At 67.8% G+C, this 57,671-nt stretch carries 45 protein-coding genes and 1 pseudogene (1 of these 46 cut by a window edge); 19 read left to right on the top strand and 27 right to left on the bottom strand.

Going from position 1 to position 57,671, the window contains the following annotated elements; genetic code table 11:
• Positions 1-51 precede the first annotated feature (51 nt).
• The 6 genes from CFB39_RS34795 to CFB39_RS34820 all read right to left on the bottom strand — a co-directional run bounded on the left by CFB39_RS34795 (position 52) and on the right by CFB39_RS34820 (position 10,473).
• Complete coding sequence (locus CFB39_RS34795; RefSeq protein WP_089476370.1) at positions 52-2,736, bottom strand: glycoside hydrolase domain-containing protein; 2,685 nt, start codon at positions 2,734-2,736, stop codon at positions 52-54.
• Between the two features lie 449 nt (positions 2,737-3,185).
• Entirely contained in the window at positions 3,186-4,373 is a 1,188-nt protein-coding gene (locus CFB39_RS34800) for a beta-propeller fold lactonase family protein (RefSeq protein ID WP_089476542.1), read from the bottom strand.
• Between the two features lie 128 nt (positions 4,374-4,501).
• Positions 4,502-6,007: a M81 family metallopeptidase gene (locus tag CFB39_RS34805; RefSeq protein WP_089476371.1), complete on the bottom strand. Its 1,506-nt coding sequence runs from the start codon at positions 6,005-6,007 to the stop codon at positions 4,502-4,504.
• A 163-nt stretch (positions 6,008-6,170) separates the two neighbouring features.
• Positions 6,171-7,595, bottom strand: a complete 1,425-nt coding sequence (locus CFB39_RS34810) for an aldehyde dehydrogenase family protein (RefSeq protein ID WP_089476372.1) — start codon at positions 7,593-7,595, stop codon at positions 6,171-6,173.
• 30 nt (positions 7,596-7,625) lie between these two features.
• Positions 7,626-9,023: an aspartate aminotransferase family protein gene (locus CFB39_RS34815; protein ID WP_089476373.1), complete on the bottom strand. Its 1,398-nt coding sequence runs from the start codon at positions 9,021-9,023 to the stop codon at positions 7,626-7,628.
• A 58-nt stretch (positions 9,024-9,081) separates the two neighbouring features.
• A complete protein-coding gene (locus tag CFB39_RS34820; RefSeq protein ID WP_089476374.1) occupies positions 9,082-10,473 on the bottom strand; it encodes an APC family permease in 1,392 nt (463 codons plus the stop codon).
• A gap of 251 nt (positions 10,474-10,724) precedes the next feature.
• Between CFB39_RS34820 and CFB39_RS34825 the strand changes: the two genes are divergently transcribed.
• The 5 genes from CFB39_RS34825 to CFB39_RS34855 all read left to right on the top strand — a co-directional run bounded on the left by CFB39_RS34825 (position 10,725) and on the right by CFB39_RS34855 (position 15,904).
• Positions 10,725-11,819, top strand: a complete 1,095-nt coding sequence (locus CFB39_RS34825; RefSeq protein ID WP_089476375.1) for an AraC family transcriptional regulator — start codon at positions 10,725-10,727, stop codon at positions 11,817-11,819.
• Positions 11,820-12,443: 624 nt separating this feature from the next.
• The gene (locus CFB39_RS34840) at positions 12,444-13,160 is read left to right on the top strand and encodes an ABC transporter permease (protein WP_089476376.1); all 717 of its coding nucleotides are present in this window, start codon (positions 12,444-12,446) and stop codon (positions 13,158-13,160) included.
• A complete protein-coding gene (locus tag CFB39_RS34845) occupies positions 13,157-14,068 on the top strand; it encodes a glycine betaine ABC transporter substrate-binding protein (RefSeq protein ID WP_089476377.1) in 912 nt (303 codons plus the stop codon). The genes CFB39_RS34840 and CFB39_RS34845 overlap by 4 nt, the downstream gene beginning before the upstream one ends.
• A gap of 10 nt (positions 14,069-14,078) precedes the next feature.
• The gene (locus CFB39_RS34850; protein ID WP_089476378.1) at positions 14,079-14,732 is read left to right on the top strand and encodes an ABC transporter permease; all 654 of its coding nucleotides are present in this window, start codon (positions 14,079-14,081) and stop codon (positions 14,730-14,732) included.
• Complete coding sequence (locus tag CFB39_RS34855; RefSeq protein ID WP_089429931.1) at positions 14,729-15,904, top strand: ABC transporter ATP-binding protein; 1,176 nt, start codon at positions 14,729-14,731, stop codon at positions 15,902-15,904. Before CFB39_RS34850 ends, CFB39_RS34855 begins: the two co-directional genes overlap by 4 nt.
• Before the next feature lie 162 nt (positions 15,905-16,066).
• Here CFB39_RS34855 and CFB39_RS34860 read toward each other — a convergent pair whose 3' ends face one another.
• Positions 16,067-16,465, bottom strand: a complete 399-nt coding sequence (locus tag CFB39_RS34860; RefSeq protein WP_089476379.1) for a surface-adhesin E family protein — start codon at positions 16,463-16,465, stop codon at positions 16,067-16,069.
• 358 nt (positions 16,466-16,823) lie between these two features.
• On the opposite strand from CFB39_RS34860, the gene CFB39_RS34865 reads away from it, so the two are divergent.
• Positions 16,824-19,259, top strand: a complete 2,436-nt coding sequence (locus CFB39_RS34865; protein ID WP_089476380.1) for a PEP-utilizing enzyme — start codon at positions 16,824-16,826, stop codon at positions 19,257-19,259.
• A gap of 44 nt (positions 19,260-19,303) precedes the next feature.
• On the opposite strand, the gene CFB39_RS34870 is transcribed toward CFB39_RS34865, so the two are convergent.
• Entirely contained in the window at positions 19,304-19,678 is a 375-nt protein-coding gene (locus CFB39_RS34870) for a sugar ABC transporter ATPase (protein ID WP_089476381.1), read from the bottom strand.
• Positions 19,679-19,944: 266 nt separating this feature from the next.
• On the opposite strand from CFB39_RS34870, the gene CFB39_RS34875 reads away from it, so the two are divergent.
• A complete protein-coding gene (locus CFB39_RS34875; protein ID WP_089476382.1) occupies positions 19,945-20,925 on the top strand; it encodes a helix-turn-helix domain-containing GNAT family N-acetyltransferase in 981 nt (326 codons plus the stop codon).
• Between the two features lie 307 nt (positions 20,926-21,232).
• On the opposite strand, the gene CFB39_RS34880 is transcribed toward CFB39_RS34875, so the two are convergent.
• The 8 genes from CFB39_RS34880 to CFB39_RS34920 form a co-directional block, all read right to left on the bottom strand.
• Entirely contained in the window at positions 21,233-22,303 is a 1,071-nt protein-coding gene (locus tag CFB39_RS34880; protein WP_089476383.1) for a substrate-binding domain-containing protein, read from the bottom strand.
• Between the two features lie 166 nt (positions 22,304-22,469).
• A complete protein-coding gene (locus tag CFB39_RS34885; RefSeq protein WP_089476384.1) occupies positions 22,470-23,528 on the bottom strand; it encodes an ABC transporter permease in 1,059 nt (352 codons plus the stop codon).
• Entirely contained in the window at positions 23,525-25,084 is a 1,560-nt protein-coding gene (locus CFB39_RS34890) for a sugar ABC transporter ATP-binding protein (RefSeq protein ID WP_089476385.1), read from the bottom strand. Before CFB39_RS34890 ends, CFB39_RS34885 begins: the two co-directional genes overlap by 4 nt.
• 101 nt (positions 25,085-25,185) lie before the next feature.
• Complete coding sequence (locus tag CFB39_RS34895) at positions 25,186-26,568, bottom strand: LLM class flavin-dependent oxidoreductase (protein WP_089476543.1); 1,383 nt, start codon at positions 26,566-26,568, stop codon at positions 25,186-25,188.
• A gap of 26 nt (positions 26,569-26,594) precedes the next feature.
• Positions 26,595-27,362, bottom strand: coding sequence for an ABC transporter permease (locus tag CFB39_RS34900; protein ID WP_089476386.1), 768 nt, complete (start codon positions 27,360-27,362; stop codon positions 26,595-26,597).
• On the bottom strand, positions 27,359-28,093 hold the full coding sequence (locus CFB39_RS34905; RefSeq protein ID WP_089476387.1) for an ABC transporter permease: 735 nt from the start codon (positions 28,091-28,093) through the stop codon (positions 27,359-27,361). The genes CFB39_RS34900 and CFB39_RS34905 overlap by 4 nt, the downstream gene beginning before the upstream one ends.
• 4 nt (positions 28,094-28,097) lie before the next feature.
• The gene (locus CFB39_RS34910; protein ID WP_089476388.1) at positions 28,098-28,901 is read right to left on the bottom strand and encodes a transporter substrate-binding domain-containing protein; all 804 of its coding nucleotides are present in this window, start codon (positions 28,899-28,901) and stop codon (positions 28,098-28,100) included.
• A gap of 188 nt (positions 28,902-29,089) precedes the next feature.
• Positions 29,090-30,397 carry an NtaA/DmoA family FMN-dependent monooxygenase gene (locus tag CFB39_RS34920; RefSeq protein ID WP_089476389.1) on the bottom strand — a complete coding sequence of 436 codons (1,308 nt, stop codon included), beginning with the start codon at positions 30,395-30,397 and terminating at the stop codon, positions 29,090-29,092.
• A gap of 347 nt (positions 30,398-30,744) precedes the next feature.
• Between CFB39_RS34920 and CFB39_RS34930 the strand changes: the two genes are divergently transcribed.
• The 6 genes from CFB39_RS34930 to CFB39_RS34955 all read left to right on the top strand — a co-directional run bounded on the left by CFB39_RS34930 (position 30,745) and on the right by CFB39_RS34955 (position 37,807).
• Positions 30,745-31,908, top strand: a complete 1,164-nt coding sequence (locus tag CFB39_RS34930) for an MsnO8 family LLM class oxidoreductase (RefSeq protein WP_089476390.1) — start codon at positions 30,745-30,747, stop codon at positions 31,906-31,908.
• Positions 31,905-32,480 (top strand): GNAT family N-acetyltransferase, encoded by a 576-nt coding sequence (locus CFB39_RS34935; protein WP_089476391.1) that lies wholly within the window; start codon positions 31,905-31,907, stop codon positions 32,478-32,480. The genes CFB39_RS34930 and CFB39_RS34935 overlap by 4 nt, the downstream gene beginning before the upstream one ends.
• A gap of 66 nt (positions 32,481-32,546) precedes the next feature.
• Complete coding sequence (locus CFB39_RS34940) at positions 32,547-34,187, top strand: ABC transporter substrate-binding protein (RefSeq protein ID WP_089476392.1); 1,641 nt, start codon at positions 32,547-32,549, stop codon at positions 34,185-34,187.
• Between the two features lie 62 nt (positions 34,188-34,249).
• Entirely contained in the window at positions 34,250-35,260 is a 1,011-nt protein-coding gene (locus tag CFB39_RS34945) for an ABC transporter permease (RefSeq protein WP_089476393.1), read from the top strand.
• Positions 35,261-35,273: 13 nt separating this feature from the next.
• Positions 35,274-36,143, top strand: coding sequence for an ABC transporter permease (locus CFB39_RS34950; RefSeq protein ID WP_089476394.1), 870 nt, complete (start codon positions 35,274-35,276; stop codon positions 36,141-36,143).
• On the top strand, positions 36,140-37,807 hold the full coding sequence (locus CFB39_RS34955) for an ABC transporter ATP-binding protein (protein ID WP_089476395.1): 1,668 nt from the start codon (positions 36,140-36,142) through the stop codon (positions 37,805-37,807). The genes CFB39_RS34950 and CFB39_RS34955 overlap by 4 nt, the downstream gene beginning before the upstream one ends.
• A gap of 478 nt (positions 37,808-38,285) precedes the next feature.
• Here the strand turns inward: CFB39_RS34955 and CFB39_RS34965 are convergent, their stop codons facing one another.
• Positions 38,286-39,026 carry a GntR family transcriptional regulator gene (locus CFB39_RS34965; protein ID WP_089476397.1) on the bottom strand — a complete coding sequence of 247 codons (741 nt, stop codon included), beginning with the start codon at positions 39,024-39,026 and terminating at the stop codon, positions 38,286-38,288.
• A 157-nt stretch (positions 39,027-39,183) separates the two neighbouring features.
• Between CFB39_RS34965 and CFB39_RS41040 the strand changes: the two are divergent.
• The 5 genes and pseudogenes from CFB39_RS41040 to CFB39_RS34985 all read left to right on the top strand — a co-directional run.
• Positions 39,184-39,981: pseudogene (locus CFB39_RS41040) on the top strand (SLC13 family permease); the annotation flags it as partial.
• 115 nt (positions 39,982-40,096) lie between these two features.
• Entirely contained in the window at positions 40,097-40,729 is a 633-nt protein-coding gene (locus CFB39_RS41045; RefSeq protein ID WP_256991537.1) for an SLC13 family permease, read from the top strand.
• A gap of 38 nt (positions 40,730-40,767) precedes the next feature.
• Positions 40,768-43,179: a hypothetical protein gene (locus tag CFB39_RS34975; protein ID WP_089476398.1), complete on the top strand. Its 2,412-nt coding sequence runs from the start codon at positions 40,768-40,770 to the stop codon at positions 43,177-43,179.
• 428 nt (positions 43,180-43,607) lie between these two features.
• Positions 43,608-43,808: a hypothetical protein gene (locus CFB39_RS41050; RefSeq protein WP_373452579.1), complete on the top strand. Its 201-nt coding sequence runs from the start codon at positions 43,608-43,610 to the stop codon at positions 43,806-43,808.
• A 241-nt stretch (positions 43,809-44,049) separates the two neighbouring features.
• Positions 44,050-45,159 carry a polyamine ABC transporter substrate-binding protein gene (locus CFB39_RS34985; RefSeq protein ID WP_089476400.1) on the top strand — a complete coding sequence of 370 codons (1,110 nt, stop codon included), beginning with the start codon at positions 44,050-44,052 and terminating at the stop codon, positions 45,157-45,159.
• A gap of 99 nt (positions 45,160-45,258) precedes the next feature.
• On the opposite strand, the gene CFB39_RS40420 is transcribed toward CFB39_RS34985, so the two are convergent.
• From CFB39_RS40420 to CFB39_RS35030, 10 genes are all read right to left on the bottom strand, one after another.
• Positions 45,259-45,396 (bottom strand): hypothetical protein, encoded by a 138-nt coding sequence (locus tag CFB39_RS40420; protein WP_179257780.1) that lies wholly within the window; start codon positions 45,394-45,396, stop codon positions 45,259-45,261.
• 6 nt (positions 45,397-45,402) lie between these two features.
• Positions 45,403-46,794 carry a hypothetical protein gene (locus tag CFB39_RS34990; protein ID WP_089476401.1) on the bottom strand — a complete coding sequence of 464 codons (1,392 nt, stop codon included), beginning with the start codon at positions 46,792-46,794 and terminating at the stop codon, positions 45,403-45,405.
• Positions 46,795-47,041: 247 nt separating this feature from the next.
• The gene (locus tag CFB39_RS34995) at positions 47,042-48,259 is read right to left on the bottom strand and encodes a porin (RefSeq protein WP_089476402.1); all 1,218 of its coding nucleotides are present in this window, start codon (positions 48,257-48,259) and stop codon (positions 47,042-47,044) included.
• 73 nt (positions 48,260-48,332) lie between these two features.
• Entirely contained in the window at positions 48,333-50,144 is a 1,812-nt protein-coding gene (locus CFB39_RS35000) for a tannase/feruloyl esterase family alpha/beta hydrolase (RefSeq protein ID WP_089476403.1), read from the bottom strand.
• 227 nt (positions 50,145-50,371) lie between these two features.
• Entirely contained in the window at positions 50,372-51,079 is a 708-nt protein-coding gene (locus tag CFB39_RS35005) for a substrate-binding domain-containing protein (RefSeq protein ID WP_089476544.1), read from the bottom strand.
• Between the two features lie 14 nt (positions 51,080-51,093).
• Positions 51,094-51,777 carry a 4-carboxy-4-hydroxy-2-oxoadipate aldolase/oxaloacetate decarboxylase gene (gene ligK, locus CFB39_RS35010; protein ID WP_089476404.1) on the bottom strand — a complete coding sequence of 228 codons (684 nt, stop codon included), beginning with the start codon at positions 51,775-51,777 and terminating at the stop codon, positions 51,094-51,096.
• Between the two features lie 2 nt (positions 51,778-51,779).
• On the bottom strand, positions 51,780-52,805 hold the full coding sequence (locus CFB39_RS35015) for an amidohydrolase family protein (protein WP_089476405.1): 1,026 nt from the start codon (positions 52,803-52,805) through the stop codon (positions 51,780-51,782).
• A 79-nt stretch (positions 52,806-52,884) separates the two neighbouring features.
• On the bottom strand, positions 52,885-54,234 hold the full coding sequence (locus tag CFB39_RS35020) for an aromatic acid/H+ symport family MFS transporter (protein ID WP_089476406.1): 1,350 nt from the start codon (positions 54,232-54,234) through the stop codon (positions 52,885-52,887).
• A gap of 123 nt (positions 54,235-54,357) precedes the next feature.
• Positions 54,358-55,662, bottom strand: coding sequence for a gallate dioxygenase (locus tag CFB39_RS35025; protein WP_089476407.1), 1,305 nt, complete (start codon positions 55,660-55,662; stop codon positions 54,358-54,360).
• A gap of 79 nt (positions 55,663-55,741) precedes the next feature.
• On the bottom strand, positions 55,742-56,296 hold the full coding sequence (locus CFB39_RS35030; RefSeq protein ID WP_089476408.1) for a hypothetical protein: 555 nt from the start codon (positions 56,294-56,296) through the stop codon (positions 55,742-55,744).
• A gap of 455 nt (positions 56,297-56,751) precedes the next feature.
• Between CFB39_RS35030 and CFB39_RS35035 the strand changes: the two genes are divergently transcribed.
• Positions 56,752-57,671, top strand: the 5' portion of a protein-coding gene (locus CFB39_RS35035; RefSeq protein ID WP_089476409.1) for a LysR family transcriptional regulator. The gene runs 334 nt beyond the window's last position; only the first 920 of its 1,254 coding nucleotides appear in the window; the start codon lies at positions 56,752-56,754; its stop codon lies off the right edge, out of view.

Below are 57,671 nucleotides of genomic sequence, written 5' to 3' on the forward strand. Positions count from 1 at the left end.
TCGTCTCGACGGGCGCGCAGGGTGGCCCCTGCGCGTCGTGCCCGCTTGGGTTTATCGCGCGCCGGCCTCGCGCATGCGCATCGCCGCTGCCGACCCGCCGGCCGTCATCTGCGTGTAGTCCGCGTTCGGCCCGGACGGCGGCGTCAGGTTGTCGGCAGCCGCCCATTGCGTCGGCGTCGCGGACAGCGCGTAGCTCATCGTGCCGCCATTGGCGATCTTGCCCAGCGGCAGCCATGACCCCGCGTAGTCCGCGCCATTGACCTTCAGCGACTGGACATACGCAAACGACGGGCGCCCCGCGCTGTCCATCGTGACCTGCTTGTCGCTTTCGAGCCGCAGCGTCTTGCCGTTGCCGAACCACACCGTGATCCCGCTGAACTGCGGCGTGGACAGCGCGAGCCCCGCCTCCGACGGAATGACCGGGAACATGCCGAGCGCCGCCCACACGTACCAGCTCGACGTCGCGCCCATGTCGTCGTTGCCCGGCAGCCCGTCGCGGGCGGTCGTGAACGCCTTCGACATGATGATCGGGAGAACGTACTGTGCGCCGCTCGGCTGCCCGGCCCAGTTGTACCCCCACGGCGACTGGAACGACGGTTCGTTGCCGATGTACAGGGTGTTCGACGATTCGCCGCCGTTCAGGCTGCCGGAGGACGGCACGGTCGAGAACGGCGTCGTGATCGCGAACAGGTTGTTCAGCCGCGTGACGGCCGCCTGCTTGCCGCCGATCGCGTCGATCAGCGCGCTCCAGTCCTGCGCGAAGGTCCAGAAGTAGTTCGGCTCCGTCGATTCGTGGAACGCGCCCTGCACCAGCGTGCCCAGCGTGCCGGGCGCCGAGCCGGCCGGCGGCGCGTTGCGCGCGGCGATCACCTTGTTCGTGTAGTCGAAGATGTTGCGCCACCACCCGGCCCGCGTGTACAGCGTGCCGATGGTGTCCGGCGTCACGCCGACCGACGGCGCGTTCAGCACGCTGGCGGGCAGCGCCTGCAGGAACGCGGCCGCGGAGCGGTCGCTCAGCACGCGCTCGATGGTCGCCGACGACGAGTGACCGTCATCGCTCTGCGACAGGTAGTGGGCCGTCAGGAAATTGGCCAGGCCCGCTGCGCTCGTGCGATCGTTGCACGCGCTGGACGGATCGAACACCGACTGCTTCGTCAGGCGGGCGGCCGACACCAGGTCGAAATCGGTCGCGCCGAACTTGTACGCGCCGGCAATCACGTTCAGCGCGTTGTCGCCCGCCATCGGCGTCGAGTCGTCGCTGCCGTCGACCCAGTGCGGGAACGCGCCGCACTGCAATGCGTCGACGACGAGCGACTGCATCATGTCGCTCGACTCCTTCGGGGCGAGCAGCGCCAGCAGCTGCGCCTGCGACCGGTACGTGTCCCACAGCGAGAACCCCGTGTAGTGGTTGCCTGCGCCGCCCTGCGATCCATCGGCGCGCCGGAATGCGTAGTCACTGACCTTCGCCGTCGCACGCGCCGGGATGGTGCCGGTCTGGTCGACCGACTTCGGATAGCTGCCATCCGCGTTCCTGGGCTGGCGCATGCTGCGGAATTCGCCGTTCGTGTCGCTGTAGAGCGTCGGCGTGCCGAACACGCGATAGAGCGCGGTGTAGAACTTCGTCAGGTTCGCCTTCTGCGTCGCATTCAACGCTGCGGGCGTCGCGGCCTGGTCGATCTGGATCGTGTTGAGGCGGTCGTTCCACAGGCCGGACGCGTTCTTGCGTGCGTCGTCGAACGCGAGCGTCTCGCCCTCGGCCTTCAGGTTCGCCTGCGCATTCCGGACGCTGACGGACGAAACCCCGACTTTCACGGTGACGGTCCGATCCGCATCGGTCAGGTCGAACTGCAGCGTCGCCGCGCCATTGCTGGCGGTATTCACCGCCGAGGTGCCCGCCTGCTTGCGCAGCGGCTTGTCGAAGGTCGCGTAGAAATACACGGGCGCATTCCATACGGTGCCGTACGGCGTGCAGAACGCCGGCGCCACGGCCTGCCCGCTCATCGACTTGCCGTCGCTCGCGAGCGCCAGCGCGACGTTGTTCGCGGTGACCTTCGTGCTGCCCGAATCGCTGTTGCCGTTCAGCCTCGCGTCGATCGAGAAGAAGCCCTTGTCCTTGTTCGTGTACGTGAAGCGCGCGATGCCGGCGCGCGCGGTCGCGCTCAGCTCCGTCACGATGCCGTTCGCGAGACGCACCTTGTAGTACCCGGGTTCGGCCGTTTCATCCGCGTAGCGGTACCCGATGCCGATCGGCCGGCCGCCCGAGGCCACGGCCGTCGCCGCGTCGGTCGGCAGCATCGCGACCGTGCCCTGCCCCGGGCACCCGACACCGCTCAGGTGCGTCACGCTGAAGAAGTCGATGGTGCCGCCCGACCCGCCTGTCGACAGGTAGCCGCCCGAGCCGTTGAAGTCGTAGCGCGGCGTGTTCGGCCCGAAATTCACCATCCCGAACGGCACCATCGCGCCCGGGCTCACGTTGCCCGCGTAGCCGGAATCCGCATTGACCTGCGTGCCGATCAACGGATTGACGAACTGCGTCAACGCCATGTCGGTGCGCTTCGGCGGGGCCGGCTGATCCGGCCGGGAAGGTTGCGACGGCCCCGCCGTCGGCGGGACGGTCGACGGCGTGTCGCCTGCGCCGTTGCTGGCCGTCTGGACACTGTTCACGTCGTCGCCGCCACACGCGGCCAATGCCGCGCAAGCCAGTGCGGCGACGAGCAAGAGTCGTGGATTTTTCATTGTTTCGTTTAGTACCGTTAATTAAAACGATTGATCCGGCGCCGATGATCATCCGGCACGCCGCCCGGCTTGCGCCCCTGCGCGGCACATCGATGCCGCGCGGCGTGGCGTCGGCTGCCCCCCCAAACGACGTCACGCTGACTTTCAGATGCGAACACCCGGCGACGATCGTTGCCGCCGCAACCGTCTCCACCACCACCCTGCCTCCTGGAGCGTCACAGGCTTCCCAGGGGCTTACAGTGCCGCAACGACTGTTTATTCACTACAAGACGTTTCCCGAATTTTCAGTTTGTTTAACTAAACAATCCGGCGTTAAGTGGCTTTGGGTACAAAGTTCCGCCATTTGTTGCGTTGCAACGGCGGCGCACAGGAGGTGTGCTTTGACGGGCGCCCGGCGAATCCGGGCGCCGCATGAACTGGCGGAACGGAACGAACGAATGCCGTGCGCGTCAGCGCGGCAACGTCCTCAACGAAGAAGGCCCGCCCGTCAGTGCGATCCGCTTGCCCGTATCGTGCAGCTTGCCGCCTTCGACCGAATAGAGCGCCAGTTGCCGTTCGACGTTGAACTGCACGATCACGTGCCGGCTGTCGGCGGTGAACACGATGCCTTGCGCGGCTTCGCCGCCGGGCAACTCGCTCACCTTCACGGCCTGCCCGTTGCGGATCTCGAACAGCAGCACCTTGCCGATCTTGTGGCGGCCCGGGTTGTCGGCCGTCAGGTTCGAGCCGTCCATCGCCTGCACGGCGATCCACTTGCCGTTCGGCGAGATCGCGACGCCTTCCGGCAACGACGGCACCGTCAGGTACTGGACCGTGCGGAACGGCACGCGCGACACGTCGATCAGCGCGACGGTATCGGCGTCGCCCGCCAGCGTGCCCGTATAGCCCGGCAGCCCCGCGAGCCCGACGTTGCTGACGACGGCCCAGCGGTTGTCGCTCGACACGTCGATCGTGTAAGGCGCGACGCCGGTGCTCAGGCGCGACCCGCTGTCGGTCACCTTGCCGTCGTCGACGTTCAGCACCGCGATGCCCTGCTCGTCGCGCAGCGACACGAGCGCATGCTTGCCGTCATGGGTGAAGCTGATCCCCGCCAGCCGCTTCTTGCCGATCTTCAGGTTGCCGTCGAGCGTCACGTTCGTGCCGTCGATACGCAGGATCGACACGCTGCCGTCGACGTTCGCGACCAGCGCGAGCTTGCCCGAGCGGTCGATCGCGATCCCTTGCGGATGCGTGCCGAGTTCGATGCGCGTGATCGACGGCGGCGCGGCGTCGAGATTCACGACCTGCAGGAACGTGTCGAACACGAGCTGCTTCGCGGCCGTGTCGTAGCGCGTCGGCGCGCCGACGAGCGCGAGCTTCGCGTCCGGCGTGATCGCGACGGCCTGCGGCGGCCCCTGGATGCCGTTCTCGACGTCGACCTGCAGCGCGACCTTCGGCGGGAACGTGCTGGCGTCGAGCAGCGTCAGCGTGTCGGCGGGCGGTGAAGCCAGAAAGGTGTCGCGGCCCTCGACGCGCTGGTACTTGCCGTCGTTGCCGGACACGATCCAGTCGGCGGCGTGGGCGGCAACGGCCGTCGTGGCGAGGGTCAGCGCGGCGAGCAGGCGCGCACTGCGCGGGCGAAAAGGATTCGAATGCATGTCGGTCGATTCTCCGGATCGGTTGCGGACACAATGGATGGCATCGACCCTGCTGCTCGACGGGTCGGTGCCATCGCATGATGCCCGAAAGCCGGCAAATCCGGCGTTTCGCGCCCGGTCGGTTTCCGTCACGCCGTCCGGCGCGCGCCGGACGACGACCATTCGCGCACCTCGTCGAGCGGATACACGGGCCGCGCCAGCCGCTCGTATTGGAACAGCCCGTAGTCCGACCCCGTCACGCCGCGGCTGTCGCATTCGACCAGCGCGGCTGCGATCGGCACGAACACCGGCCGGCAATACATCCGCGACTTCAGCAGCAGGAAGCGCGCGCGGCGTGGATCGACGCCGACGCTCTCGAACACACCGAGATCCCACGGCTCCTGGGTCCGCTCGGTGATGACCAGCGTGGCCGCGCCGATGTCGAGCACGGCCGTGCGGCCCATGTACGCACGCTGGCCCGTGTACGTCGGCCCCGTAATCACGTATTCGCCGTCGGTAAGCGCACGCACGATGCCGGTCGCGCGGAACGGTGCGCGCCGCACGCCGCCGTGCGACGGCAGGCGGTTGCCCACCGATACCGTGACGGTCGCGCCGACACCCGCGTCGATCAGCGCCGCGACGGCCTGCGGGTCGCACAACGGCCCGCTGACGATACCGTCGAGCCCGTGCGCGAGCGCGGCCTCCAGCAGGTCCATCGTGTCGCACGGGCCGCCCGACATGCAGTTGTCGCCGTGATCGAGCATCAGCACCGGGCGATCCGCGCCGTGCGCGAGCGTCGCGGCCTGCGCAACCGATTCAGCGAGCGGCGCGCTGCGATAGACGAAGTCGTCGCGCGCGTCCCAGATCTGCCGTGCGATGCGCTCGGCCACCGCGTCGGCGGCGGCCCGGTCGCCATCGGCCACCACCACCACGCTGATGCACGGCGCGGGAATGTCCGCGAGCGAGAAGCCGGGCAGCACCGATACCGCGAGCATCCCGTCGGCCTCGGCGGCGCGCGCGGCCTCCACCGCGCGCCGCATGGCGCCTTCCGCGCTCGCGCTGCGCAGCGTCGACGTCATCAGCGGCGGCTGCCGCCACGCGAGCACGGGCCGCGCGCGACCGTGGAGCCGGTCGAGCAATAAGCGCGCCGCATGCTCGCCCGTCTCGACCATATCGACGTGCGGGTAAGTCTTGAAGCTGACGATCACATCCGCGTGATCGATCATCTTCTGCGTGACGTTCGCATGCAGGTCGAGCGCGACCGCGATCGGCGCGTTGGGCAGCGCCGCGCGCACGCGCTCGAGCAGGTCGCCCTCGCCGTCCGCGCTCTGCTCGGCGACCATCGCGCCGTGCAGGTCGAGCATCACCGCGTCGCAGCCGGGCGCCGCCGCGACGATCGCGTCGCGGATCGCCGCATACGCGTCGGCCGCGACCGGCCCGCTCGGGTTCGCGGCCGCCGATACGGGCGTCACGATCTCGGCCCCCTCACGTTCGGCCGCGTCGAGGAACGCGGCCATCGCGGTGCGCATCCCGCGATTCGCGCGATACGCGTCGTCGCCCCAGTCGGGGCCGTTGCGGCCGAACGCGGCAAGCGGCGTCGGCACCGGCGAGAACGTGTTGGTCTCGTGGTTCATCCGTGCGATCAGGATTTTCATCGTGCGCGGCTCTCCGCGCGCGTCGCCGCGCCGCGCGCGCCTTCGTTCATCTCCATCACCTGCATCGTCAACATCCTCCCGATCGATCCATCGATCCCTCGATGAAAAAGCGCGGCGGCGCCCATCAGGACGCCGCCGCCCGGTCAGCGCATCCGCGCGTCGCTCAAGCGTACCCCGTCGTGCCCTTCGTCTCCAGATACTCGACCAGGCCGAACTCCGCATACTCGCGGCCGTTGCCCGAGCGCTTGTAGCCGCCGAACGGCGCGGCCGGATTCCATGCCGGGTAGTTGATGTGGACGTTGCCGACCCGCAACCGCGCCGCCACCCTGCGCGCACGCTCGATATCCTTCGACTGCACGTAGGCCGCGAGCCCGTAGACCGAATCGTTCGCGAGCGCGATGGCTTCGTCCTCGGTCCGGTAGGTCATGATCGACAGCACCGGCCCGAAGATTTCGTCGGTCGCGATCGTCATGTCCGGCGTGACGTTCGAGAAAACCGTCGGCCGCACGTAGAACCCGTCGCCGAGCCCGTCCGGCCGCCCCGGCCCGCCGGCAACGAGCGTCGCGCCTTCTTCGATCCCGAGCCGGATGAAGTGCTGGATACGGTCGAACTGCGTGCGGCTGACCACCGGCCCGATACCGGTTTCCGTCGAACGCGGATCGCCGACGACCGTGCGTTCCGCCTCGCGCCGCGCGGCCTGCTCGGCCAGCGCCAGATGATCGGCATGCACGAGCATGCGCGTCGGCGCATTGCACGACTGGCCGCTGTTGCTGAAGCAGCTGCGCACGCCACGCGTGACCGCGTCCTCGATATCGGCGTCGGGCAGGATCAGGTTCGGGCTCTTGCTGCCGAGCTCCTGGTGCACGCGCTTCACGGTATCGGCGGCGGCCTTCGCGACCTCGACACCGGCGCGCGTCGAGCCCGTGAACGACACCATGTCGACATCCGGGTGGCGCGACAGCGCGTCGCCCACTTCGTGCCCGTAGCCGTGCACGAGGTTGAACACGCCGGGCGGCACGCCGGCTTCGTGCAGGATCTCCGCGAACAGGATCGCGCTGAACGGCGCGATCTCGCTCGGCTTGAGCACCATCGTGCAGCCGGCCGCGAGCGCCGGCGCGACCTTGCACACGATCTGGTTGATCGGCCAGTTCCACGGCGTGATCAGCGCGCACACGCCGATCGGCTCGTGCGACACCAGCAGCGAATCGGTCTGCGTGCTGAAGCGAAACGACTGCAACGCGCGGATCGTCTGTTCGAGGTGCGCGGTGCCGACGGCCGCCTGCATCGCGCGCGCGAATGCGATCGGCGCGCCCATCTCCTGGCTGATCGTCCGCGCGACCTCCTCGTAGCGGCGCTGGTAAATGTCGAGCACGCGCCGCAGCAGCGCGACGCGCTCATCCACCGGCCAGCGCGAATACGTGTCGAAAGCCTGCCTCGCCGCGCCGACCGCGCGGTCGACGTCGGCGGCACCGCCGATCCTGAGCTGCGCATACGGCCGCGCCGTGCTCGGATCGATCACGTCGATCAATCGTGCATCGGCCGGATCGAGCCACTGGCCGTCGATATAGGACTGTTGTGTCGTTCTCATCGAATGCTCCCGAAATGAAGGCCGCCGCGCTCAGTGCGTCGCCCGCGCATAGGTGTCGACGAGGATGTCGCGGATCTTCGCGACGAACCACACGATCTCGTCGCGCGACATCACGAGCGGCGGCGAGAACTGCACGATCGGCGTGCCTTCGTGATCGACGCCCGCGCGGCACAGCAGCCCCGCGTCGAAGATCGCGGGCGCGAGCAGCGTCGACACGAACGCCTGCGCGCTGATGCCGGCCGCCCAGCGGCGCGCGGCCTTGTCGGTCACGAGTTCGAGCGAATAGTGATAGCCGTCGCCGCGCACGTCGCCGACGCACGGCAGTTCGAGCAGGCCGTCGAGCGTCTGGCGGAACACCGCTTCGTTGTTGCGGACATTCTCCAGCACGCCTTCTCGCTCCATGATCGCGAGGTTGGCGAGCGCGGCCGTGCAGGCAACCGGGTGGCCGCCGTAGGTCGCGCCGTGCAGGAACATCTGCTGCGGGCCGTCGAGCACCGTGTCGACCACCGCGTCGCTCGCGATCACGCCGCCGAGCGGCACGTAGCCCGACGCGATGCCTTTCGCGAACGTGATGATGTCCGGCTTCAGCCCGTAGCGCGCGGAGCCGAAATATTCGCCGAGCCGGCCGAACCCGCAGATCACTTCGTCGGCGACGAGCAGCACGCCGTGCCGGTCGCAGATGTCGCGCAACCCGGCCGCATAGCCGGCCGGCGGCGTCAGGCTGCCGCCCGCGTTCTGCAGCGGCTCGACGACGATCGCGGCGACGGTATCCGGCCCTTCCTGCACGATCAGCGATTCGATCTCGTCGAGCAGGTGGCGCGTGAACTGCGCTTCCGTCTCGCCCGCCGGGCGGCCGTAGCGCTTCGTGTTGCCCACGTGCCGCACACCCGACATCAGCGGCTCGAAATGCTTGCGGAAGTTCGTCATCCCGTTCAGCGCAAGCGCGCCGAACGACGTGCCGTGATACGCGACGCGCCGCGCGATGAACTTGCGCCGCTGCGGCTCGCCGCGCGACTGGTGATACTGGCGCACCAGCTTGATCGCCGATTCGTTCGACTCCGAGCCACTCGACGTGAAGAACACGCGGTTCAGCCCTTCCGGCGCGAGCGCCGCGAGCTTGTGCGCGAGCTTGATCGCCGGCTCGTGGCCCACCCCCCAGTTGGTCGCGAACGGCAGCCGCACCATCTGCTCGCGGATCGCGTCGCCGATTTCCGCGCCGTGGCTGTAGCCGACCTGCACGCAGTACAGCCCGGCCAGCCCGTCGAAGTAGCGCTTGCCGTTGCGGTCGACGAGCCAGCAGCCTTCGCCGCGGTCGAACACGGTGAGCGCGTGGTCGCGATACGCATCGGCGTGCGTGAAATGCATCAGCAGGTGGCGTTTGCCGATGGCCTGCAGGTCCGCATCGAGATTGACGTCAACAGCGTTCATGGGTCGTTCCTCCTTCAGGGTTTTCAGAGCCGGCGGCCGGCAGTCGGCCACCGGTCATTCAATTCATCGACAGCGTCGGCGCCGGGCGCGTGAAGCCGCGCGTGAGCCACACGAGCTGGCAGAGTCCGAGCACGAGCCAGCCGATGCCGACGTAGAACGTCTGGCGCGACAGGCCCGACCAGAGCCACACGTTCATCGCGAAGCCGATCGCCGGCATCACGCCGAACGTGATCCAGCCCGCGAAGCGGCGATGCTCGGGCCGGCACAGATAGCTGCGCATCACGCACAGGTTCACCACCGCGAACGCGACGAGCGCACCGAAGCTGATCATCGTCGACGCGAGATCGAGCGTGATGAACAGCGCGGACAGCGACACGATGCCGACCGCGAGCGTCGCGCGCACCGGCGTGCGCAACCGTGCATGCAGGTGGCCGAAGACGCGTACGGGCAGCACCCGGTCGCGGCCCATCGCGAACAGCACGCGCGTCACGCTCGCCTGGCCCGCCATCGCGCTCGCGAAACAGCCGGCCACGTACACCGCGACGAAGAACGCCGACAGCGTGCCGCCGCCGATGCGCCGCATCAGGTCGAGGCTGGCCGAATCGAGATCCTTGAATGCGTGCCAGTCGGGAAACACCACTTGCCCGACGTACGCGACCAGCATGAACAGCACGCCGCTCGCCAGCGTGCAGAGCAGGATCGCGCGCGGCACCGTGCGCTTCGGCTCGCGTGTCTCCTCCGACAGCGTGGTGACCGCATCGAAGCCGAGGAACGACAGGCACAGGATCGCCGAGCCGGCGAAGATCGCACGCGCATCGCCCGACGACGGCAGCGCGACGGCCATCGACAGCCCCTCGCCCGAAGCGACCCGCGCGGAAGCGATGAAGAAGATCGCGATGAACACGAGCTGGCTCGCGATCAGGATCAGGTTCACGCGATTGACGAGCCGGATGCCGACGATGTTCAGCCCGGTGATCAGCACGATGCTGCCGACGATCCATACGCCGGCCGGCACACCCGGGAAAATCTGTTTCATGTAGATGCCGATCGCGAGGTAGCTGATCATCGGGATGAACAGGTAGTCCATCAGCAACGCCCAGCCGACCATGAAGCCGGCCGACGTACCGAAGTTGCGGCTCGCGAACGTATAGGCCGACCCGGCGCTCGGCATCAGCCGCGCCATGTGGCCGTAGCTGCGCGCGGTGAACAGCATCGCCACCAGCGTGACCGCATACGCGGCGGTCAGGTGCCCGTTCGTCTCGCTCGTGACGATCCCGTAAGTCGTAAACACCGTCATCGGCAACATGTACGCGAGGCCGAAAATCACCAGCGTCGCGAGCCCGAGCAGATGCGGCTTGCGGTGTGGGTCCGCGTCGCCTCGCATCGCGTGCGCGCCGACGTCATGCGTCACGGCGGCTGATGCGTATCGACCTCGGCTGTCGTTGTCCATGCTGTCCTCACGTGGGTGGCGTTCACGGCTGCAACACTCGTTCGCCCGGCACGACCGGCGGCGCACGACTGGGAGAAAGTGTGGTGCGCCAAAAAATCCGCCACGAATGAGAAAAGCGGACGTAATCAGGGGATATTTCCGGACACACCGCCGCGCGTCGCGCCGGCGAGCCATGCATGCTGCTGTGCGGCACTGGCGTTTTGCGGACATTCCGGCTATGTTCTACGCGACCCCGTCGCCCCTTCAGCACCATGAACAGTCGCCCCCATCCAGACCAGAGCCGGGCCGAGCGCAGCCTGCGCTCGTCGCTCGGCCTCGCACGCCCGGCCGGGCGCCAGGAGGACATTCCCGCCACCGTCCACGCGATCGCGGTCGCGCTGGACGAGTGCCGCGTGCGGCACATCGATGGCGCCGCGCTGCTCGAAGGCACGGGGCTCGGCGCGGACGAAGTCGCGTCGCCGAACCTGCACGTGAATCGCGGCCAGGAGCAGCGCTGCTTCCACAACCTGCTGCAGTGCAGCGGCGTGCCGTCGATCGGGCTGTCGATCGGCGCGCGACTGCATGTGTCGACGCTCGGCCTCGCCGGCTACGCGATGCTGATCAGCGGCTCGGTGATGCAGGCGTTTCGGTGCATGGGCCAGTTTCCGCTGTTCATGGGGTTGTATTTCGATGTACGTATCGATGCGCACGCGGACGGCATGAGCGTGACGATCAGCCGCTACAACGGCGAACCCGATCTCGAGGTGTTCCAGGTCGACATGTGCCTGTCGAGCCTGCGGCTGATCGTGTCCGATCTCGTCGGCAAGCCGGTCTGGCCCGAGCAGGTGCAGCTCGCGCGCCGCACGCCGCGCAACGCGGCCGACTACACGCGCCACTTCGGCTGCAAGGTCGTGTTCAATGCGGGCGACAACCGTCTCGTGTTCACGTCGGTGAACGGCACCGAGACGCCGCTGCTCGCGAACGAAGTCAGCTTCAATGCGCTGCATGGCCAGTGCGAGGCGCTCGAACGGCAGTGGGCCGCGTCGGTCGGCACGCGCTTCGCCGATCGCGCGAGGGAGCTGATGGCGCGCGACCTCGCGCGCTTCAAGTCGATGATGTCGCTCGCGGATGCCCTGCACCTGACGGAGCGCACGCTGCGCCGGCGGCTCGACAAGGACGGTCTCACGTTTCAGTCGCTCCTCGACGACGTGCGCCGCGACGAAGCAGTGCGGATGCTCGACGATCCCGAGCTGACGGTCGCGGCCATCGCCGAACGTCTCGGCTACAGCGAGCCGCGCAGTTTCCGTCATGCGTATCGACGCTGGACCGGCAGGGCACCGCGCGCCGATCAGGACGGCAGCGAATAGGCCGGGCGCGCCAGGACTGCGTGCGAATACGCGGTGGTGCGTGACGGTCGGGCACGACGCTGGGGCGCTCGCGAAACCCGCTTCAAGTCGACGGCCTCGTCAATCGATTCGGAATTCGAATCATTTTTCAAACACCTGATCCTTCCCCGTTTCATCGCCACCGCACGATCGTCGGCACGCAATCCCGATCGCCCCCCAAGGTAGACGCGATCATTCGATTACTCTATACTCAGCCCAACTTCATCACAAAATGCATGATCTCGTGTGCAACGTGATGTCATTTCGCAATTCGTTGCGCATGCATCCGTTTCGCCACGTCAAGGGGGCCTCCGGCTCCAGCGGCAGGTTTCATGCCCGCCGCATCCATGCCGTCTTCACGAGACGGTGCCCTGCTCGAACGCGCCTCACCATGACGGCGCCGCCGGGCTGAACATGACAATCAGACGAACGCAGCATTGCGTTCACTCGACCGCCAGTCGCACCTCGTTGCGGCCGGCATGACTGTTTCCGTCAGTTCAAATCGCGGCCATGCCGGGATCACGAACTTCCATCGCGGCGCCATCCGGCGTCCACGCGGCGCGCGCTCGTGCGTGTGCCGCACCGAGATTGAGGGGGTGTATCTTCATGACTCGACGCACTGTCCAGCTGGTGGGCAGCCTGATCGCCATCGTCGCCATCGCCTGGGCGCTCGCCCGCGGCATCGGCGCCGACACATTCAGCCAGCGCGCGGACGATCTCGCGTACTACGCGGGCCAGCACATGCTGCTGGTCGTCTATTCGATGGCGCTCGCGATCGCCGTGGGCGTGCCGGCCGGCGTGCTGCTGAGCCGGCCGCGCTTCCAGCATCAGGCCGAGCACTTCATGCAGGTCTTCAACATCGGCAACACGATCCCGTCGCTCGCCGTGCTCGCCATCGCGCTCGGCATCTTCGGCATCGGCAGCGTGCCCGCGATCGTCGCGCTGTTCCTCGCGTCGCTGCTGCCCATCACGCGCAATGCCTACGAAGGCATGAAGAACGTGCCGGCCGCGCTGCGCGAAGCCGCCAAGGGCATCGGCATGACGGGCTGGCAATCGCTCGTGCGCGTGGAGTTGCCCAATGCGCTGCCGATCATCGTCGGCGGCGTGCGCACCGCGCTCGCGATCAACGTCGGCACGGCCCCGCTCGCCTACCTGATCGGCGCGGACAGTCTCGGCTCGCTGATTTTCCCCGGCATCTATCTCGACAACCAGCCGCTGCTGCTGCTCGGCGCGTCGCTCACCGCGATCCTCGCGCTCGTGCTGGACGGCCTCGTCGCGGCCGGCAGCCGCCATTGGCTCGCCCGCCACGGAGGTGCCGCATGACGCTCCACCGCACCATTCGATCGCTCGCGCGCCTGTGCGCCGTCGCCGCGTTGTGCGTGGCGGCGAGCGCACCGGCCTGCGCGGCGAAGCTCGTGCTGGGCGCGAAGAACTTCACCGAGCAATACGTGCTGGCGGAACTCACCGCGCAGTACCTGCGCGCGCGCGGCTACGACGTGGAAGTCCGTTCGGGCCTCGGCAGCACGCTCGTGCGCAGCGCGCTGGAGAACGGCCAGTTCGATCTCATGTGGGATTACACGGGCACCGCCGCGCTCGTCTACAACAAGATCAACGACAAGCTGTCGCCCGAGGAAATGTACCGGCGCGTCAAGGCGCTCGACGTGCCGCGCGGGCTCGTCTGGCTCGACGCGTCGCCGCTCAACGACACCTACGCGATCGGCCTGCCCAGCCCGCTCGCGCGGGCCACCGGCATCCGGACCGTCTCGCAGCTCGCCGAGCACCTGAAGACCGACCCGGCCGCGAAGCACTACGTGTTCGGGATGGACGCCGAATTCGCGAATCGCCCCGACGGGCTGAAGCCGCTGCTCGCCGCCTACGGCATGCAGTTCAGCCGCGCGCAGCTCAAGCAGATGGACCCGGGGCTCGTCTACACGGCGCTGCACAACAACCAGCTGAAGATCGGCCTCGTCTACACGACCGACGGGCGCGTGAAGGGCTTCGGCATCGTGCCGCTCGAGGACGACAAGCACTTCTTCCCGCCGTACAACGCGACGCCCGTGGTGCGCAAGGGCACGCTCGATCGCAATCCGAAACTTGCGACGCAGCTCAACGCGCTGTCGGCCGCGCTCGACAACGACGTGATGCAGGCGATGGCCAAGGAGGTCGACCTCGACGGCAAGTCGCCGCGCGACGTCGCCGACGCATTCCTGCGCACGCACAAGCTGCCTTGAAGGAAAACCCATGAGCGTATTCGACTATCTCGCATCGAGCTGGCCCGAGCTGCTGCAACTCACGTTGCAGCACATCTGGCTGGTCGGCATCGCCGTAGGCTGCGCGATCGTGGCCGGCGTGCCGCTCGGCATCCTCATCAATCGCCACGACTGGCTTGCCGGGCCGCTGCTCGGCGTCGCGACCATCGTGCTCACGCTGCCGTCCATCGCGCTGTTCGGCCTGATGATCCCGCTCTTCTCGCGCTTCGGCCAGGGGATCGGCGCCGCCCCCGCGATCACCGCCGTGTTCCTGTACTCGCTGCTGCCGATCATGCGCAACACGTACCTCGCGCTGCACAACGTCGATGCGGGCATCAAGGAAGCCGGCACCGGCATCGGCATGACGTCGTGGCAGCGCCTGCGGCTCGTCGACCTGCCGCTCGCGGTGCCGGTGATTCTCGCGGGCGTGCGCACCGCGGTCGTGATGAACATCGGCGTGATGACGATCGCCGCCGTGGTCGGCGCGGGCGGGCTCGGCACGCTGATCCTGCGCGCCATCGGCCAGAGCAGCATGATGAAACTGCTGGTGGGCGCGGTGCTCGTGAGCCTGCTCGCGATCGTCGCCGACCGGCTCCTGCAGATGCTGCAGCGAGCATTGACACCGAAGGGAGTCCAGAAGACATGATCGAACTCGACAAACTGACCAAGACCTTCACGCGCAAGGACGGCCAGGCCGTGCGCGCCGTCGACGCCGTGAGCCTCTCGGTGGCCGAGGGGGAAATCTGCGTGTTCCTCGGCCCGTCGGGTTGCGGCAAGACCACCACGCTGAAGATGATCAACCGGCTGATCGCCCCCACGTCCGGCCGTGTGCTGATCAACGGCGAGGATACGGCGCAGCTGAACGAGGTCGACCTGCGGCGCCACATCGGCTACGTGATCCAGCAGATCGGGTTGTTCCCGAACATGACGATCGAGGAAAACATCACCGTCGTGCCGCGCCTGCTGGGCTGGGACAAGAAGCGCTGCGCCGAGCGCGCGCGCGACCTGATGGCGATGGTCGCGCTCGATCCGAAGCTGTACCTGAAACGCTATCCGCGCGAGCTGTCGGGCGGGCAGCAGCAGCGGATCGGCGTGATTCGCGCGCTGGCCGCCGATCCGCCCGTGCTGTTGATGGACGAGCCGTTCGGCGCGGTCGATCCGATCAATCGCGAATCGATCCAGAACGAGTTTTTCCAGATGCAGCGGCAACTGAACAAGACCGTGATCATGGTGAGCCACGATATCGACGAAGCGATCAAGCTGGGCGATCGCATCGCCGTGTTCCGGCGCGGCCAGCTCGTGCAATACGATCACCCCGACACGCTGCTCGCCCGCCCGCGCGACGAATTCGTCGCGCAGTTCGTGGGCCAGGACAGCACGCTCAAGCGCCTGCTGCTCGTGAAGGCCGGCGACGCCGCCACGCAGCCCGAAACGGCACGGGTCGATACGCCGCTCGCGCACGCGCTCGCCGTGATGGACGAAACCGACTGCCGCTACCTGACCGTGCTCGACGACGCGGGCCGCGCGCTCGGCTACGTGACGCGCCGCGCGGCGCGCACCGGCGGCGGCGTGTGCGGCGAGCGCGTGACGCCCTTCCCGGCCGGTGTCGCGGCGGACGACAACCTGCGCATCGTGCTGTCGAAGATGTACCAGTACAGCGCGTCGTGGATGCCGGTGCTCGACCCCGACGGCGCATGGCTCGGCGAGATCACGCAGGACTCGATCGCCGCGTACCTCAGCTCGGGCCGCTCGCGCCGGCAGACGGGCCAGCCGCCCGGCAGCCCGGCCGATGCGGTCGCGGCAAGCGCCACGCACTGATTCGTCTCCGTGCCGGTGCGGCGTCGCACCGGCACGGGCAAGCGAACCGATACCGTGCGCGATGAAAAAAAACGTGCGGCCAGGCCCGGCGATCAAACGCCGCCTGACCCGCCTTCAACTGAAAGCCGTCGAACCGGAACCGGCGAGCGGACGCCATTTCCATCATCCGTGTTTGCCGCAGACGTAATCCATGACCAGCGTCTGAATGGAGTCGCGCTCGACATACCGGTAATCATCCGAATTTTCGCGAGATATGTAGACCTCGCCCGGCTGCACTCCGACCATGCTGGTCTTGCCCATCGCCCAGGTCTTGTTCCCGCAGTCGAACGACCAATCGGAAACGAGGCGCTTCACCGGAAACGGCGCCGAGTAACGGCGCGGCTCGGCATAAACGATCTTGACCGTCACCCACGAATTGAGCGGATAACGCTCGACGGAAGCGGGATCCACATAGAGCGCGATGGCCGGGCCCGGGCCAAGCGTGATCCAGCTCTCGGCCCATGCCCCGCTTGCGACGAGCGCAAGGAATGCACCCGCAATCCAGCGTCTTTTCATTTTCATTCCTCGAATCCGGTTCGGTGAAATCCGGCGGCCTGATTCTACTTTCTCCGGTTGCGTGACGTGCGCGATTCAAACCGGATCATTCACCGACTTCAAATCATTTCTTCCAATCGACATCCGGTCACGCCTATCGAGCGCGTATAGAAAAATCCGAGCGCCGAATGCATCGCGAATTGCATGAATTCGACTCGCGTAGAATGCCCGCAACAATCGAACATCAAGCCGAGCGGGCCGCCCTTCCATTCCACTCGCACCGGCGCAACGCGAACAAGACAACACGGACACGACCCGTGGCATCCGCAAACGGCGCCGCCCCGACCGCGCGCCCTTGCGACGATCGCCCGCCGACGAAGCCTCCATGAGCAAACCGATCCTGTACCTCCTCGCCGGCAACGGCAGCGCGGCCGACTGGTGGGACGATGCGCTGCCCCACTTCCGGCATTACCAGCCTGTGCCGCTGGAACTGCCGGGGTTCGGCGACAACCCCGCGCCGCCCTGCGAGGATCTCGCCGCCTATGCACAAGCGCTGCTCGACATGACCGAGCCGGGCCACGCGATCATGGCGGTCGGCGTGAACGCGCTACTGGTGCTGCACGCCTTGCAGCGATGCCCCGGCCACTTCAGCCGCAGCGTGCTGCTCGCGCCCGTCGGCGCGTTCCTGTGGGAACGGCGCCTGCCGAAACTGATGGCGCCGAAGCCGCTGCGCAAGACCATCCACTGGCTGCTCGCGCACTACCCGACGCTGTTCGCCCGCAAGTTCTCGAACCTGACCTGGACGCGCGCGCAGTACCGCCGCATGGGCGCCGGCTATGCGCGCTGCCGTGCGTTCCTGCCGCACTGGGATCTCGTGCGTGCCGATACCGCGCTGCCGCTGCTCGAGTGGGTCGCCGATCGCATCGAACTCGTGTGGGGCGACCAGGACAACGTGCTCGGCGTGCGCCAGGCCGCCGCATGGTCGGCGATCCTCGCGCGCGCCGACCTCACCGTCACGCTGCAGGCCGGCTGGGGACACTATCCGTGGATCGACGCGCCCGCGGCATTCGTGCACTGGCTCGAAGCGGGCGATGCCGGCTTCGTCGCGCATACCAAGGGCGGGCGCCTGGCGCTGGCGACGATGGCCGGCCTGCCCGTGCCGCCCGCGCTGTCGCTGACCCGCGCCGACGATCCGCGCCTGCCCGGCTTTCTGGCGAGCCAGCCCGATGCCGAGTGGGCGATCCGCTCGTCGAGCCACGGTGAAGACCAGGCCGATGCGGCCAACGCCGGCCTGCATACGACGTTCCTGCGCGTACCGGCAGCGCAGGCGGCCGCGCGCGTGGCCGAGTTGCTCGATGGCGGCCTCGAGGAAGCGGTCGTGCAGCGCTTCATCACGCCCGTGCTGTCGGGCATCGCGTTCGTGCGGCATCTGGCGGCCGAAGTCGAATGGGTGGAAGGCCACCTCGAAACGCTCGCCGACGGACAGGCCAGCCCGCAACGCGCGATCCTGTCGCGGCTCGGCGAGCCGTGGCAGCGCGGTACGTTCCCCACCGCGCACGGCCTGGGCGCGCCGCAGCTGTGGGCTTTCCTGCAGCGCGTGCTGCGCGCGTTCCACTACGTGCCGGGCGACGTCGAATGGGCGTGGGACGGCCGGCAGCTGTGGCTGCTGCAATACCGTCCGATCAGCAGCTACGGCTGGCATCGCCACCTGACCGCCGCGAACATCGCCGAGATCCTGCCGCCGCAGCCGAGCCGGCTGGTCGAGTACGCGCAACGACGCGCGGCCGGCAGCATCCCGGCGATCATGGCGCGCTGGGATGCACGCGTACTGCAGGACAACGAACCATTTACCGCGCTCTATGGCGGCGCGTCGTACATCAACAACGACCTGTTCCTCGCCCGTCTCGCCGACTGGGGCGTGTCGGCCGGCAGCTACAGCGGCGAGATCGGCGGCGCGACCCCGCCGCTGCGCTGGCGCCCGCTGCGGCTGCTGCGTTCGTTGCCGGTGTTCTGGCGCATGCTGCGCGTCGCGCGCGGGCATCTGCCAACGCTCGAGCGCGGCTTGCAGCGCTTCGACCAGGAACTCGCGACGCTCGTCGAGCAACACGCCGACGGCCAGCAACTGGCCGACTGGTTCACGCGCTTCTACGTATTCGTCGTGCAGGGCAACCTGTGCATCGCGTCGTCGCTGGCCAGCAGCGGCGGCGCACTGTGGGGCCGTCCGCCGACCGCATACGGCCAGCTCGACGACAGCCCGCATCGCCTGCCGTGGGAAACCGATCCGGGCACCGCGCGACCCGCGCCCACCCGCCTGCCGTTGCAGGCGTTTCCCGACTGGCCGCTGCCGGTTCGCGTACTCCACACGCTCGGCGCGCCCGGCATGCGCGGCTGGTATCTGCAGGTGCGCGAGTGGTATCGCGACAACCTGATGCGCGTGTTCTTCCGCCTGCATCATGCGATGCCGGCCGCCGATCGCGACACGTGGTTCGCGCCCCATCCCGAGCGCCGCGAACGCAACGGCAGCTTCTGGCAGGACGGCGGCGAAGGCACCGACGAGGCGGCCGGCTTCATGATCTATCCGGGCCACACGCAAGGCGTGCTCGGCCACGACATCCTGCTGGAAGACACGCTCGATCCGGGCCGGCACGCGCAATATCAGGCCGCGCGCGCCGTGATCGCGCGCATGGGCGGCCGGCTGTCGCACGGCGCGACACTGCTGCGCGAACTGCGCAAGCCGTCGGCCGTGCTGCCGCGCGTCGATGCGGCGTGGATCGGGCGCGAGGTGCGGCTCAGCGACGGCCGGCTGACGCTGGTCGAATGAACGAGATGCGGTTGTCGTCCGCCTGCGCCTGAACTGCTTGCGGGTCAGCGCACAGGCGTGCGGACGACTCCGTCGACCTTCAGCGTGCGGCGGTCGTGCGCGGCTTCGTATTCGACCGTCTGCGCGGGCGTGACGGCGCCGTACGAACGGCCGTTCACATAGACGATGCCGTCCCGCAGCTCGACCCGGTCGCCATTGACCGTCGCGGTGGCCCGTTCGCCCTGCAGTACGGCGCCCGAGCAGCCGGCGGTCGAGAAGCTGCGTACCGACGTGCCCGGCATCGCGGCGATCCCGCCCGGATCCGCCGCATGCGCCGCGCTGCACGGCAGCGCATCCATGCTGCCGGCCGCGTGGACCGCGCCGGCGCTGATGCCGCATCCGGCAAGCAACGCAATCGTCATCGGCTTCAGATGGTTCATGGTGAGCTCCGTTGTCCGCCGCCGCGGATCGATGGCCAGCCGACGCCCGTGCGCGCATGGCAGGCAGGCCGGATGCACCCAGTATGCGTCCGGTTCGCGGCACGCCGCCATCCGCGTCAGTACCACTCGTCACCGCCACGGTTCGCGCCGACACCGGCCTCTGGAAAGACTCCGTCGGCATAACCCGTCCCCATGAAAATCCGCCTTGATCAAGTTGCGACCCGCAACTATTATTGATTGCGATCCGCAACCTTTCCAGGCCACCCATGGACCTCATCGACGCGCCCGCCAAGCCTCGCGAAGCCACGATCCTCGAGCTGCGCGACTTCTCCCGCAAACTGGTTCGCGAGCTCGGCTTCATGCGCGCGACGCTGGCCGACAGCGACTGGGCGCCTTCGGCCGTCCACGCGATCCTCGAGATCGGGATGGCGCCCGGCATCAACGCCCGCGATCTCGGCAACATCCTGCGGCTGGACAAATCGAACACGAGCCGGCAACTCGCGCGGCTCGAGGCGGCCGGTGTCGTCGAGCGGCGCGTGTCGAGCGACGATGCGCGCGCGATCGAGCTGTACCTGACCGCCGAAGGGAAAAAGCTCCAGAAGAGAATCGACACGTTCGCGACGGACCAGGTATCGAACGCGCTGCGCCGCATGGTGCCCGCCGACCAGCAGGCGCTGCTGCGCTCGCTCGCGCTGTATGCCGATGCGCTCGCGCAGGACAACGCCGCGAAAGCGCCCGTCGCGGCACTCGACGCGCCCGCGATCCGAGAAGGTTACCAACCGGGCTGCATCGGCGATATCGCGGGCCTTCACGCGCGTTTTTATGCGGAACACTGGGGCTTCGGCGCCTTTTTCGAAAAGCGCGTGGCGACCGAGCTGGCCGAGTTCGCCGGTGCGCTGCCGGCCGACGGCAAGGCGCTTTGGCTATGCCAGGAAGACGGCCGGACGCTCGCGTCGCTCGCGATCGACGGCGACCCGGCAACCGGCGTCGCGCACCTGCGCTGGTTCATCGTGAACGATGCGCTGCGCGGGTCGGGCATCGGGCGCCGGCTCATGACGGAAGCCATGCGCTTCGTCGACGCGCAGCGGTTTCGCGAAACCTACCTGTGGACGTTCAAGGGGCTGGACTCGGCACGCCATCTGTACGAGTCGTTCGGCTTTGCGTTGACCAGCGAATCCGCGGGCACGCATTGGGGAACCGAGGTGGTCGAGCAGCGCTTCAGCCGGCCGGGGCCGTCGGGCGATTGAGTGGGCGACGGGACGGCTCCGTCGCGCTACCCCATCCCGAAGAGCGAATCGAAGACGTTCTTGATTTCTCGATGAAATAGACGAACGCGCAGGATAACCGCACTTGAGCGGCCACGCGACACGTGGCCGGCGCATCACCTGATGCGCCGCACGCGCACGATGCCCCAGACGAGTACCACGGTCACGACGGCGAATACCGCACGCGTATCCGGATCTCGCGCACGCCGCTGCGACCGGGCGCGTGCGCGGTCACCTTCAGCGTCCGCGTCTCGAGAATGTGATCGTCGCGCGCTACGTGCCGAGGCGCTCAGTCGACTGCCGGAATCCATGCGGCAGTCGCCGCGTCGCTCGCGCGGAACGCCGGAAACTTCGCGGCGAGTTCGGCCACGGTATGAATGTCGTTCTTCACGAGATCGTCACGCGTGATCAGCGTCGGCTTCACTGCGATGCGCGCGCCCGGGTCCTGCCCTGCGACCAGCAGCGCGGCGGCCCGCACCGACACCGCGCCGACAACCGCCGGATTGGTCGCGGCCGTCGCGACCCACGCGCTGTTCGGCGCGCGGATGGCCTCGATGTCGGCCGTCGACACGTCCGCGCTGTAGATGCGGAGTTTCGACGAGAGCCGGGCCTCGTCCGCCGCGAGCTTTGCGCCGCGCGCGAACTCGTCGTACGGCGCGAACACGACGCGAATGTCGGGATTCGCGCGATACACGGCCGCCGCCTGGTTCGCAACCGATTGCGCGATCGGATTGTCGACGGTGCCCCAGCGCGCCTTTTCCTGCACCTTCGGGTGCGCACGCTTGAAATCGCGCCACGCGGCATCGCGCCGGTCGAGCGGCGCGAATCCGGCCACGTACACGTACCCTGCCGCGAACGCGTCGCCGTTGTCCTTCACCGCCTGATTCAGCAGCAGGTTCGCCAGGTCGCGATCGTTCTGCTCGATCTGCGGCACCTTCGGATTGGCGAGATCGACGTCGAACGCGACGACCTTGATGCCTTTGTCCAGCGCGCGCTGAACGACGTCCTTCAGCGATTCCGGCAAACCGTGATTGACGATGATCGCAGACACGCCGATGCTGATCGCCTGCTGAATCTGCTCACGCTGCTCGGCCGCGTCCTGCCGGCCTTCGTAGATGCGCAGATCGACGCCGAGCGCCCGCGCCTGCTTCTGCGCGCCGGCTTCGTAGGCCTGGAAGAAATCGCCGGTCGACAGGTAGTTGACGAGCGCGATCTTCACGCCGCCCTTGTCGAACGGCGCAGGCGCCCCCTTGAGCGGACCGGCGTGGGCCGTGGGCACACCGAACACGAGCGCGGTGCCCAGCACGAGTGCACCGAGTTTCAGTTCGATACGCGACTTTCGGCGAAGCAACGAGCGCATGGCGTGTCTGTCTCCATATAGGACGATATCGGCTCAATCTATCAGCGCACCGAGTGAATTCAAACCGACCGATTCGGCAATCGATATTACTTTGGATAACAAACCGTCCTGCGTGAAAATTCTCCGAACCGTGAGTGCCCGAGCCTGGTCTCGGCGAGCTCACGCATCACGCCCGGGCATCCGTACGGCGACCGATGCCGAACGTAAATGCAAGGGCCAGCACGAGCAGTACGCCCTTGATGAAATCCTGCATGTAGTAGGGTGCGTTCAGCATCGTGAGCCCGTTGAGCAGCACGCCGACGAACACCGCCCCGACGACCGTGCCGAATACGTTGGGCCGCTTCGCGCCCCACACCGCGTAACCGATCAGCGCGGCCGCCACCGCATCGAGCAGCAGCGAGTGGCCCGCGCTCACGTCGCCGCGGCCAACCCGCGCGGCGATCAGCACGCCGCCCAGCGACGCGATCGCACCCGACACGACATACGCGGCGACGCGGTAGCGCGCGGCCGGCGCGCCGGCCAGCCGCGCGGCCGCTTCGTTGCCGCCGATCGCGTAGATCACGCGGCCCCAGCGGGTCGCCTCCATCGTCACGCAGGCCAGCACCGTCACAGCCGCGAGCAGCAGCACCGGCAACGGTACGACGTCGAACACGCGCAACCGGCCGAGCGCGAGAAACGCATCGGGGAATACCCCCGTCGCATCCGTGCCGTCGGGCAGCACGGAGCCGGTCGCGAGCGAACGGCCGCCGGTCGGGATCAACTGCAGGCCGGCCAGCAGGAACAGCGTGCCGAGCGTCGCGAGCTGGTCGGGCACGCGCAGCCGCGTAATCAGCAAGCCGTTGAACAAGCCGGCGGCCACGCCAAGCACGACGCAGGCGAGCACGGCCGCCCATGCGCTGCCGTGCCAGACGACCAGCACGTAGCTCGCGGCCATTTGCGCGGTCGCGGCCACGCTGCCGACCGACAGGTCGAAGCCGCCGGCCGCGAGCGTGACCGTCACGCCGATGCCGAGCAACGCGACGATCGACACCGCCTGCAGGATGCTGAACAGATTGTCGACGTTCAGGAACGCCGGCTCCCTGAGCGCGAACACGACCACGAGGACGCCCAGCACGAGCAGGATGCCCGTCCGTTCAAGCACATCGCGGATGCGCGCCGGCCCGGGGCGCGACGACCGTTCGGCGGATGCGGCATGGCGGACAGCGGAAGAAGTCACGGGTTTCATGAGCAGGCACGCACGATGGAAGAAGTGGGAGGCACGCAATCAAGCGTCGCGCGGTCGAATCGCACGATACGATCGGCGATCTCGGCCGCTTCCTCGAGATCGCTGACGAACACGATCGTCGTGCGCTCATGCGCATGACGCCGCAGCGTATCGACGATATCGGCGCGCGCGCCCGCATCGATGCCCTGGAACGGCTCGTCGAGCAGCAACAGCCGCGCCGGCTCGGCATGCCAGCGCGCGAGCACGACCTTCTGCTGGTTGCCGCCGGACAGGTGCGCGACGCGATCGTCGGGCCCGTCGCAGCGAATGCCGAACCGCGCGATCGCCGTCGCGGCCGCCGCGCGTTCGCGCGTTCGGCGCACCGCGCCGCTCGCGAACCAGCGCGACAGGAACGGAAAGCCGATCGTGCCCGCGATCGACGCGAACGGAACGCTGTCGGGAAACAGCGACGTGCGCCAGCGGTCCTCGCCGGCCAGGAATACGCCGGCGCGAATCGCGTCAGCCGGCGAACGTGGCCGCCATGTCCGGCCGTCGAGCGTCATCTCGCCGGCCGCCGCCCGCACCGCGCCGAAGATCGTCCGCGCGAAGCGCGACTTGCCGCCGCCGACAGGGCCCGCGATCGCGACGATCTCGCCACGCCGGACATCGAGGTCGAACGGTGTACTGGTCGGCGTCAGCCGCATCTGCCGCACGCTGAAACCTTGGCCTGCCCCGGCTCCGGCCAGCCCGGCACGCTCCGGCACCGATGCACGCGTACGCGGCAACGGCCGGCCGATCATCGTTTCCACCGCCGCGTCGAAATCGATCGGCGCGGCCAGATCGGCGACGATCCGCCCGTCGCGGACGATCGCCGCGCGATCGGCGATGCGGCGCAAATCGCCGAGCCGATGCGACACCAGCAGGATGGCAACGCCGTCGCGGCGCAACGCGTCCACCAGCACGAACAGCCGCTCGGCCTCCGCCGCCGACAGGCTGGCGGTCGGCTCGTCGAGAATCAGCAACGATGGCTGCCCGGCCAGCGCACGCGCCAGGGTCACGCGCTGCTGGTCGGCCAGCGACAGCGAGGCGAGCGGTGCGGCCAGGTCGACGTCGAGCCCGACCCGTGCGGCGAGCGATCGCGCCGCCGCGCGCCGCGCGGCCGGCGGCACGCGCCACGGCGAGGCCGGATCGCACAGCCGGTCGAGCAGCAGGTTGTCGGCGATCGACAGCGTCGGCACGACGGCGTCGGCCACGGACTGGTGCACGGTCGCGACGCCGAGCCGCTTGGCCGCGTGCGGCGACGCCGGCCGATAGGGTTCGCCGCGTAGCGTCAGCGTGCCGCCGTCCGCTTGCAGCGCGCCGCTCAGGATCTTGACGAAGGTCGACTTGCCCGCGCCGTTCGCGCCCATCAACGCGACGACTTCGCCGGCGCCGATCGACAGGTCGAGCGCCGACAGCGCGACGGTCGCGTCGAAGCGCTTCGCGATGCCCGTGGCGCTCAGGACAGGTGGTAACGTCGACCGATGGGGCCGATCGTCGCGCGTCACGTCCATCGTCTCGTTCGTCGCGCTATTCATACCGAAGATTCCGGACGGCGCGATGCGCTTGCAGGAGAAACAGGTCGTCGTGGGTCATGTCACGCAACTCCGCTGAGGGTCGTCCGGTATTGATCGGCTCGTCAGCCCGCTTCCGGCACCGGAAACCGGAACGAAGCGCCATAGGCCGTGTCCGGCAGGCGGTCCCGCCCGCTCAGCCGTGAACGGAAGGTGCCGCTCGCCGGCGTCGCTCGGTACAGGCCGCGCTTTTTCAGTTCCGGCACGATCAGTTCGGCGAAATCGTCGAGCGTGCCTGGGCTGATGAGCGGATTGAGCATGTAGCCGCTCGTCGTCGATTGCCGCGCATGCTCGGCGAGCTGGTCGGCGACTTCGTCAGGCGAGCCGACGAGGATCAGGTCGGTGCCGCGCGTGACATTCGCGAACTTGCGCCGCACGTCGCCGGCGGTGAGCGGCTTGCCGCTGCCGTCCGGCCGCACCACGTAGGACGTGAGCCCTTCCGTTTGTGTCGTCAACGGCTCGTCGTCCGCATAGCGATCGATGTCGATGCCGGTATCGCCCGCATAGCTGACGAGTTGAGCCTGCAGGTGATAGTGCTGCTGCAGCACGTGGTACTTCTCCTTCGCGTCGGCCGACGAACGCGCCGTCACGATCCGCAGCACCGTGAGCGCCTTCACATCCTCCGCTGCCCGGCCGTTTTCGACCGCCAGCCGCCGGATTTCATCGAGGCCGGTGCGGATCTCATGCGGATTCGACTTCGCGACGAACACCACTTCCGCGTGCTTCGCCGCGAATTCGCGCCCCCGCCCCGACCAGCCGGCCTGGATCAGCACCGGCGAGCGCTGCGGCGACGGCGCGCAGACGTGCGGGCCATGCACGCGATAATGCGTGCCTTCGTGCGCGATCGGCCGCACACGGTCGCCGCGCGCGTAGCGCGGCTCGCGCTTGTCGGCGACGACCGCGTCGTCTGCCCAGCTCCCTTCCCACAGCTTGTAGGCCACGTCGAGAAACTCCTCCGCACGCGCGTAGCGTTCGTCGTGGCCGATCATCCGGTCGAGCCCGAAGTTGCGCGCCGCGCTCGTCAGATAGGAGGTCACGATGTTCCAGCCGATCCGGCCGTTGCTCAGGTGGTCGAGCGTGCTGAAGCGCCGCGCGAGCGCGAACGGGTGCTCGTAGGTCGTGCTCGCGGTCACGCCGAATGCGAGCCGCTCGGTCTGCGCGACGAGCGCCGGAATCAGCATCATCGGATCGTTCGCGGGCGCCTCGACCGCCCACCGGACCGCCGCGTCAGCCGACCCGCCATGGACGTCGTACAGGCCGAGCACGTCCGCGAAGAACAGCATGTCGAGATCGGCCTGCTCGGCCGTGCGCGCGAGGTTCGACCAGAACGCGAGCGTGTTCGCGCGCAACCGTTCGTCGGCGGGATGGGTCCACAGGCTCGGCGCACCGCCGCAGCCGACGCTGGCCTGTTCGTAAAGGGAAAACAGCAAGGGGCGGGGATCGGACATCGTCGTGTTCAGTGCAAAAGCAGGAATCAGTTGGGCGCCGCCCACGCGCCGGACGATGCGCGGCGGCGCCGTGCGGGCGGGCGATCGTCGGGCTCGCGCGTCAGGTAGCGGTTGAGGTGTTTCTCGAGACGGGCGGCGGGAATCGTCAGCAACGCGACCAGCACGACATAGACGATCGCCGCGCCGGCCAGCGGCTCATAAACGCGCAAGGTTTCGAAACGAAGCGTATTGGCCGTCCCCATCACGTCGAACACCGTGACGGTCGACGCGAGGACGGTCGACTTCAGCAGCAGGATCGCCTCGCCGGTGAGCGCCGGCAGCGCGAGTCGCCACGCACGCGGACCGACGATCCGGCGCAGTACACCCGCCCGCGTCATTCCGTATGCAAAGCCGGCCTCGATCTCGCCGGCCGGCACCCCGGCAATCGCGCCGCGCAGGATCGTCGCGACATAGGCGCCCTCGTTCACGCTCAACGCGACGACCGCATACCAGAACGCGTCGCGCAACAGCGGCGACGCCCAGCTGTCGCGCATCCATTCGCGCGGGACGATCTGGCCGAAGCCGTAATACAGCAGATAAAGCTGCACCAGCAGCGGTGTTCCGCGAACCAGCATGATCCAGCCGCGCGCGGGCCAGCGGCAGGCTGCGTGACGCGAACCCGCCGCCAGCGCGAGCGGAATGCCGATCACCACGCTGGCGATACCCGACAACAGCAGCAACGCCAGGGTCGTCGGCACCGCGGCGAGCAGCTTCGGCATCACCGTGTCGAGCAGGAAAGGCAGCGAGAAGATCATGTCGTCGCGCGCCTCGTGCCGCGGTTCGCATGCCGCTCCAGCGCCGCGAAGAGGCCGGTCGACGTGATGCTCAGCAGCAGGAACAGTGCGGCCGTGACCAGATAGAAGAATACGTAGTGCCGCGTCGCGCCGGCCGCGAGCTGGCTCGCCTTCAGCAGATCGGTGAAAGACCCGAGCACGCTGATGAACGACGCATCCTTGGTCGCGTTCAGCCACACGTTGCCGACGCCCGGCAGCGCGAGCCGCGCGGCGGCCGGGAACCGGATGCGCGCGAACGTCTGCCATGGCGTCATCCCGTACGCGTGCGCGGCCTCGATCTGGCCGACCGGCACGTTGACGAGCGCCGCGCGGAAGATGTCGGTGAGATACGCACCCTGGATGAAACCGAGCGACAGTGCGGCGACGACGAACGGATCGAACGCGAAGTCGCCCGATACGATGCCGCTGCCGCGAAGCGCGTTCTCGATGGCCGGTGCGACCGCGTAGAACGCGAGCAGCAGGCACAACAGCTCGGGCAGCGCGCGCACGAGCGTCGTGTAGAGGCGAGCCAGCCACACGAGCGCCGCGTATCGCGACAGCTTGCCGAGCGCGCCGGCGATGCCGAGCAGCACGCCGGTGCAGAACGACGCCGCCGCGACGCCGAACGTCAGCGCGAACGCGCCCGCGAACACGCGGCCATAACCGCCGTCGCCGAATGCGAGCAACGCGAGCAGCGAATCGTCCGCGGCCATGCGCTCAGCGCCCCTTCTCGATCGTGCCTTTCAGGTTCGGATAGCGGGCGGTGATCGCATCCCACGTGCCGTCCTGCTGCAGTTGCGCGATCGCGGTCGACAGCTTGCCGCGCAGCGCAGCGCCGCGCCGCACGCCCGCGCCGACCCCGAGGCCCAGCACCGGATCGTCCGCGCACGTGGCCTTGACCTCGAAGTCCTTGCCGTCGCGCGACGCGAGGAACGCCGTGAATAGCCCCTTGCCTTCCTGCACGTAGTCGACGCGCCCGGACACCAGATCCGCGAGCGCATTGTCGAACTTGTCGAACGCCTTGATCTGCACGTTCTGCTTGAAGCGGGCATCGAGGAACGCCGAGAAGTTCGTGCCGGCCTCGACGCCGATCACGCTGCCCTTGAAGGTCGTGGGCACCGCGCAGTCGACGCGGCGCCGGTCGCTTTTCGCGCCGACGAACACCGTCGGCGACTCATAGTAGGCACGACTGAAGTCGATCGCTTTCTGCCGTTCGCCGGTGATCGTCATCGACGACCAGATCACGTCGATCTTGCGGTTCTGCAACGCCGGAATCAGGCCGTCCCATGCAATGTCGGTGAGCTCGCACCGCACGTTCAGCTTGCCGCATGCGGCATCGAGCACGTCGATTTCCCAGCCCTTCCACTTGCCGCCGGCATCTTTCGAAAAGAACGGCGGATACGATTCGGCGTCGATGCCGACGCGCAACGTCGGCTGGGCCGCGTGGGAAATCGGCGCGAGGCCGAGCACGAACAGCGCGGCCGCGGCACGGCGGACCCTGGAACGCATCAAACGATTCATGTGGCGAATTTCTGAAATAACGTCGGAACGACCGGCGTTGCAGCCGGCAGGAGGCGTGACTGTAATGCGCGCCGATGCGTGTACCAAATGGTTATTTTTGCGATGGATATCTGATCGCGCGATATGCACGATATGCACGAAACTGCGCACCGTCCGACGTACGGCACGGTACGCGGTTCATCCGTCGTTCACGCCGCCACGGCCTCGCGCCGCACCGCCGGCAGTTCCAGGTTCGCGCGAAAATCGCCGCCCACGTAGTCGGTATCGAGCAGATCGCGCCGCCGCAATTCGGGCAGCAACCCGTTGAGCAGCAGGTCTTCCTGGTCCGGCTGGCCGAGCCCGTGCAGAGACAGCACGTCGACGAGCCCCGCGCGATAGCGCGTTTCAATCGCATCGGCGAGCTGTTCCGGCGTGCCGGCGACGGACCAGTGGCCCGTCTCCTGCGCACGGATGATCAGCTCGCGCAGCGTCAGCCGCTGGCGTGCGTAGCCCACGAAGATCGCGACGCGTCCGCGCCGGCGATGCACGCTATCGATCGCCGGCAGCAGCGACGCCGGCAACGGCTGGTCGAGCGGCAGCTCGCGCAGGTCGACGCCGCCGCCGAGCATGTCCGCGAGCTTCAGCCTGCCCTGTTCGTAGTCGATGCGTTCATGCTTGTCGCGCAACCGTCGCGCGACGTCGGCATCGGATTCGCCGATCACCGAATGGAACGAGTTCATCACGAGCGGCAGCCGGTCGGCGCGGCCGAATGCGATGGCCTGCCGATGCAGCTCGGCGACGAATGCGCGCGCATCGTCGTGCGTCGGCTGTGACGTATAGACGACCTCCGCGTACTTCGCGCCGAGCGATACGCCGCTGGCCGACTGCCCGGCCTGAAACAGCACCGGCCTGCGCTGCGGCGACGGCGGCACGTTCAGCGGCCCCTGCACCTGGAAGTGCGCGCCGCGGTAGTCGATCGCGCCGAGCTGGCGCGGATCGACCGAGATGCCGCCGCCCTGCCCGCGCCGCGTCGCGCGCGGATCGTTCGCGTCGAACAGCGCGTTGACGACTTCGACGAATTCGGCCGCACGCGCGTAACGCCGTTCGGGGTCGGGCAGCGCCGCATCGCCGAAATTCTCCTCGCCGACCGACGACGTGACCGCATTCCACGCGGCCCGCCCGCCGCTCACGTGGTCGAGCGTGCCGATCAGCCGCGCGAGGTTGTACGGATGGTGATACGTGGTCGACACCGTCGCGACGAGGCCGATCGCCGACGTCGCCTGGCTCAGCGCCGCCAGCGCGACGATCGGCTCCTGGCTGCCGGTGGTGCCCGCGAGGCCGGCCGCATCGGCCTGCAGCAGGTCGGCGGTAAAGAGGCCGGTGATCTTCTCGGCTTCCGCCCTGCGTGCGAGCGACGCCGCGCGTCGCACACCCTGTGCGACATCCGCATCGCCGGGCGCGTACAGCACGCTCGCCGCGCCGACGAGTGTCTTCAGCCGTCTGCGTGCGCCGCTCATGACGCGGCTCCGGTCGTCGCGCGATGGCACGCCGTGAGGGCCGTACGTCGTTCGCGTTGCTCGTTCATTCGCACTCCTCGTGATTCCGTTCGGTCTGAAAATCGGAGCGTGCCCGCGGGCATCGCGACGGCGAGCGTACTCGCGTCGGACCGTCGGTCAGGCTCCACGCACGCGCCGCGAGGCGCGCAGCCAACGACCATAACGCAAGCCCCCGGGGCGGCCGGAACGAATATTTTCGGCTTTCGATATTCTTCTTGATTGTTTGACCGTGCGAACGTCGACGCAAAATAATTCGGCATGCCAAATCCGCTGATCAGGCCGTTTCGACCCGCGCCGATCGCTTCATCATGACGTTCGACGCCCTCCGCTCCCACTTCGATTTGTCCGCTTTGTCCGCATTGCCGTTCCGCTTGAGCGTGCTCGACAAGAGTCCCGTCGCGCCCGGAGAAACCGCCGCCGACGCGCTGGCGCGCACCGTGTCGCTCGCACGCTTCGCCGATGCGGCCGGCTATCACCGCTACTGGCTCGCCGAACATCACAACACCGCCGCGCTCGCGTGCCCGTCGCCGGAAATCCTGATCGCGCACGTGCTCGCGCAGACGCGGCGCATTCGGGTCGGATCGGGCGGCGTGATGCTGCAGCACTACAGTCCGTACAAGATCGCGGAAAACTTCAACCTGCTCGCGTCGCTCGCGCCCGGCCGCGTCGATCTCGGCATCGGCAAGGCGCCGGGCGGCCTGCCGCTGTCGACCCGTGCGCTGCAGGCCGGCTACGATCCGGCGCGGCGCGCGTCGTTCGCCGATCTGGCCGAGGAACTGAATCGTCATCTCGAGGGCGACGATGCAACAGCCGACGCGACCGATCAGGATGGCGCTACGCTGCATGCGACGCCACGCCCGCCCGAGCCCGCGCAACCGTTCCTGCTCGGCGCCAGCGCGGAAAGCGCCACGCTCGCCGCGCGGCTCGGCTGGGCGTTCGTCTACGCGTCGCATCTGAATGCCTCCGCGACGGATCTGGAGCGCACGTTCGACACCTATCGCGACGCGTCGGGCGGCCGCACGCCGCTGCTGGCCGTCTCCGCGATCGTCGCCGGCACCCGCGACGCGGCGGCGCAACTCGCGAGCGGACATCAGGGCTTTCGCGTTCAGGTGGGCGACACGCCCGCCGTCAACGTCGGCAGCCTCGAACAGGCGCACGCGTACATCCGCCAGGCCGGCGGCGGCCCGCACCGGATCGACCCGCGCGAAACGCGGATCGTGCACGGCACGCGCGACGACGTGCTGCACGAGCTCGACGCATTGCATCGCCGCCACGGGATTGCCGAATTCGTCGTCGACACGCCGGTCGCCGACGCCGCCCCGCGCATTGCGTCGCTGCGCTTGCTGGCCGGCGCGCATGCCGACGATGACGACACGGCGGCGGGCGCGCGCGACGAAGCAAACGCGAACGCGCGAGATGCCGGCGCACGCACGATCGCACGCCAACCGGACTTCGAGGGCACCGCGCCATGACCGATACGATTCGCATCGCCAGCGCGGACGACGTGCCGGCCGTCTACGCGTTGCTGCAGGACGCCTACGCGCCGCTCGCGGCGCAGGGCGTGCACTTCACGATCACGCGCTCGCCGATCGAACGCGTCGCGCAAGCCGTCGCGCGCGAAACGACGTTCGTGCTGGAGCAGGCGGCACACGACGGCCGGCCGGCTCCCGCCGCCACGTTGACCGTGCGGTTTCCGTGGGTATCCGGCGAACGCCATCGCACGCCCTATCCGTTCCTGCACTGGTTCGCGGTTGCGCCCGCGTTCACGCGGCAAGGGCTCGGGCACACGCTGCTCGAACACGTCGAGACACAGTTCCTGGCCGCGCAGGTCAAGGCGCCCGCGACGTATCTCGCGACCGCGATCCACCATCCATGGCTGCAGTCGTACTACGAGCGCGGCGGCTACGTGCCGTTCGATCGCTCGACCAACGCGCTCGGCACGCCGCTCGTCTGGCTCAGAAAAATCCTGATCCCGGATCTCTACGAGGATCCGGCGACGGCCGACGCCCCGCCGGAGCGCCTGCCTGTCCCCGTGAACGCGTGACGCGCGGGCCCACCCTGCTTCGCGTAGTGCATCCCCTGCCATCCATCTCGTGAAAGGCTTCAACGCATGACTCTCGCATTTCCGGATTCCGCTTTCCGCGCGTCGCGCCACACCGTATCGGCTGCGTTGCTGCTCGCACTCGCGATGCCGTATGCGGCGTTCGCACAGGGCACACCCGTCTCCGGCGGCACGCTGACCTGGGGTGTCGAAACCGAGCCCCGCACGCTGAATCCGCAACTGAACGGCCAGGACAAGGTCGAGCTGCTGCTGCGCAACGCCTACGAAAGCCTGCTCGCGCAGAAGCCCGACGGCAGTTACGTGCCGTGGCTCGCGACCGGCTACAAGGTCTCGGCCGACGGCAAGACCTACACGTTCACGCTGCGCGACGGCGTGAAATTCACCGACGGCGCGCCGTTCGACGCGCAGGCCGTCGCCCGCAACTTCCTGAACGCGCGCGAACTGTCGTACTCGGCCGGCAGCCAGCTTGCGCGGCTGATTTCGCACGTCGCGGACGTGAAGACGCCCGACGCGCACACGGTCGTGATCGCGCTCGACGCGCCGTATACGCCGTTCCTGACGTTCGCCGGCCGTCTGCCGCTGCTGTCGCCGAACGCGTTCGGCCGGCCGAGCCTGAAGTCGGGCGGCACCGACATCGCGGGCACCGGCCCGTTCATCCTGAAGCGGTACGTGAAAGGGCAGGAAATCGAGTTCGCGAAGAACCCCGACTATCGCTGGGCGCCGCCGACGGCGGGCCACCAGGGCCCCGCGTACCTCGACCGGATCGTCTACCGGTTCCTCCCCGAATCGTCGGTGCGCACCGGCGCGCTGTTGTCCGGCCAGGTCGACGTGATCGAAGGCGTGTCCGGCAACGACGCGGCACTGATCCGCAAGAACGCCGATTTCACGTATCGCCGCGCGCTCAATACCGGCACGCCCTACTCACTGTTCCTGAACGTCGACTACGGCCCGACCCGCGACGTGAAAGTACGCCGCGCGCTGCTCGAAGGACTGGACGCGACCGGCATCGTGCAGTCGATCTACCGCGGCGAGCGCACGCGCGCGTGGGGGATCACGTCGCCGATCGATCCGCTCTACGACGCCGCTGTCGAAAAGACCTACGGCAACAATCCGAAACGGGCGAACCAGCTGCTGGACGAAGCCGGCTGGCAAGCACGCGACAGCAGCGGCTACCGGACCCGCGACGGCGAACGCCTGACGATCGCGGTGATCCAGGCGCAGGCGACGGTACGCGATCAGCGCGACGTGCTGCTGCAGGCACTGCAGGCGCAGGCACGGCAACGCCTCGGCGTCGACCTGAAGATCCAGTACGTCGACGACGGCACGTACGTCGAAGCGCGCAAGAGCGGCAAGTTCGGCTCGATCGCGAACTCCAACACGCCGCCCGACGGCATCGACATCGAGGGCCACTACCTGCCGGTCGATCGCGGCGGCGCGCTGAACTACAGCCGTGCGGCGGCGCCCGAACTGACGCGCTGGTTGCAGGCGGCCGCGCGTACGCAGAACGTCGCGCAGCGCAAGCAGTCGTACGGCGAGCTGCAGCGCTTCGCGATCAACGAACAGGCGTACGCGGTCCCGCTTTACGAACCGGAAGACCAGATCGCGGCCGCGAAGGCCGTCCAGGGGCTGCGCTTCCGCTCGTTCGCGCAGATGCCGGAGAACCCGTACGACGTGTGGGTGAAGCAGTAAGCCGGCGCGCAGCAGCCCGCTTTTGCATCACGGTTCGCGCCGACCCGACAGGAGATTTCCCAATGAGCCATTCGACCTCCGCTCCCGCCTCCCTCCCTGACGCACGGCCGGCCGCGCCGTCGCCGGCCGCATGGCGGCGCTGGCCGGGCTCGCCCGTCGTCACACGGCTCGCCACCGGCGTGCTCGTGCTGTGGGCCGCGATCACGCTGTCGTTCGCGGCCGTGCATCTCGCGCCGGGCGATATCGTCAGCATCCTGATCGGCGAGCAGTTGAGCACGCCCGAGATCGAGGCCGCGATCCGCCAGGAATGGGGACTCGACGAACCGCTCGCACTGCAATACGTGCACTACCTGTGGCGCGTGCTGCACGGCGAGTTCGGCCGCTCGTACATCCTGAACACGGACGTCGCGCCGCTCGTGCTCGGGCAGCTGTGGCCGACGCTGAAGCTGACGGGCGCGGCGCTCGTCGTGACGATCGTGTTCGCGGTCGGCCTCGCGGTGCTGACGGCCGGCCGCCGCTGGGCGGGGCGCGCCGCGTCCGGCGTCGAACTGCTGCTGGCCTCGACGCCGTCGTTCTGGCTCGGAATCATGCTGTTGTTCGTGTTCAGCTTCACGCTGAAGCTGTTCCCGGTGGCCGGCGATCGCGGCTTCGCGTCGCTCGTGCTGCCCGCGCTGTCGCTGGGGCTCGCGCAGGGCGCGGTGATCGGCCGCGTGCTGCGGCAAGGCATCGAGCGCGCGCTCGACGAGCCGTATGCGCTGACGGTGCGCTCGTGGGGGATCGGCGGGTTCGCGCTGCGCGTGCGCCATGCGCTGCGCCACGCGGCGCTGCCGGCCGTCACGCTCGCCGGCTGGCTCGTGGGCGGGCTGCTGAGCGGCGCCGTGATCACCGAGCAGGTGTTCGGCCGGCCGGGCCTCGGCAAGGTGACGGTCGACGCGGTGCTGTCGAAGGACATGCCGGTGATCCTCGCGATCGCGATCCTGTCGGCCGCGATCTACGTCGCGCTCAGCACCGCCGTCGATCTGCTGTACCTGCTGATCGATCCCCGCCTGCGCGAACGCCGCGCACGGCATTGAACCGGAGGCACCGATGTCCGTTCCCGTCGATCTCACGTTGCGCCCGAGCGCGACCCGCGGCACGGCCGGCTGGCTGTCCCGCCATCCGGGGCTGGCGCTCGCCGCCGTCTATCTGCTGCTGAACGTGGTCGCCGTCGTCGCGCCCGGCTGGCTCGCGCACGGCGATCCGCTCGCCGCCGATCCGCTGTCCGCGCAGCTCGGCAGCAGCGCCGAGCACTGGCTCGGCACCGACCAGCTCGGCCGCGACATCTACTCGCGCGTCGTGTATGGCGCACGCTACTCGCTGTCGATCAGCGTGGCCGCGATCGGCGTCGCGACGCTGTTCGGCACCGCGCTCGGGCTGCTCGCCGGCCTCGCCCGCGGCTGGCTCGACGAGCTGATCACGCGCGTGCTCGACGTCGTGTCCGCGTTCCCCGACCTGCTGCTCGCGCTGATGCTGATCTCGTTCACCGGCCCCGGCGCGGTGAACCTGGTGTTCGCGCTCGGCGTCGCGTCGGTGCCGCGCTTCGCGCGCGTCGTGCGCGCGCAGACCTTCGTCGTCGCATCCTCCGGTTACGTCGAGCACGCGCGCACGCTCGGCCTCGCGCCGGCGGTGCTGGTCTGGCGCCACGTGCTGCCGCACGCGATCGCGCAGGTGCCGGTACTCGCGACGATCGGCCTCGGCACCGCGATCATCGGCGCGTCGGGGCTGAGCTTTCTCGGCATGGGGCCGCAACCGCCGGCAGCCGAATGGGGGCTGATGCTCGCCGAGGGCCGCAACTATCTGTACAACGCGTGGTGGATCGCAGTGTGGCCCGGCCTCGCGATCACCGCGGCCGTGATCGCGGTGAATGCGCTCGGCGGCTACTGGCAGGCGCGCTTCGAGCGGCGGGAGGCAGCATGAGTACGATCGGCGCCGTGTCGCAGCCGACGCCCGCGCGTGGCGCGCCGCTGGTCCGCATCGAGCAGCTGACGGTCGGGTTCCGCGGCGCGCAGCCCGTCGTCGGGCCGCTCGATCTCACGCTGCATGCCGGCGAATGCGTCGCGCTGGTCGGCGAGTCGGGTTCCGGCAAGTCGGTGACCGCGCGCAGCCTCGTCGGGCTGAACGGCCCGCATGCCGCGATCGACGCAGCACGCTTCGACATCGCCGGCATCGACGTGCGCCGCCATCGGGAACGCGACTGGCGCGCCATTCGCGGCCGCCGGATCGGCTATGTGCTGCAGGACGCGCTGGTGTCGCTCGATCCGCTGTGGCGCGTGCGCGACCTCGTCGCCGAAGCGCTGCACGATACGCGGCGGCGCGACATCGCAACGCGCAGCGCCGACCTGCTGCGCTCGGTCGGCATCGACGACCCCGAGCGGCGGCTGCCGCAGTATCCGCACCAGTTGTCGGGCGGCTTGCGGCAGCGCGTGCTGATCGGCACCGCGATCGCGGGCGGCGCGGCGCTGCTGATCGCCGACGAGCCGACCACCGCGCTCGACATGACCGTGCAACGCCAGATCCTGTCGCTGCTGCGTGCGCGCCGCGATGCCGGCGACGCGGTGCTGCTGATCAGCCACGATCTCGCGGTCGTCGCCGAACTGGCCGATCGCGTGCTCGTGATGCGCGGCGGCCGGATCGTCGAGCAAGGGCCGGCACGCGACGTGTTGAGCGCGCCGACGCATCCGTACACGCGGCAGCTGCTCGCGGCGATTCCCACTGCCGCGTCACGCGGGTTCCGGCTCGCAGCCACCCCGCGCGTGCCGCTGCCGCCGAAGCGCATCGATACGGGCACGCCGGTGCTGGCCGTCGACGCGTTGACGAAACGCTACGGCGGCCGCGACACGCCGGCCGCGGTCGACGGCGTGTCGTTCACGCTCGCGCGCGGCGAGACGCTCGGCATCGTCGGCGAATCCGGCTCCGGCAAATCCACCGTCGCGCGAATCGTGCTCGGGCTCGTCGAACCGGACAACGGCACCGTCGCGCTCGACGGCCAGCCGTGGAACGGCGTGCCGGAAGCCGCGCGGCGAGCGCGCCGCGCGCGGCTGCAGTTGATCGCACAGGATCCGTACAGCTCGTTCGACCCACGCTACTCGGTCGGGCAGATCGTCGGCGAAAGCCTCGATGTGGCCGGCATCCGTGGCGACGCGCGGCGCCGCCGCGTCCTGCAGCTGCTCGACGAAGTCCAGCTCGGCGCCGGTTGCATCGACCGGTATCCGCGCGAACTGTCCGGCGGCCAGCGGCAGCGCGTCGCGATCGCGCGCGCGTTCGCGTCGAATCCGGCGCTGCTCGTCGCGGACGAGCCGGTCAGCGCGCTCGACGTGTCGATCCAGGCGCAGGTGCTGGACCTGCTCGCCGACCTGCAGGCCGAGCACGGCACCGCGATGCTGTTCATCTCGCACGATCTCGGCGTGGTGCATCACGTCGCCGACCGGATTCTCGTGATGCGGGGCGGCCGCGCCGTCGAAAGCGGCCCTGTCGACCGGGTGTTCGGCGCGCCGTCGCACCCGTACACCGCATCGCTGCTCGACGCGCTGCCGCTTCTGCCCGACGCCCGTGCGGCGTCGCCGCTGCCCGCCGTCGCCTGACCATGGCTTTTCACCGAGCCGCTGCCATGCGCCGATCGACGCCCGCCTCTCGCCGCCGGATCCATCCCGGCGCCATCATCCAGCGCGCGGCCGGCAACATGTCTGCGTAGCGGCACCCGGGTGCGGTCGCTGACGCGAGCCTCTCGGGCTTCCGTATCCGCCGAACCGGCACGCACGCGCGGCAGCGAGTCGTGCGCGTGGCCGGGCCTTGCGTGACGGTTCCGTGCGCAGTTGCACGGTACGAATCTTTCGCCCGGGAATATCGAGCAGGATCGGGAGATCCGGCAAGGGCCGCCAGATCAGCTCGATGGTCGCCCGATGCCAGTCGAGGGAGCCGTGCGAACCGTTCAGGCGCGCGACGGTCATCCCGCACGGTGCAGCGCGAGCAGCGCTTCAGCGGTATTCGACGCCGGCCCGATCGACCGACTGACTGCGCATGGCCATTGCCACGGCCCACGGCCCACGGCCAAACGCATGTTCAACCGACAAATCGCGCTTCGACACCGCTGCGCACCACCAGGTCGAAGCGCTCCGGACGAATATGAAACACGGTGGATTCACACGTGCGGCCGTCGGCCAGACGTGACGTGCGCCGCAACACGAGCAGCGGCGCCTGCCTTGCAGTCTTGAGCCACACGGCGATATCGTCGGGCGCGGCCACGGCCGTCACCGACATGTCGGCGTCGGCAATGCGCCAGCCGAGCAGTTGCTCCAGCAGCTCGTAGGTCGGCAGGCTGTCGGCCCGCGCAAAAGCGACGTCGCTCGCTTCGGGCAGCAGGCAGGTCTGCGCGAGCGCGATAGGCTCGTCGTCGACCCAGTGCAGGCGTTCGAGATAGACGCAGCGCGTGACGTCGGCGGCGAACGCGTGTCGCAGGCCGGGCGGCACGTCGCACGCCTCCATGCGCAGCAGTTCCATCCGTGCCTTGGCCCCCTGTCCCGCGATCGAATCGTGCAGTCCACGCAGCACATCCAGTCGATGCCGCAGCCGCTGCTTGGCGGCGAACGTGCCCTTGCCCTGCTTGCGCTCGACGACTCGCGCGTCGGTCAGCCGGTCGAGCGCGAGCCGGACGGTCACGCGACTCACCTGAAAACGCTCGCTCAATTGCGACTCGGACGGCAGCTTGCCGGTCGGCTCGTACGCGCCTTGCTCGATCTCATCGCGCAGCGTCGTCGCGATCTGCTCGTAAAGCGACGTCGCATCATCACGCAACAGCGTCATCGAATCTTCCTCTCCGTGCCCGGCTCGCGCTATGCGCGAATCCTGATTTCGATATGAAAAGCAATTGGATCGACCAACTTGTATTAATACGTATTATGACATCTCGATAGACGATCGGGCCTGCTGTCCCAGGGCCCGACGCACGGGGAGCATACCAGTGACTGAAAACGCAATCGGCACGCCGCCGCTCGACAGCACGCACGCCAGCCGGCCGCCATCGGCCGGATCGCCGGCGACGCGACACGCCGATCCGCACGCGGCCGGCCGATCGCATCGCGCGCACTGGCGTGCCGCGATCGGCTTCGCTGCAGCGTGGCTCGCGTTCTTCGCGATCGCCTGGTGGCTGCCTGCCCCCGCGCATCTGTCCGCGGAAGGCAAGGCGACACTCGCGGTGGTTTCGTGGGTCGCGATCGTGTGGATCACCGACGCGGTTCCGGTCGGCGTGAGCGGCATCCTGTTGCCGATGCTGCTCGTGCTGTCACACGCGAGCCCGTCGTTTCCGAAGGCGGCCAGCGGCTTCGCCGCGCCCGTCGTGTTCCTGTGCCTCGCCGCGTTCCTGTTCTCCGCGATCATGCAGGCGTGTGGACTCGACCGCCGCATCGCCCTGTTGCTCCTCGATCGCCTGAAGGTGCGAACCGCCAACGGCGTGATCTGGGCCATGTTCGCGGTGAATTGCGTGATGGCGCTCGTCGTGCCGGCCGCGAATGCACGGGCCGCTACGCTGCTGCCCGTCACGAACGGGATCGTCCGGCTGTTCGGCGAGTCACCGCGCGAGCGTGCCGCACGCAAGGCGATCGTGATCCAGACGCTCGTCTACGGCGCGATGATCAGCGGCATGTGCATCCTGACGGCCCACCTGCCGAACATGGTCGTGTCCGGGCTGCTCGAGAAACAGCTCGGCATCCGGATCTCGTATCTGACGTGGCTCAAGCTCCAGTGGCCGTACCTCGGGATGTTCGCGATCACGCAAGCCTGGGTGCAATTCCATTTCCGCTCGCGCGCCGTCGCGATTCCCGGCGGCCCGGGCGCAATCGCGGCCATGCGCCGCGCGCAACGACTGGGCCGTGCTCATGCTGTTGGCCGCCGTCGCCGTGTTGTGGGCGACCGAGCCGCTGCATCACCTGCCGTCGGAAATCGTCGCGCTGATCGCGCTGGCGCTGCTGTTCGCGCCCGGCGTGCTGCGCTTCGGCTGGGCCGAAGTCGAACAGCGCACGATCTGGGGCACGCTGTTCCTGCTGGCCGGCGCGCTGTCGCTGTCGTCGGCGATCAGCGCGTCGGGGCTCGCGAGCTGGGCCGCCGATCACATCTATGTCGCCGCGCGCGGTCACGGCTGGTGGTTGGCGATCGCGATCGTGATGCTCGGCACGCACGTGATCCGCATCGGCATGCTGTCCAACGTCGCGGCCGTCACGATGATCGCGCCGATCGCGCTCGCACTCGCGCCGCGCCTCGGGCTGCATCCCGTCGCCTTCACGATGCTCGTCAGCGACACCGACAGCTTCGCCTATCTGCTGCCCACGCAGATCACCGCGGGCGTCATCGCGTACAGCAGCGGCGCGTTCTCGACGGCCGACTACGCGAAGGTCGGCGCGGTGTCCGTGCTGATCGCGATCGTCTACGGCCTCTGCGTGATTGCACCGTGGTACGCGTACATGGGCATTCCCGTCTGGGACGCGAGCGCGCCCTGGCCGTTCGCGCATTGAAGCGCCCGAGTTCCATCGCCATTTCTTCCGGATTGACCATGAACGAATCCAACGACGCCCTCGATACCGTCGATGCCCGCGCCGCCGCGCTGCGCGACCGCCTGGGCCCGCACGTCGCGCCCGAAGGCCTGTATGAGCGCCACAAACGCCTGCCGTTCGCCGGACGCGTGCGCTGCAACGTGGCACAGCTCGAAGCCGGCGCATGGAGCGAGATCGTGCTCGATTACGAAGTCGGCTCGTCGGGCATCGCCGACGGTGGCTGGCTGAAGGCCACCTTCAAGTTCTATTCGGATTGGGCGCTGTTCCAGACCAGCGACCCGGGCGCCGCCAACTACATCAGTGCCGAGTACCATGCCGCACCACCCGTGCCGGGCCAGAGCCCGGCCACCGTGCAGGCGCTGAACGTGCGCTTCGACCAGAAGGGACACGAGCGGCCGTTCCAGAAAGCCGTGATCGTCGACGTCGTCGACGGTTACGTGAATGCCGGCGACCGGATCGTGATCCGACTCGGCGATCGCCGTCGCGGCCCCGGCACGCGCGTGCAGACCTTCGCCGAGGACAACTTCCGGTTCCGGCTCTACGTCGATCCGCTCGGTACGTCGCGCTTCGTCGCCGTGCCCGGAGACATCTCGATCGACATCCGTGCCGGCGCACCTTCCGACGTACTCCTGAACGGCCCGCGCTTCGTGCGGCCCGGCACGCGCGCGCCCTTCCGGCTATCGCTGCAGGACCGCTGGGGCAATGCGTGCCGAGACGCAGGCGGCACCGCGCGCGTCGTCGCATACGACGCACGCGGCGAAGCCGTCTACCGACGCGAGCACGCGCTGCCCGATGCCGGGCTCGCGACCTGCGCGGTCGACGACCTGCCGGTCGATGCCGGCACGCTGCGCATCGTGGCCGACATCCCCGCCCGCCCGGACGTGCGCACGGCCGAAACGTGGCTCACGAGCGACGCGTCGCTGCCTGCGCCCCGTGCGTGGTACGCCGACCTGCACGTCCACGCCCACGATACGGTCGGCACCAACAGTCCGGCGTACAACGCGCGCTATGCACGCGACATCGGCGGCATCGACGTGCTCGGCTATACGGCGAACGATTTCCAGATCACCGACGAGAACTGGCAACTCGGTGTGGATGCGGTCGAGCAGTTCAACGACCCGGGCCGCTTCGTCGTCTATCCGGTGCAGGAATGGTGCGGCAGCTCGACCGCGGGCGGCGACCACAATGTCGTATTTCTCGGCGACGCGCGGCCGGATTTCCCGTACAACGCGCGCGGCGAGCACAACCGCACGCTGGTCTGGAACGAGGACATGAAGGGCAATGCGGTCGAGCTCGGCCGCTGGCCCGTCGAGGAACTGTGGGATGCGTATGCGGACGATGCCGCGCATCATCTGGTGATGCCGCACGTCGGTGGCCGCCGCTATATCCCCGACTGGCACCATCCCGAGCTCGAACGGCTCGTCGAGATCGCGTCGTCGTGGGGGCACTTCGGCTGGCTTTACCAGGACGTGATCGCGCGCGGCTATCGGCTCGGCGTGGCGGCCAGCGGCGACGAGCATCGCGGCCGGCCCGGCGGTGGCGCGCCCGGCGTGCAGGTGTTCGGCGTTCGTGGCGGCCTGACCGGCGTGCTGGCCGAATCCCTCGACCGCCGCAGCGTCGGCGAGGCGCTTCGCGCCCGTCATACCTGGGCGACGACGGGAGAGCACACCGCACTGCTCGTTCAATGCGGCGAATTCCGGCAAGGCGACGCGTTCCGGCATCGCGGGCCGGCCACGCTCGATTACCGCCTGCTCGGCAATGCAGGCTGGGAATACGTGGCGGCCTACGACCATACCGGCGTGATCTGGGAGCGCGATCTTCACGCGGAGCTGGGATACGCGCAGCGGCACATCCGGGTTCGCTGGGGAGGTGCACGCATTCGCGATCGCTATCGCTGGGCCTCCTGGCGCGGCACGATCCGCGTTCTGAACGGCACGATCCACAATTTCAGGTCAAACGGTTTCGAACACCTCGAGGAGGCGGCCTGGCGTTCCGGAACGACCGACATTGGCTTCGCAAGCGATACGTACGGCGATGCCGACAGCGTCGAGATTGAAGTGGGCGGCCTGGCCCATGCCACGATCGTCGTCGAAGGCACCATTGACGGTTTCGTCAAGGTAGGCGATCCGCTGGCCGGCAATCCGTTTGCGCATGCGCCGACGTTCCGTCATGAGATTCGTGGCGCGGATCTGCTGGCAGCCGGCTCCGCGACGCACCAGCTCGGTGGCACCGAGCTGTTTCTCGCCATCGAACGGCTGACTGAGCAGACGTTGCCGACCGACCTCTCGGGAAGCATCGAGATCGCCCCGGCCAACGCCTCGTTCGGCCACCGTCCCGTGTATTTCTTCGGGCGGCAACGTGATGATGCGAAGGTCTGGTCTTCGGCGCAGTTCATTACGTTCGACGATTGAGCGCGTCCGACTCGACCCACCTTGTCACCGGGCTCTTGCGACGGTCTTTCCGACGCTCGCCCGGTGACGATCGCGCCAGCAAACCGTCGAATATTCTCATCACTTCGAGCCTGTCTCGACCGGCAAAGCGGCCTCACGCGCGCCGTTCACCCACCATCGCCACCCCACCCGGACGCATTCATCGGCCTTCGAACGCCTAGGGAAAATCCGGAGACATCCTTACAGCGATTTACCTGATGATTCATGGAAGCGTCATGTTACGGCGATTCAGGTGTCCGCCAAGCTTTCAATTCGCGTCACGAAACCGATGCCGCCGCGCGGCGCATGCGATGACCGAAACCTGAAACGGCAGCCGCCGGCGAATCGTCAGGTGTTCAATACTTTCAACAACCCGGTCGAGAGTAATCGTGAGATTCCGTGGCCCGCTGGTGCGGTGGAGACGAGGCGATGCGCGAAACCTGCGCGCTACGATCGCGTCCTCCGACGACAGTGGCGGCGGCCCAAGCCCTCGCCTGCCGCTGTCGATCTACACCATCCTGTCCCGCCGCTCCGTTCGCCGCCACAACGCCGTCGCCGCGCGTGCGTACGTCGCGATCCATACCGACGACGTGGCATCGCTGCTGCCTTAGCGCCCCGCCACTTTCCCTGACTCCGTTCGACCCATTCGCCGTGTCACCCGACCGGTGACGGGATCGGCTCGCACTGCGTTTCCTTGCAAGCCGGCTCCTGATCGAACGGACTCCTGATCGCCGCGCACCACGCTCGCTCGCCGCGAGCGACGGTTGCGCACGCCCGCTTCATCCGATGAACCATCGCGCCACGACCCGCGCCTTGCGGCTCGCTACGCGCACCGAAATGGAAGACTCCGTCATGCGAATCCGCACGCTTCGCCGCGCCCTTGCAACCGCCGCCATCCTGTCGGCCGCCGCGGCTGCCGGCACGACCGCCCACGCGGCCGGCGAACTGAACATCTACAACTGGTCCGACTACATCGCGCCGGACACGATCCCGACCTTCCAGAAGCAGACGGGCCTGCACGTCCGCTACGACAACTACGACAGCGACGACACGCTGCAGGCAAAGCTGATGTCGGGGAATTCCGGCTACGACGTCGTCGTGTCGACCTCGAACTACATGGCCAAGCAGATCCAGGCGAGCGTCTACCAGCCGCTCGACAAGTCGAAGCTGCCGAACCTCGCGAACCTCGATCCGCTGCTGATGAAGATGGTTGCCGATGCCGATCCGGGCAATCGGTACGGCGTGCCGTGGGCGTACGGCACCGACGGCATCGGCTACAACGTGCAGGCCGTGAAGAAGGCGCTCGGCGACAAGGCGCCGGTCGACAGCTGGGCGCTGGTGTTCGATCCGGCCAACATGGCAAAGCTGAAGAGTTGCGGCGTGTCGTTCCTCGACCAGGCCGTCGACGTGTTCGCGGCCACGCTGCAGTACATGGGCAAGGATCCGAACAGCACGAATCCGGCCGACTACCGCGCCGCGTACGAGGTGCTGAAGAAGGTGCGCCCGTACATCACGCAGTTCAACTCGTCGGGCTACATCAACGATCTCGCGAACAACGACCTGTGCGTGGCGTTCGGCTATTCGGGCGACGTCGGCATCGCGCACCGTCGTGCCGCCGAAGCGAAGCGCCCGTACGAGATCGGCTTCGCGAACCCGAAGGAAGGCGGGCTGCTGTGGTTCGACATGATGGTGATCCCGAAGGATGCGCCGAACCGCGACGCCGCATTGAAGTGGATCAACTACGTGCAGGATCCGAAGGTCAACGCCGGCATCACCAACGCGGTGTTCTATCCCACCGCGAACAAGGCCGCGCGCCAGTACGTGAAGCCCGCGATCGCGCGCGATACGTCGGTCTATCCGCCCGACGAGGTGCTGAGCAAGATGACGCTGCTCAAGCCGATGCCGCCGGAGATTCGCCGGCTCCAGAACCGGCTGTGGGCGCAGTTGAAGACGGGGCGCTGAAAGATGAGCAATGAACGTTGAACGGCGCGCAGCCAACCGCGCGACCGATCCGCCCTGCCGGCCGCCTGCGCCGGTAGGGCGCGCACCACGCCGCAACGTTCAGCCCGACGACGCGTCCCGTTCGTTTCCACGGCAGTACTGCGGCTCCGGCAGCGTGTCCGCCGCCTGCCGCACCTGGTCGACGAGCCGGGGACCGAACAGCGCCTTCTCGAGGAGCAACCGAGTGACGGGCGACACTGCGATTTATCTTTTTCCACCCCGTGGCACCGCGAACCGCAGCAACGCGACGCATATCGACACGATGCCAGCAAACATCCGCCATATGTTTCGCAATCCTTTCAAGGTGACCTGAAAGAGGCGGCGCATGAAGTGCAGGCTACGTCGTTTCTCGGGCGGCAGGCGCTTGTTCATGCCAAACGACTTGGCCGTCGTTAGTGCGATCTTGCCGCCGACGACAACGGAAAACAGGATGTAATAGATCCATCGATAGTGCTTCGCCCTTTGATCATCTTTGATCTTCGCCAGCAATTTCTCCTGCTGGCTGCGAGATGCAACGAGCGCTGCGACGACACATTCGCTGGCAAACCAGGTCGGATTCAACGCCTCGTGCCGGATGTCCCGCCCATCGAGCTTATCGGGAAACGCGCTACAGAACGCTATCGGCGTAACCAGGCACCGCGACGAAGGTAGCGGCAGTCGGCTGACCTGGTCGTTGATCCGCGTGATCGGGCACATGCCCTCGTTGCGCGTGGCAATCTCGGTTCGCAGTGCCGTGATCTGCTCCGCCGTCAGGTGCTGCCCGTTGATCCTGTACAGATCAGCAGCGTCAAGCGGCCCCACCTTGGCAAATACAGCCGGAACATATGTCGAGTAATCGAGCAGGGTTTGCTGCACACTCGAAGCCCAGCGACAGGACAAGCGATCGCCCTGTCCGCTCTGCTCGCACCATGACTCGTACCGCTCTGCCTGCTTGAGCAGATAGGTACTCGCTTGCTGCATATCGCGCGAATGCTCCTGTAATGACTGGGCATGCCGGTTCGACTGCGAATCGGCCACAAAGAAAATCCCTGCCAGCAGCGCAGCCGCGTACCAGACGTGATCGTAGACATGCCCGAAGCCATCGCCGAGCGACAGCAGGTCGGCGAGCACCAGCACGCCGCACCATCCCGCGACGAGCCCCAGCCCCACCAGCGCCAACATCCCCCAGCCGCTTCCCAGCACACCGCTTCCGCTGATGACAAACGAATCGGGTGCAAACGAAACCGCAGGCCACCAGCCCAGTAGCACCAGCAAGCCCGGCAGCACGAGGATCGACAACGCAAGGAATGCGCCCTTCTTCCGGCCGAGGACATACCCTGTCGTCACATATAAAAGTGCCAGCACCAGCAGGAATATCCAGAGCATGGCCAGAATGGGTAACATCGCTTCACCTGGCGACCAATAACTCGATACGATCTGCCCCTGTGCGTTCTGCTCCACGATATTCGACGATGCGAGCCCGAGCCCTTCAAGACTTTGCTGGATATTCCAGGCACCGCCTTTCAATATCACGTAATACGGATATATCAGCCAGCCCAAATATTTACCAAGAAAATACCCCAACTGCTCCGCCACAACATAAGCAATATGGTCCATTTATTCAATCCATAAAATTATCACAACCATCGATCCGGAAAATTCGATTAAATTCGAACCCATTCTAGACTCGATAAGTCGAAAATAACAATATATGGAATTTTTTAATATCTGAAATAACCAGATGCTTTATTCGCATTCACCGCCGCGCAAATTATTTCCGGCTGGCGCGCGGCCATGGGAAACGGGCCAGCCAGCCCGTTCTCGGCGCCTCTTCAATATTCGGCAGCGCCACCTCGAAACGACCTCAGAACCGGTGAATGATCCCCGCACCGAATGCGAACTGGTTTCCGGTTGACGACGGCACCGTATTGAACCCGTCGCCCAACGTCGCGGTCGCGTCGACGATGCTGCCCGCGCCGCTCGTACCGAGCGTCTTGCCCTTCGCGTGCTGGTACGCTTCGAGCAGGTACAAGCCCGTGCGCTTCGACAGCGAGTAGTACTGCGACAGGTTGAACTGGTGATATTGCGCGCTGTCGGTGATGCCGTTCGATTCCGTCGCACGCGTGTACGCATAGCCCGCACCGAAATCCCAGATCGTCGACGGCTTCCAGTGCAGCACCGCGCCGGCCGTGTTGAACACGGCAGTATTGAAGAACTTCGACGCCGCGCCCGGAATGTATTCAGTGTTGGTGTAGGTCGCCGTCGCATCCCATGCATCGCTGAACCGGTAGCTGAGGCCCACCGCGAATCGCTGCTGCGCCTTCGCGGTCTGGTAGCCGTTCGTGACCGCCGACACGCCGATCTGCGAGCCGCCGTTCGATGTCGTCGAGTTCGCCCCCCACGTGCCGCCGGCCGTATTCGAGTTGTTCACGCGCTCGAACGCGACGCCGGCACCGAACGGGCCGGCCGCGTACTGGATGCCGGCGGCCCATGTCGAGCCCGCGTTCGTGCTGCCGGCCACGCCGCCGAGCGAGTAGGACCCGCTCAGCGTCACGCCATACCATTTCTGCGACGTGTACTCGATCGTGTTGTTCGCACGGTAGATCGTATCGAGCCCATCGACATCGCCCGGATGCGCGCCGTAGTAGCCGGTGATCCACGTGGTCGGGCTGAACGGCGACATCGTCTGGTAGTACGACGCATATTGCCGGCCGGCGGTCAGCGTGCCGTACGTCGCGTCGGTCAGCCCGACCCACGCCTGGCGCCCGAAGATCGCATCGGTGTACTGCGCACCGCCAGTCGCCGAATTGAAGCCCGATTCGAGCGTGAAGATCGCCTTCGTGCCGCCGCCGAGATCCTCGCTGCCCTTCAGCCCGAAGCGGCTGCCGGCCCACACGCCCTGGTTCATCCTGACGACCGACTTCCCGCCGCTCGTCGAGCCGACCGTCGTCGCGTTGCTCTGGTAGCCGATGCCGTTGTCGACGATCCCGTACAGCGTAACGCTGTTCTGCGCGAACGCCGGCGCGACGACGGCCAGCGCGACGCCGGACGTCAGCGCCATCCGCAATGCCTGTTGCTTCATGTATCTGTCTCCTTGCTTGTTTTCTCGAGTGGATGCGTTGTCTTGATGGCTGCGTGCCGCCCGCTCGGGGACGTTACGGACGATAGGCCCGCCAGCCGTTGCCGCCCGTACAGACGAGCTGCGCGCCGCTGACCCGGCACTGCGCCTCGTAGCCCGACGAGTACAGCCATTCACCGGCCCAGTGCAGGTCGACGCTCGGGTCGGCCTTCGGCGTATCGGCGACGAAGTTCGCCGCGTCGTCCGTGCTGCCGCTGCCCGTGTAGCGCGCGGTGGCCGGGTACGGAAACACCGGGCGCGTGCGGGTCGTATTGCCGTTCGCATCGACGATCGACGCGACGATCCGGCCTGGCGTCGCGCCCGTCTCGGTCCACGTCATCAGCGGCGTGAGGACATCGAACACGTCAGGCCCCTGCCCGCCGCCGCAGTGCGCGACGCCCGGGAACAGGTAGAAGCGGGCGAAACGGTCGACCTGCGTGTCGCCCATGGTCTTCTTCATCGCTTCGTAATACGCGATGCTCGAGCGCGGCGAGATGTGCTGATCCTCGAGGCCGTGCCACAGCAGCAGTTTGCCGCCGCGGCCGGCGAAGCGGCCCAGATCCGGGTCGGTCGCGGCCAGGTAGTTCGACATCGGCACCGTCTTCGCGAACGCGTCGAGCGTGAACTTCAGGTCGCCGATCGTCGCGGACGGATACGACGCGTTGTCGTAGTCGAGATAGCGCAGGAACGGCAGCACGAAGTTGATCGTGCCGCTCGGCGCGGTGGCGGTGGCCGGCACGAACAGGCTCCAGTTCAGCTCCGAGCCCCATTCGCGCGACACCAGCGGTTCGAGACGCGTGCCGTTGGCCGTGGTCGCGCCGTCGTGGATGCGCCCCACGACGTAGGCTTCCTGAGGCGTCAGGCACGTCGCGGTCGATTGTCCGGCCGCGCACACCAGCGTCGCGGGATCGAACCGGCACGCGCGCGGGTTGTCGATCACGCCGTCGACCACGCCATCGAGCCCGTCGCACGCCTTCAGCACCGCGGCATGCAGCATCGGCAGCTTGCCGGCGAGCAGGATCGCGTTGCCCGTCTTCGGGTCCGTGTTGACCGCGGCCGGCCACGCGTGATGGAACGTGTTCTGCACGATCAGGTCGTTCGCGGGCGCGCCGGCCGCGATGCCGTCGAAGTCGTCGGGAAAGCGCTGCGCTTCCATCAGCGCTTCGCGCCCGCCGTCCGAGCAGCCGTCGAAGTACGCAAAGCGCGCGGGCCGTGCGTAGAACTTGCCGATGATCGCCTTGGCCACCTGTGCGGTGGCATGCTCGGCGCGATACGCGAAGTCGAGCTTCGCTTTCGGGTCGAGCGCCCATGAGCCATCGTTGCCGCCTTCGTGGCCCATGTCGGTCGCGGCCATCGCGATCGTCCCGTTGGTCACCGGCACGCAGGTCGACGCCATCGGCGCGTTGACCGACAGGTTGCCGCACAGTCCGCCGCAGCCCGTCTGCAGATAGCGCTGCGTCCAGCCCTGCGTCGGCAGTTGCAGTTCGAACAGCGACGCGCCCGGGCCGATCGTGCCTTTCACGTCGCACACGGGAGCCGGCAGCGTGTTGTTCCCGACGACCGTGCCGGCGGGCAGCAGCACCGCCGACGTGATCGTGACGGTGCCGTCGGTCACGCCGCTCAGGTCGAGCGCCGCGACGGCCGGGCACGACATCGCCGGCATCACTGCCGGAAGACTGGCGAGGCCACCGGCCGCGCTCGCGGCACTGGCCGCATTCGACCAGCCGGCCAACATCGCGCACAACCCCATCACGCCGATCGCCAGCATCCGGATCAGCGCATCGCGCCGCATGCCTGCCGCGCGACGCCACGCGCGCACGCTCCACCCTGCCCTGCAGTTCGTCTGCATTCCTGTCTCCTGTCGTTCTGGTTGGCTTGCCGCATCGTCGTCACGCGGCGATGCGGCGACTTCACGAAACGTCTGCGATACCTCAGGTGAATCGAATCTTCATGCGACCACCCTCTTCATCAGCATAACTAAGCTCACCGCGTACATGCGTTGCGAAGAAGACCGATTCCCATCTGATCCGTTTATCGACTCCAGCGCGCCACCTCCGCGGCCGCGCCCGTTCAGCCCTACGCCGGCTCCATCCCGTGTTCGCGCTTGACGCGGTCGGCGTGCGGCGACGCCACGCAAGCAAGAAACCGCACAGCCGCTGCACGATCGTGGGCCGTGCGACACACCGCCGCGGAAAATACCGTGACGAACTGAACGGCTTCCGGCAGCACGCCGACGACGTCGATGCCCGGCACGTGCATCAGCTCGCTCAACTGCTGGAAACCGAGATCGACGTCGCCTGCCGCGATCAATTCCCCGACCGGCATGCCGGGCGGCGCCTGGACGATGCGCGGCGCGATCGCCTCCGCGATTCCCCAGCGCTCGAACAGGCGATTCAGATGCGCGCCGCTCGGCCCCGTCGAATAGCCGATCCGGCCCGCGCGCAGGATCGTGTCGCGCACATCCGCTTCGGTGCCGATCTCTGGCCGCGCCGCGCCTGCCGGCACCGCGACCGCGATGCCCGAACGCGCGACATCCACCCGGCTGCTCGCGTCGACATGACCATCGGCCGCGAGCCGCTCGATCGCATCGGCTGCGAGCACGACGAAATCGAACGGCTCGCCGGCCCGCACGCGCCGTGCGGCGTCGACACCGCCGACGGACGTGATCGACACGCGACACCCTGTTTCGTCCGCATGCGCGGCCGCCAGTCGCGCCAGCACCGCCCGCGTCGCCATCGACGAAATGCCCGTGATGGCCGTCGCCGCGCCTGCGGTCCGCATCATCTCCACCGCCCGCATCAGTCGATATAGCGCAGGCCGGCCTGGCGCAGCGGCTCGCGCATGTCGTACATGTCGAGGCCCAGCACGCCCGACGCGAGCTTCGCGCGTTTCGCCGCTTCGTTCGTCTCGCGTGCGACCGCCTTGTCGAGCACGTCGGCGGCACGCGCGGCCGGCACCACGACCACACCGTCGTCGTCCGCGACGATCACGTCGCCGGGATGGACGAGCGCCCCCGCGCACACGACCGGCACGTTCACCGAGCCGAGCGTCGCCTTGATCGTGCCTTTCGCGGAGATCGCCTTGCTCCACACCGGGAACTGCATCGCGTCGAGCACGGCGACGTCGCGCACGCCCGCGTCGATGATCAACGCCTGCGCGCCGCGCGCCTTGAAGCTCGTCGCGAGCAGGTCGCCGAAATAGCCGTCGGTGCAGTCGGCCGTGATCGCCGCGACGACCACGTCGCCCGGCCGGATCTGCTCGGCCGCGACGTGCATCATCCAGTTGTCGCCCGGGTGCAGCAGCACGGTGACAGCCGTACCGGATGCCAGCGCGCGCGGGTAGATCGGCCGCATGTACGGCTTCATCAGGCCCGTGCGGCCCATCGCCTCGTGTACCGTCGCCGAGCCGAGCGCCCCGAGCCGCGCGGCGACGTCCACGTCCGCGCGGTGGATCGTGCGGTAAACCACGCCGAGTTCGTTCATGATCACTGTCCCTTCGCTTTCAGTTGTGCATCCAGGCGCGGATAGACGCGCCGGGCATTGCCTTCAAAGATCTGGTGCCGCGCGTGCGCATCGAGCGACGATGCATCGATGTAGCGCTTCGTGTCGTCGTAGTCATGGCCGGTGTCGGGATCGATCCCGCGCACCGCGCCGATCATCTCGCTCGCGAACAGGATGTTGTCGACCGGAATCACGCCGGTCAGCAGGTCGATACCGGGCTGGTGATACACGCACGTGTCGAAGAACACGTTGTTCAGCAGGTGATCCTTCAGCAGCGGTTTCTTCAGCGCCTGCGCGAGCCCGCGGAAACGTCCCCAGTGGTACGGCACCGCGCCGCCGCCGTGCGGAATCACGAAGCGCAGCGTCGGGAAATCGCGGAACAGGTCGGAAGTCAGGCACTGCATGAAGGCCGTCGTATCGGCGTTCAGGTAGTGCGCGCCCGTCGTGTGGAAGCACGCGTTGCAGCTCGTGCTCACATGAATCATCGCGGGGATGTCGTACTCGACCATCTTCTCGTAGACCGGGTACCAGTAGCGGTCCGACAGCGGCGGGCTGGTCCAGTGGCCACCGGACGGATCGGGATTCAGGTTGAGCGCGACATTGCCGTATTCGTCGACGCACCGGACCAGCTCCGGAATGCAGGTCGCGACATCGACGCCCGGGCTCTGCGGCAGCATCGCGGCCGGCACGAAGTGATCGGGAAACAGCTGGTGCACGCGGTGGCACAGCTCGTTGCACACGGCCGCCCACGTGCTCGACACGCTGAAATCGCCGATGTGATGGGCCATGAAGCTCGCGCGCGGGCTGAAGATCGTCAGGTCGAGGCCGCGTTCGCGCATCAGCCTGAGCTGGTTGAGCTCGATCGATTCGCGCAGCTCGTCGTCGCCGATGTGCAGCTCGGAGACTTTCGGCCGCTCCGACGGGCTGTTGATCGCCGCGACCTGGCGATTGCGCCACGCCTCCAGCGCCTTCGGCGCGGTAGTGTAGTGGCCGTGAATGTCGATGATCATTGCAACTCCTGCGTGTGAATACGAGTTCCGCCGGCTGTCGCCTGCGCCTGCCGCGCCGGTTCGGCGCGGCGCGGCGCGCTCAGTGCGCCGGGTTTTCCAGTTCCTGCGGTTCGGGCGCGGGGGCCCGCTGCGACGTCATGATCGCGATCGCGGCCAGCGTGGCGGGCACAGCGAGCATCGACAGGATCGCGTCGAACTTCCAGCCGAGCCCCAACAGCGCGCCGCCGATCGCGGAGCCGAAGATGCTGCCGAAGCGCCCCATCCCGAGCATCCAGCTCACGCCGGTTGCGCGCGCAACCGTCGGGTAGCGTCCCGGCGCATACGCGTTCAGCCCGGTCTGCGCACCGCTCATGCAGAAGCCGGCCGCGAACACCAGCAGCGCGAGCGACGACGACAGCGCCCCGGCCCACGCAAGCACGGCCACGCACAGGCCGCCGCCCAGATACGCGGCGCCGATCACCGGCGCCGGCCGCACCTTGTCCATCAGCCAGCCGACGCCGATCGCGCCGATCGTGCCGCCGATCTGGAACATCGCGGTCACGTTCGCAGCCGCGCTGACGGACAGCCCCGCGTCCTTGATCAGCGTCGGCAGCCAGCCCGTCAGCAGGTAGATCACGAGCAGGCCCATGAAATACGTGATCCACAGCGACACGGTGACGAACCCGTAGCCCTGCGAGAACAGCACGCCGATCGGCCTGCGCGTCGGCAGCGGCGGCTCGTTCGACACGAACGTCTCGCTGCCGGCGAACTGCCCGCCGCATACGCGGTTCAGCAACGCGGCAATGCGCTGCGACGGCGCGCCGCGCACGGCCAGCAGCCGGGCCGATTCGGGCAGCAGCCACAGCTGCAGCGGAATCAGCAGCAGCGGCAGCGTGCCGCCGAACAGCAGCACCGCGCGCCAGCCGTGCAGCGGAATCAGCCAGCCCGCGACGAACCCGATCAGCGCCGAGCCGAGATTGAAGCCCGTGAACATCACGGTGATCATCAGCGCGCGCATCCGCTTCGGCGCGTACTCCGACAGCAGTGTCGTCGTGTTCGGCATCGCCGCGCCGAGGCCGATGCCTGTCAGCAGCCGCAGCATCGCCATCTCGAACGGCGCGTGCGCCTGGGCCGTCACGATCGTGAACACGCCGAACAGGAACACCGACGCAATCAGCACGCGCTTGCGCCCGAACCGGTCCGCGCTCGGGCCGGCCACCAGCGCACCGATCACCAGACCGATCGGCGCCGCGCTCATCACGAGCCCGAACTCGGGCCGCGAGATCGCCCAGTCATGGATGATCGACGGCGCGACGAAACCCATGATCGCGACGTCCATCCCGTCGGCGATCACGACGAGGCAGCACAGCACGACCAGCAACCACTGATAGCGCGTCACCGGCCGGTCGTCGATGAACGACTTGATGTCGATTGTCTTCCCGCTTCCCATCATGTCTCTCCTGTCTCCGTGGCGACGATCGCTCATATCGATTCGTCATCCTATTTGTATGGTCGGGTACATCGCCGCAAGCGTCGAACGAAGGCGCGCGTCGTGTCGCGCCTTCGCCACCCGTCACGTGTTGCCCGGCTGCTCCGCGCCGTCCCAGCCGAGCGGCCCCGCGCTCTTGCCCGCGACCGAATACAGCGCGCCGGGCGCGTTTCGGGTGCGCTGGAACGCCTCCAGCGATTCGCCGCGCATCGCCGCGTAGATGTGCAGGTTCGATACGCCCGTTACCGCGCCGAGCTTCTCCAGCAGGAAGAAGATCACGCCGTAGCGCAGCAGGCCCGGCCAGTCGCGCCGGCGGATCAGGTCACGCTCCTGCGCACTGAGGCCGGCCGCGTCGAAGCTCGCTTCGGGGTCGCTCAGGAACTGCGTGCGATGTGCGGGCTCGATCATCCGGTGCAGATAATCGTTGATCCGGTACGCGTCGACGGCCTTCGCGATCGTGAACGGATAGGTGCCCGGCAGTTGCTCGACGCCGGCGAGCTCGGCCGCGATCCGCTGCCGGTGCCGTTCAGCGGCTGCCGTGTCGATGTCGGTGTCCGCCGGCTCGTAGACGGCCGTCGCGATGCCCGTCATCGACGGCAGGTAGTAGCTGCGGTGCCGGCACACGACGCCGGCCGGCAAAGCGCCGCGCATCGTGAGCCACATCACGACCTCGGCACCTTCGTAGCCGCCGAGCGTCGCGTATTCGGCGAGCGGCATGCCGGCGAGACGTTCGGGGTCGCGTTCGAGCAGGTCGAGAAAGCGTTGGTCCCATTCGTGATGGTTGAAGCCCGCGCGTTCGCCGTGCACCTGGTGCGACAGCCCGCCCGTCGCGACGATCGCGACGCGCAGGTCCTCCGGATAGCTTTCGATCGCACGGCGCAACGCCTGGCCGAGCCGGTAGAAACGGCGCGCGGACGGCACCGGCAACTGCAGCACGCCCATCTGCAGCGGCACCAGCCGCACCGGCCAGTCGGGCTGATGGGGGCACAGCACCGACAGCGGCGAGAAGCAGCCGTGATCGAGCGGCTTGTTCTGGAAGAACGACATGTCGAACTCGTCGGCCATCAGCGACTGGCCGATGTGCGCGGCAAACGCCGGATGCCCGGCGATCGGCGGCAGGTCGCGCGCGCCGCCGCCTTCGTCGGCCGGATGCCACTGCGGCCCGACGCCAAGCGCGAACGCCGAGTAGTGGTCGAAGAAGAACGACGTGACGTGGTCGTTGTAGATGAACAGCAGCACGTCGGGGCGCCGGTCGGCGAGCCACGCCGCCAGCGGCGCGAAGTTCTCGAAGATCGGTGCCCACGCGGGGTCGTCGCGCTTGTTCTTGTCGAACGCGAACCCGATCGTGGGCGTGTGGGAGGCCGCGATGCCCCCGATGATCCGTGCCATGCCAATGCTCCTTCGTGTTGCTCGATTGCGGCGCGGCCCGCCTGGCCGACCGCGACAGGGTGAATGGTGTGCGCGTGGCTTACGCGTAGCCGCGCGGTGGCGCTGCGAGGCTGCGCTTGACGACCAGCGCGAGCGGGACGGTGAAGACGAAGTGCGACATGAACCCGCCGATGATCACGTTCGGATCGAAGTAGTTCGGATGGCTGCTCGACGCGATCATGATCATCGCGTGCATCACGATCCACGCGACGATCGCGAAGAACAGCGCGACGAACGTCGCTTCGAAGCCGCGCCGGCGGAACCACGGCCAGATTGCCGCGAACACGATGCCCCAGGCCATCGCAAACGCGAAATGAATCGCGGTGCCGATGAAGTACGACCCGACGCCGAGCGCGTCCTGCACGCCCTTGCCGAACACGAGCCCCGTCGCGTTGCGCGGGATGCCGGTGAGCGGCATCAGGTGCTGCGCACCGACCCAGACCAGCGCCTCGTAGACCCAGATCAGCACCGCACCTGCCACGCCACCGCGTATGCCCGCGCGCACCGTATCGGCCCACGCGGCCCGGCCCGGTGATGCATCGGCCTGCATGCCGCCCGCCGGCTTGCCGGCTCCCAACGTCTGCTGTCGTCCCATTGCGCTGCCTCGCTCGTCAGATGGGCGCATCGCTTGCGGAACGCCCTGGGGGAAATCGGACAAACAATGAATCAGATGGCGGTCCGCTACGCCGGCAACCGCGCCGATGCAGCTGCCGGGATCGAAAGTACGCAACCGGCGATCGCCCCACGTAGTCGGGGGAAACCCTTAAATTTCGTCGAAACGGCATGACGTCCCGATCGTTCGGCGCGACGCCATTCATCCGACGGATGGCCGGAACGCCCGCCGGATATGGCGCCCACGCCCGGCTGCACACCGGGCCGCCGGCACCGCCATCGATTCGCGGGCGCCGAACCCGATAAACAAAACAGATAGGCCGATAAGCACGTTGCAAGCTGCTGCGCCGCCGTTCCGGTAAAGTCGTTCGACATTGGCCGCCGGTGCATTGCGCACTGGCCGGCATGCCACGCGGCCCGTCCGCACCCGACCGCACCATGGACGACACCGAACTCCCGAACCTCGCCTGCCTGTATGCGGTGCAGCGTGTCGCAGACACCGGCAGCGTGAGCCGCGCGGCCGCGACGCTGTTTCGCGCGCAATCGGCCGTCACGCGCGCCGTGCAGGAAATCGAAGCGGCACTCGGCGAGCCGCTGTTCGACCGCAAACCGTCGGGCATGCTTGCGACGCCGGTCGGGCGCGCGGTATTGAAGCGCGGCGAGCGCGTGTTCGCCGAACTCGGCGAGCTGGCCAACTGGTGTGCGCTACGTCAGTCGCGCCGGCGTGCATCGGCCGAAGGCGGACTGCCCGCCTACCTGCTCAATACGCGGCGGCTGCAACTGTTCTCGACGCTTGCGCGGCATCGGCACATGCCGAGCGCCGCGCGCACGCTCGGCGTCACGCAGCCGGCCGTCAGCAGCGCGATCCGGATTCTCGAAAGCGGCGCGGGATTCTCGCTGTTCCATCGCCATCCGCGCGGCCTGCTGCTGACGACCGACGGCGAAACGTTCCTGCTGCACGTGCGCCGCGCGCTGAACGAACTGCGGCACGTCGCCGACGACGTCGCGGCGCTGCACGGCAGCATCCAGGGCGTCGTGACCGTCGGCGCGCTGCCGCTCGGCCGCACGCTGATGCTGCCCGAGGCTGTCGCACGCGTCGTCACGCGCTTCCCGAAGGTGCGCGTGATCACCGACGAAAGCGCATACGAGGCGCTCGTCGCGGGCGTGCGCGCGGGCGATATCGACTTCATTCTCGGCGCGCTGCGCGCGAGCGACCCAACGAGCGATCTCGGCAACGAACGGTTGATGTCGGAGAGCCTCGTCGTGCTGGCGCGGCGCGATCACCCGCTCGCCGGCGTGCGCAACCTCGGCATCAAGCGCCTCGCCAGCGCGCAATGGATCCTGCCGCGCCTTCATTC

The organism is Burkholderia sp. AU6039, from assembly GCF_002223365.1.
Classification (GTDB): domain Bacteria; phylum Pseudomonadota; class Gammaproteobacteria; order Burkholderiales; family Burkholderiaceae; genus Burkholderia.

What these genes read in the sequence shown, in the direction of transcription:
- CFB39_RS34795 (WP_089476370.1), bottom strand. Translation starts at nt 2,736, where the DNA reads ATGAAAAATCCACGACTCTTGCTCGTCGCCGCACTGGCTTGCGCGGCA.
- CFB39_RS34800 (WP_089476542.1), bottom strand. Translation starts at nt 4,373, where the DNA reads ATGCATTCGAATCCTTTTCGCCCGCGCAGTGCGCGCCTGCTCGCCGCG.
- CFB39_RS34805 (WP_089476371.1), bottom strand. Translation starts at nt 6,007, where the DNA reads ATGAAAATCCTGATCGCACGGATGAACCACGAGACCAACACGTTCTCG.
- CFB39_RS34810 (WP_089476372.1), bottom strand. Translation starts at nt 7,595, where the DNA reads ATGAGAACGACACAACAGTCCTATATCGACGGCCAGTGGCTCGATCCG.
- CFB39_RS34815 (WP_089476373.1), bottom strand. Translation starts at nt 9,023, where the DNA reads ATGAACGCTGTTGACGTCAATCTCGATGCGGACCTGCAGGCCATCGGC.
- CFB39_RS34820 (WP_089476374.1), bottom strand. Translation starts at nt 10,473, where the DNA reads ATGGACAACGACAGCCGAGGTCGATACGCATCAGCCGCCGTGACGCAT.
- CFB39_RS34825 (WP_089476375.1), top strand. Translation starts at nt 10,725, where the DNA reads ATGAACAGTCGCCCCCATCCAGACCAGAGCCGGGCCGAGCGCAGCCTG.
- CFB39_RS34840 (WP_089476376.1), top strand. Translation starts at nt 12,444, where the DNA reads ATGACTCGACGCACTGTCCAGCTGGTGGGCAGCCTGATCGCCATCGTC.
- CFB39_RS34845 (WP_089476377.1), top strand. Translation starts at nt 13,157, where the DNA reads ATGACGCTCCACCGCACCATTCGATCGCTCGCGCGCCTGTGCGCCGTC.
- CFB39_RS34850 (WP_089476378.1), top strand. Translation starts at nt 14,079, where the DNA reads ATGAGCGTATTCGACTATCTCGCATCGAGCTGGCCCGAGCTGCTGCAA.
- CFB39_RS34855 (WP_089429931.1), top strand. Translation starts at nt 14,729, where the DNA reads ATGATCGAACTCGACAAACTGACCAAGACCTTCACGCGCAAGGACGGC.
- CFB39_RS34860 (WP_089476379.1), bottom strand. Translation starts at nt 16,465, where the DNA reads ATGAAAATGAAAAGACGCTGGATTGCGGGTGCATTCCTTGCGCTCGTC.
- CFB39_RS34865 (WP_089476380.1), top strand. Translation starts at nt 16,824, where the DNA reads ATGAGCAAACCGATCCTGTACCTCCTCGCCGGCAACGGCAGCGCGGCC.
- CFB39_RS34870 (WP_089476381.1), bottom strand. Translation starts at nt 19,678, where the DNA reads ATGAACCATCTGAAGCCGATGACGATTGCGTTGCTTGCCGGATGCGGC.
- CFB39_RS34875 (WP_089476382.1), top strand. Translation starts at nt 19,945, where the DNA reads ATGGACCTCATCGACGCGCCCGCCAAGCCTCGCGAAGCCACGATCCTC.
- CFB39_RS34880 (WP_089476383.1), bottom strand. Translation starts at nt 22,303, where the DNA reads ATGCGCTCGTTGCTTCGCCGAAAGTCGCGTATCGAACTGAAACTCGGT.
- CFB39_RS34885 (WP_089476384.1), bottom strand. Translation starts at nt 23,528, where the DNA reads ATGAAACCCGTGACTTCTTCCGCTGTCCGCCATGCCGCATCCGCCGAA.
- CFB39_RS34890 (WP_089476385.1), bottom strand. Translation starts at nt 25,084, where the DNA reads ATGAATAGCGCGACGAACGAGACGATGGACGTGACGCGCGACGATCGG.
- CFB39_RS34895 (WP_089476543.1), bottom strand. Translation starts at nt 26,568, where the DNA reads ATGTCCGATCCCCGCCCCTTGCTGTTTTCCCTTTACGAACAGGCCAGC.
- CFB39_RS34900 (WP_089476386.1), bottom strand. Translation starts at nt 27,362, where the DNA reads ATGATCTTCTCGCTGCCTTTCCTGCTCGACACGGTGATGCCGAAGCTG.
- CFB39_RS34905 (WP_089476387.1), bottom strand. Translation starts at nt 28,093, where the DNA reads ATGGCCGCGGACGATTCGCTGCTCGCGTTGCTCGCATTCGGCGACGGC.
- CFB39_RS34910 (WP_089476388.1), bottom strand. Translation starts at nt 28,901, where the DNA reads ATGAATCGTTTGATGCGTTCCAGGGTCCGCCGTGCCGCGGCCGCGCTG.
- CFB39_RS34920 (WP_089476389.1), bottom strand. Translation starts at nt 30,397, where the DNA reads ATGAGCGGCGCACGCAGACGGCTGAAGACACTCGTCGGCGCGGCGAGC.
- CFB39_RS34930 (WP_089476390.1), top strand. Translation starts at nt 30,745, where the DNA reads ATGACGTTCGACGCCCTCCGCTCCCACTTCGATTTGTCCGCTTTGTCC.
- CFB39_RS34935 (WP_089476391.1), top strand. Translation starts at nt 31,905, where the DNA reads ATGACCGATACGATTCGCATCGCCAGCGCGGACGACGTGCCGGCCGTC.
- CFB39_RS34940 (WP_089476392.1), top strand. Translation starts at nt 32,547, where the DNA reads ATGACTCTCGCATTTCCGGATTCCGCTTTCCGCGCGTCGCGCCACACC.
- CFB39_RS34945 (WP_089476393.1), top strand. Translation starts at nt 34,250, where the DNA reads ATGAGCCATTCGACCTCCGCTCCCGCCTCCCTCCCTGACGCACGGCCG.
- CFB39_RS34950 (WP_089476394.1), top strand. Translation starts at nt 35,274, where the DNA reads ATGTCCGTTCCCGTCGATCTCACGTTGCGCCCGAGCGCGACCCGCGGC.
- CFB39_RS34955 (WP_089476395.1), top strand. Translation starts at nt 36,140, where the DNA reads ATGAGTACGATCGGCGCCGTGTCGCAGCCGACGCCCGCGCGTGGCGCG.
- CFB39_RS34965 (WP_089476397.1), bottom strand. Translation starts at nt 39,026, where the DNA reads ATGACGCTGTTGCGTGATGATGCGACGTCGCTTTACGAGCAGATCGCG.
- CFB39_RS41045 (WP_256991537.1), top strand. Translation starts at nt 40,097, where the DNA reads ATGCTGTTGGCCGCCGTCGCCGTGTTGTGGGCGACCGAGCCGCTGCAT.
- CFB39_RS34975 (WP_089476398.1), top strand. Translation starts at nt 40,768, where the DNA reads ATGAACGAATCCAACGACGCCCTCGATACCGTCGATGCCCGCGCCGCC.
- CFB39_RS34985 (WP_089476400.1), top strand. Translation starts at nt 44,050, where the DNA reads ATGCGAATCCGCACGCTTCGCCGCGCCCTTGCAACCGCCGCCATCCTG.
- CFB39_RS34990 (WP_089476401.1), bottom strand. Translation starts at nt 46,794, where the DNA reads ATGGACCATATTGCTTATGTTGTGGCGGAGCAGTTGGGGTATTTTCTT.
- CFB39_RS34995 (WP_089476402.1), bottom strand. Translation starts at nt 48,259, where the DNA reads ATGAAGCAACAGGCATTGCGGATGGCGCTGACGTCCGGCGTCGCGCTG.
- CFB39_RS35000 (WP_089476403.1), bottom strand. Translation starts at nt 50,144, where the DNA reads ATGCAGACGAACTGCAGGGCAGGGTGGAGCGTGCGCGCGTGGCGTCGC.
- CFB39_RS35005 (WP_089476544.1), bottom strand. Translation starts at nt 51,079, where the DNA reads ATGATGCGGACCGCAGGCGCGGCGACGGCCATCACGGGCATTTCGTCG.
- ligK (WP_089476404.1), bottom strand. Translation starts at nt 51,777, where the DNA reads ATGAACGAACTCGGCGTGGTTTACCGCACGATCCACCGCGCGGACGTG.
- CFB39_RS35015 (WP_089476405.1), bottom strand. Translation starts at nt 52,805, where the DNA reads ATGATCATCGACATTCACGGCCACTACACTACCGCGCCGAAGGCGCTG.
- CFB39_RS35020 (WP_089476406.1), bottom strand. Translation starts at nt 54,234, where the DNA reads ATGGGAAGCGGGAAGACAATCGACATCAAGTCGTTCATCGACGACCGG.
- CFB39_RS35025 (WP_089476407.1), bottom strand. Translation starts at nt 55,662, where the DNA reads ATGGCACGGATCATCGGGGGCATCGCGGCCTCCCACACGCCCACGATC.
- CFB39_RS35030 (WP_089476408.1), bottom strand. Translation starts at nt 56,296, where the DNA reads ATGGGACGACAGCAGACGTTGGGAGCCGGCAAGCCGGCGGGCGGCATG.